Raw genomic sequence first — 57,671 nt, forward strand, 5'->3', positions numbered from 1 at the left:
AGCATAGCAACAGGTTATTTATCGCGAAGGTATAATCGGCCTTATATTCTGAGGTGATCTCCAATTTTTTCAGGAACACCACGGCGTCGTTATATTTTTTCTTGTTGATATACAACTTAGCCATGCTTATCAGCGATTGCTCGGTTGATGTGCTGGTCCAGTCGTTCAATATTACATTGTAATCAATGATGGCATCGTCGTCGCGTTTCAGGTTAACCAACGCCTGGGCACGGATAAACCTTGCCTGTTTCTCATAGATCGGCTTGGTTGGAAATTTTTCGAAGTAACCACCTACGGCCGCTACTACACCTTCCCAGTCGCCGCGTAAGTAAAGGTTATTGGCGGCGGTGTACATAATGCTTTCCTGCTCGGCAGTGGTATAATTACCAATAGGAGTGGTGGTAGCATAAGCGATGAAAGTTTGCGCGTCGCCTTTATCGGTGTAGATCTTTTCAATCTGCTTTAACGCCTGTTTAGCTTCATCGGTCGATGCATAATCCTTTATTACCGCTTTAAACGATTCGATAGCCAGGTCATCGCTGCCGGCATTGTAATCTATTAAACCAATGGTAACCAGCGCGCGCGGGATATAACTGCTGCGCGGATATTTTTGGATGAGGGCCTGCAACGCGGTTTTAGCGGTGGTGCCGTCGTTTTTAATAAAGTAGGTGTAAGCTATCTCAAAATCAGCATCATCGGCGTAATCAGAATTTGGGAACTGAAACAACAGCGCCTTCAAGGTATTGATCTTGTTATCCGGCGACCCCTGCAACCCCTGGATCATACCGCGTTGAAACAGCGCGTAATCCTCGCCTTTAATATGGTTGTCTATAATGCGGTTATAATATTCTAAAGCTTTATCATAGCTTTTCAGTACAAAGAAACTGTCACCTATCCGGGTTATGGCATCGTTTACGGTATTGCGATCCTTTTCCTCGCCATCAATAAAACGCTGAAAGTAGGTAGCCGCCGTGCGGTATTTCTCGCCGTAAAACGCTGCATAGGCCAACGCATAGTTAGCATAGTTAAATACAGTGGTTTGCGGCGCCTCAGGCAATTCTAAAAAGTCCTGGAAAGTTGCTACGGATTCTGTGTACTTGCGTACCTCGTACATAGCTTCGGCCATCCAGTAGGTAGTTAAAGCGCGTGTCTTTAAATCTACAGGGTTCTTTAACGAACGTAAAAATATCCCGATGGCGTTCTCAAAAGCGCGCTCATTGTAAAACTCCAGCCCGCGGTAATAAGTTACCTTTTGGTAAGCAATTTTAGCGGTTTGTGTTTTGTTGGGGATTGGCTCCAGGATCTCAACTGCCTCTTTATAGTTGCGCGAGTTTAAAAGCTCCTCGCCCAATAATACCTTAACCTCGGTAGTGCGGGTAGAATTAGGATAGTTTTTTAAATACAGGCGGGTAGCCTCTAAAGCCTGGGTGTTAAAATCAAGCTCGTAGGATAGCTTGGCATATTGAAACAAAGCATCTTCCTGCAATTGTTTGTCAAAGCTTAGTTTCGACGCGTTCAGGAAGGCGTTACGGGCGCTTTGCTTATTGTTCATCTTTAGGAATACCTCGCCTAAAGTATAACTACCGCTTTGGCTGTAAACGTCTTTTTGCTCTATCAGCTTTTCCAGTTCGGTGGCCGATTTTGCGTTGTTGCCTACTTTATAATAAGCATAGCCCATTTGGTAGCTGTCCTGCGTGTTTTGGGTCTTACCCTGGTCGCGGGCCTCAAAACGGTCGTAATATTTTACCGAGTTATCATAATCCTTTTTAGCAAAATACGATGCGCCGATGATCCGCAGCATCTCCGTTTCGTTTTGCTGTTTGGTGGTATTTAATATCGGGATAGCATAAGCCAATACATCGTCATAGCGCTTATCTAAAAAGTAAACGGCGGTGATATAATAAGGATAGCTGTTGATGTATTTTTTTGAGTTTTTTAACTTCTCGAAATTTAGCAGTGCCAGGTGATAGTCTTTGTTCAAATAAGCTATGTAAGCAAAGTAATAGGTAGCATCATCGGTAAAAGGCGAGTTGCGGTTTTTTACTTCGCCAAACAGTATTTGCGCGTTGGTATAGTCATCCAACGTAAAATACGCATAGCCTTTACGGAACTTATACTCGGTGTTTTCGCGGCCGCTTAGCTGCTCGGCAGAGATCTTATCAAACCATATTAATGATTGCTTATAATTACCTTTTTTAGAGTATGATCTGCCTATCTGGTACATAGCCAGCTTAGCCAGCGGGTTTTCCGGGTGATCATGCATGAATTTCAGGAAAAGATCCTCTGCATCATCATTACCTAACTCTAACGCGCAAAGCGCCACGTAGTATTGCGCATTCTCTTTTAATAAGGATAACTCACTTTCAAAATGGGGTTGGTTGCTGGTTTTTAGTTTGGCTTCCATCACCAAACGATACTGTGCGGTGGCGGCAACATACATGCCGCGTTCTAACAGGTCGCCGGCGGTGTGATAAGTGCGATAAGCCTGGAACGATTGACTTTGCTGTGCACGTAAAGTAAAAGCAAATAACAGGAGTAACAGGGATATGCTATATTTCAATTTAATCATAAGATGCGTAAAAATGATGGCGCTAAATTAGCTAAACGCAAAAATGCAATCCACAATAGTAATTAACAAATGTGGACAACGCTTTTTAAACGTACTAATGAAATTAGATGGTATAGTTGTGGAAAACTTTGTGATTGTGGATTAATAGTAACTGACTTACGCAGGATAGCCACCATACAAAAAAAGTTCAAGCGAAGCTTGAACTAATGACTAATGACTAATGACTAATGACTAATGACTAATGACTAATGACTAATGACTAATGACTAATGACTAATGACTAATGACTAATGACTAAGTATTATCAGGTTTGTGCGTCGTCAGTCAGGCTGCTGACAATTGTCGCTCTACTCTTTGGATAAGTACGTCAATATCAAATGGCTTAGCTATAAAGTCGTCAGGGTTGCCATTTTGTTTAAAGCTACTGGTAATTGCATGGCTTGCCGATAGTAGTATAACGGGGATTTTATGAGTTTCGGTGTTTGCTTTAACGCTGCGGCACAACTCGCGCCCGTCCATATTACCTAACATTATATCCAGGATAATAAGGTCGGGTTGGTGTTTTTTTATACGGTCAAACAAAAAGTGACCGTCAGCCAGTGTTTCAACTTCGTAGCCCGAGTCTTCCAGTATCAACTGTAAAACTTCTAAAATATCTTTATCATCGTCAACTGCTAATATCCTTTGCATCTTCTTGTATGTTAACTTCCTAAATAGAAAAGGTATAGGAATTATGTTAGCTTAATAACAATTCCTATACCATAACTATTAAATATTAACTATACCCCATCAAATTCTGTATTTTAGCTACAGAATCTTCAGATTTATTGTTTTTTAAGCGTCATATTTATTATTAGTGTTAATTTTTTTGCTTATTATTTCAAACAAGTGCTTGTTTTACACAACACTATTCCTTATTAATAGCCAAATAATGTTTTCATATCAGGCTTTATCAGTTGTCCATATTTCTTCAGATCTGTATCGCTAACACGTTTTTCGGACGCTACAATGCAATAAGCAAATGGTTTATTTGCCAACTGCTCCTGGTGGAACTTGTTAATGGTTTTAAAATCGATCTTGTCTAACATAGTAAAAGTTGTTTTACGGGCATCGTAATTCAGGCCCAGGCGTTGCGCCGCCAGGTAGCTAAACAAAATATCGTCCTGCGTTACCCGCTCGGTCTCTATTGATTTGCGAATATTGTCCCGTGCGCCAATTACACCTTTTTCAGACTCAGGTAATTTATTTAGCAGCTCGTTCATAGCAGGTATGGCCTCATTCAATTTATCAGCCTGTGTACCTACGTAGCCTATAAATACATTCGAGTCATCTTTTTTAACAGGTTGCTGGTAAACAGCAAATGCAGAATAGGCCAAACCTTTAGCTTCCCGTATATTTTGTAACACGATTGAGGTGAAGCCGCTGGTACCAAAGTAGTTGTTAAATAATTCTATCTCGGGTGTTTTTGTTGCATTAAACATATCTTCATTGCGTACCCAATAAATCTCGGCTTGTACCATGTCATAATTAGCAAAAAACACCTGGTTTGTGCCGGTAGGTACTTTAGTAAACACTTTAGCAGCCGGGTATGGTGTAAAGGCAGCCGGCGTTTTATGAAGCTGGGCCACGGTTAATGCAGCTTGCTGTGCCGTTTGCGGCCCATAATACAATACGGTGTGTTTATAATTATTAAGCGAATGTAAGATACTGATCAGGTCAGCAGCAGTAATGGCATCCAGCTCAGCGTCCGTAAAGGTATAATTAAACGGATTGGACGGGCCATAGGTAGCATAGCTTCTTAAAGCACTGGCAATTGATGCTTTATTTAGTTTAGCATTTTCTCTTGATTTTTTTAAACGGGCTTTAAATCCGGCTAAAGCCTCCTCATCGGGTTGGCAGTTTGCCAGCAGGTCTTCAAATAATTTTACCGACGCGCCAAAATTTTCCTGCAGGCCGCTAAAGGTTACCTGTGTAAATTCTGTACCTGACGATATGCTGTAAGATGTTGCCAGTTTATAAAACTCCTTACTAAAGTTTTCGGCGGTTTTGGTTTTGGTACCCAAAAACTGGATGTATTGCGCGGCAACAGGCAGTAGTTTATTGTTCCAGCTGCCCATATCAAAGCGGTAGTACAGGCGGAATATACTGTTATCCTTATTTTGAACAGCTAACAGATCAGCTTTACCGGCTTTAGCTCGCTGGATATCTTTTTGATAATCCAGCCAAACCGGCTTAACCGCGTTTGAAGGCAACGCTTCAATTTTTTTCAGATATTCTGATTGTGAAGTGGCATTTACCTCAACCGGGGTGATAGCAGGTTTTTCAACCTTTAATATGTTTTTATCTTCGCCCTGGTGCTTATAAATAATAACATAGTCGTTGTCATTAAGGTACTTGTTTGCAAACTCAACAATTTGCGCTTTGGTTATCTTTGAAAGCTCATTAACGGTTGCTATATCGGTTTTCCAATCAACGCCCGAGGTGAAATCACTCATCAGGTTACTGGCCCGGTTTACATAGCTTTCGTTATCAATTATCTTTTCTTTTTTTTGATTGTTAACAATTGATTTTATCAGGTCGTCAGAAAATTCGCCATTTCTCAGTTTGCTGATCTCGGTCATCATCAGGTCTTTCACCTGGTCTAACGATTGGCCTTTAATCGGGTTGCCGCGCAGTAATAAAACGCTGTAATCTTTTAAGGTATAACTGCTGGCGCCGGCGCTAAGCAATTTTTGTTTTTTAACCAGGTCAAGGTCAAATAAACCGGCTTTGCCATTAGTTAACATCGATCCCATCAGGTCAAGCAAACGTGCATCGCGGGTAGAAGCACCCGGGAAACGGAACGCAATAGTTAAATTTTCAGGGTTAGGGCCGTAAACATCGCGCTTTACAGGGCTGGTTATAGGCTGCTCGGGTGCGAAAGTATAAGGCGGAACAGGTTTAGCCTTCATATTGCCAAAGGTTTGCTCTACCTTTTTAACTACAATATCCGGGTTAAAATCGCCTGAAAGAATAACCGCCATATTATTTGGCACATAATAAGTGTAATAGTAGTTGCGGATAGCGTTTAACGACGGGTTTTTTAAATGCTCGATAGTGCCAATGGTAGTTTGCTTGCCGTAGTTGTTGTTAGGGAATACAGCAGCAAACATAGCTTCGCTAACTTTACGGCCATCATCATCAAGCGTGCGGTTCTTTTCTTCGTAAACCGCTTCCAGCTCGGTATGGAAGATCCGCATAATAGGGTTGCGGAAACGCTCGGCCTGCAACACCAAAAATTTATCTAATGATGAACTTGGGATATCTTCGGTATATACCGTTTGCTCGAACGAGGTAAAGGCATTACTGTTTTGGCCGCCCATTGAGGCCATCATTTTATCATACTCGTTAGCGATAGATATTTTAGCCGCTTCGCCTGATGTCTTATCTATCTCTTTATAGATCTCTTTACGTTTAGCCTCATCTGTAGTAGAGTTATATTGCTCGTAAAGGGCATCAATTTTATCCAGGTAGGGTTTTTCTTTGGCCCAGTTTGTTGTGCCAAACTTATCAGTACCCTTAAACATCATGTGCTCCAGGTAATGCGCCAGGCCGGTATGGTTTGCGGGGTCGGTCTTGCTGCCCGCTTTTACGGCTATGTAAGCCTGTATGCGCGGCTGTTTGTTAGTGGGACTTAAAATTACGGTTAAACCATTTTTTAGCGTGTAAAAGCGCGAGTGGGTTGGGTCGCCGGTTACATACCGGTAAGTGTAACCGCCGGACGTTGCCTGTTTCCAGGCTATAACGCTCTGCGCATTCAGGTTTAATGCAAAAAAGGCCAATACAAGGCCTGCCAGGAATGATTTTTGTTTCATGCTACTTGTTTAAACAATAAATGTATTTAAAAACTTCGACTAAAAAAATGGTGATTCCCACAAAAATGGTTTTGTTTGGCAGTATGCCAAACAACGTTAAGACGATTTTTTTTAAGTGTTGTTACACAGCGCTTTCGCTAAAATTAAATAAAAAACATTTTGTAAATAAACCTTTTGAACTGGCTTCGCTCTAAAAACCATTACTTAAAAAGATAAAACACACTACAATGAAAAAAATTCTCTCTTTTGCTATATGCCTGACAATGATTGCAGGCTCGGTAAGCGCACAGCGCAGGTACCATAAGCAACGTAACAGCGAACGCGACAACAATGGCGATTATTACAGCCCTAAAATTGGCCTGACGATAGGCGGTAACGTTTCAAACCAGATCAGTTCAGGCAACTCAAATTACAGCACAGGCAGCATAGTCGGCTTTAATGCAGGTTTAACTTTTGATCTGCCTATTATTTATCCATTGTCTTTCGCGCCCGAAGTTTTGTTTTCGCAAAAAGGGTACGAAGCTACTACTGCTAATGGTGTTTTTACCCAGCGTACAAACTTTATCGAAGTGCCGTTATTAGCTAAATTTAAAGTGGGCCCTGGTTTTAACATCCTGGTAGGCCCGCAGTTGTCTTACTTATTGAATACTACCAATACTTATGACAATGGCTTCGTAGTAGCGCAGGAAACTAATTACGAAAACAACAACGGCCATAAATCATTTTTAGACGGTGTGTTGGGTGTAAGCTTTGACCTGAACAGGTCTGTTGATCTGCGTGCACGTTATACAATCGATCTGCAACAAACAGATTCGCAGGGCAGCACTTATGTACCTAACTACCGCAACCAGGTATGGCAGTTTGGTATAGGGTTTAAATTGAATTAAGGAAACCTTAATAAAAAGAATTGTCATTTCGAACGAGGTACGAGTGAGAAATCTATACACCTGTATAATTTAGATGCAGGTGTATAGATTTCTCGCTTTGCTCGAAATGACAGAGTTATTCAATAAAAAAGACCGGATCATATTTATATGGTCCGGTCTTTTTGTATATGTAATATTTTACAGCTTAATAATCAGAGTCACCGCCCTTGTTGCCACGGTCGCGATAGCTTCCGCCACCACCATTACCGCCACGGTCTTTATTATAACCGCCGCCGCCACCGCTGCTTTTGTCGCGATTGTAGCCGCCACCACCGCCGCCGCCGTAACCACCACCGCTACCGCTGTTACGGTCGCGATTGTACCCGCCACCGCCACTATTACCGCCACGGTATCCACCACCGCCACCACCAGATGGCCTGTCGGTTTTTTCTTTGGCCTGGCTAACAGCAATTGCTTTGTCTAAAATTTCTTTTCCATCAAGCGCGTCAATAGCACTTTGCGCTTCTTCGTCATTTGGCATTTCAACAAAAGCGTAGCATTTGCTGCGGCCTGTTTCGCGATCCATGATCACGTTTGCCGAACTTACCTCGCCGAAGGGAGAAAAAAGTTCTGTAAGATCAGCCCCTTCGTATTGATAAGGCAGCTTGGCGATAAAAATTTTCATCTAATAAATTAAGTTAATGAGTTGGTTTATAAAACAATAGTAAGCATTATAATTATGAAAGATGTCTAACCATAACATCTTTCATACAACTGCCTTTTTAAAGACAACATAAGGCTGTTTTTATTGTTTTACTTAATTTTTTATTCTAAAGAAAGTTTGAAGAGAAGAAAGGGATGCTTATAGTATCAGGCTGTTAACTTTTTCAACCAACTCAGTAAGGTCAAAAGGTTTGTTTATGATAGCATCACAGCCATAACCAAACAATTCATCATCATGATTAATATAGGCCGAGAAAATAATAACGGGTATATCCTTAAAATCGGGATGACATTTTATTTGTTTACAAAGCTCGCCGCCGTTTATACCTGCCACACGGTAATCTAATATCACCAGGTCGGCCCCAAACTCAGCAAGCATAGGCATCACATCGGCGCCCTTTGATGTGCTTTTAACATCAAACTTTTCGTAAGAAAGTGTTTCGTGTACAATTTCCAGGATATCCTGGTTGTCGTCTAATATTAAAATACGTTTTGACATGTAGGTACTAAGATCAGCTATTAAGATGTAGGTATTATGACTTCGAAAAAACTTAATAGTTTAATGTAAAATGGCTTGTACGTGTAGGTCCTGAATTTATCTTCTCGAATATCTCAATCAAATATAAAATATAAATTCTGATATTAATATTATTAACAGTAACATTTTAGTTAAAAAATTATTAAAAAAATAGAATATTGCCCTGTAATGACTACCGCTCACTTTTAGCTAAAATGTTTCGCCCAGGTTTATCGAAATTGATGAGTAATCTTTACTCTTTCCGTAATCTATGCCAATATTGGTATCTGTTTTCTTGTTAAATTTAATACGTAACCCGGCGCCGCCGGCGGGGTTAAAGTACCTGAACCGCCTGCTGTTGGGCTGGCTGGCCGAGTTTACGTTGGCAAATGCAATAAACCCCAGGAGGCCATTATCGGTTATATCACAACGGTACTCGGTTTCAACGTAAAATAAGCTTTCGCCCCGGTAACGGTTTTGCTCAATGCCACGGCCCGACCGGTTGCCGGGGTCGTTACCTATGGAAGGAAGGTTTAAGTAAGGCGACCCGGGCGAGAGGGTGGTCCAGTAATAGGCCCAGAACGCCAGCATGTTTTTACGTACCGACGGGGCTAATGAAAGATATTTACGCACATCGACATATAAAGATTGCCAATTATCATTACTACCCATCCTTGACGCGCTAAAACGGTAAATAACGTTTGCATACCAACCCGGTAAGGGATTTATAGAGTTGTTGCGGGTATCATATAATAAATTTACGGTAGGGCCCGACGAAAATGAATTTTGATTGGGTTTGGTACCAAACGAGTAATTGGTAAACTGGGCTAAAGTAGTGTTGGTGCCATTATCACTATCAATATCCATATAATAATCTAAATCGTACCCAATGCCGGCAAAAAAATAGGGCTTAATTTGTTTAAGCACACTTTGGTAAAACCTTACGTATACATAATCTACCAGGAATTTATGATCAGCTGGTTGCCCGCCGCCCAGCCCCCAGGTGTATTGCGGGTATTTTAAAACCCGGGTGTCGCCCTGGATATTAAAGGTATTGTCTTTTAACCAGATGCTTGACCGTACGGGTAAGCCATATCGCCCGGTAAAGTTTGTATAGGGCGTGAAATTTATGGAGGAAAGGTTAGTAGTGTGCAGATTGCCTAAATAAAAACCGGCTGTTGTTGACGCGATAAGCGTTTTACCGGCCGACTCGAAAGCTGATGAAGAAATTGGTAGGAAGGAGAAATAGAGTTTCTTTTCGGCCTTATCAGCTACAGAACGTGCTTTTTTATGGAGTATTGAATTGGCGATATCAATCAAATCCAGTTTCTCCAGCGTATCAATAAAAGGGCGGTACTTTGCCGAACTGCTGTCGGTTTGTGCCAATAATGCTATCGACCAACAACAAAAAGCAATTGTAAGTAAGGCTCTTATCATTTAAAAGTATAACGTTATTGCAACGGCTTTAATATACTAATAAAACACAAAAGCCCGTCCTGAAAAATTACAGCACGGGCTTTTGTTTAATGATCAATAGTTAATTTCTTTTTTTTGAATAAACATAAGCATTTGGATAATGCCCGTGTTTATTATAGTATGCTCTTCTATATGCTGCAATACGTTTTTTCTCTTTTGCTTTGCGGCTTTCGTTACCAATAATGTAACCGCCACCTGCACCAACAGCACCGCCTATTAAGGCACCGCCAACATTGTGGCCAATAATACCACCAACTATAGCGCCACCGGCGCCGCCTATAATAGCGCCTTTACCTTGTTCGCTTATTCCTTTTTTTTCTTGTGCATGGGCAAGGTTGGCCGTCGAAAATACCGTCGCTGCAATTATGCCTGTGTATACAATTAACTTTTTCATGTCTCTGTAAATAAAATTTTAGTTATCATCCCTAAATCAAATAGCAAGCCAAAATTTGTGTTGCTGTTAAATATAGATGTTACAGCTATGACAGGATTAAAAGTGTATGGTTTAATAGTCGGTAATTTAAATAGCTAACGTTAGTTCAATGTTTGAAAGGTTTTAATCAATAGAGGCGTAGCCTCGACCTATATTGTAGCCACGGGTTTTAACCCGTGGTATATAAAAAGATATATTATAGAGAACCGTAGGTTCGGCCCATATAAATATACATCGTACCTACGGCACTTGACAACATTGTGACTTGTTTACCACGGGTTGAAACCCGTGGCTACAATATGTTTCGAGCCTATGGCTCTTAAATCTTTTTTAACGGGTATTGTAAGTTAATTACCGAAATATTACAGTGTTTATAACCCGGCTTAATTATGTAAAGGCGATATTTGCCGAAAATTAAGGGAGATGGAATCCTTTGCGTATTATGACTAAAAAACGTTATTTCTTTACTGTACTGATATTAGGTTCGCTTACGGCTTTAGGGCCTTTTTCTATAGATATGTACCTTCCGGGTTTCCCGGCTATTGCAAAATCATTGCATACTACTACCGCGCAGGTTTCGATATCGTTATCGAGCTTTTTTATAGGGTTAGCAGTGGGGCAGTTATTGTACGGCCCGTTGCTTGACAGGTTCGGCCGTAAAAAACCTTTGTATATTGGTTTGGTGCTGTACATCATCGCGTCGGCAGGTTGCTACTACTCAACCAGCATCGAAGCCTTAATTACGTTGCGGTTTATACAGGCTATAGGAAGTTGCGCGGCCGGCGTAGCATCCATGGCTATGGTGCGCGATATTTTCCCGCTAAAGGATAATGCAAAGATCTTTGCCTTACTGATATTGATCCTGGGTGCCTCGCCTATGATAGCGCCCACTGTTGGTGGCTATGTTACCGTAGTTTGGGGCTGGCATTTAATATTTGTGATATTGGGCGCGATGGCGCTGGTTATATTACTTACCGTTATCTTCTTCCTGCCCGAGAGTTATAAGGCCGATCCAACCTATTCGCTCAAACCGGCACCCATCATTAACAGTTTTTTACAGGTTATTAAAGAGCCGCAATTTTACACCTATGCCTTAACCGGCGCGTTCGCCTTTTGCGGACTGTTTGTTTATGTATCGGCTTCGCCGATCGTTTTTATGGAGGTATTTAAAGTAAGCGCCAAAACTTACGGCTGGATCTTCGCCGGGCTGTCGGTAGGCTTCATTGGCTCAAGCCAGGTTAATAACCTGCTGCTCAAGAAATTTAAAAGCGAGCAGATCATCCGCGTATCCATGACAACACAGGTTATAACAGCTTTATTGTTTTTGGTAGGCAGCCATTACGGTTGGTATGGCTTAGGCACTACGCTTGCCCTTATATTTGTATTGCTATGCTGTGTGGGCATCACCAGCCCAAATGCTTCGGCATTATCACTGGCACCGTTCCACAAAAACGCGGGTACCGCATCGGCATTATTAGGGGCGTTACAGTTGGGCTTAGGCGCGTTGGCTACCTTTGGTGTAAGCGTGTTTGATAGCCGGTCGGCCGTGCCTATGGCCGGTATTATGGAGTCGACCGCCGTTGTTGGCCTGCTGGTATTATTATTTGGCGCTTCGCGGATAAAGAATAAGGTGGATGTGAGTGGAAGTGGTGCGGTGGTGGCGCATTAAATAATGATTAAAGATATTTAGGTATTATTTGATAAAACCTGAATGGTTATTCATATGCACTAAAGATAGTGTCTTGTCAGAAGTAGCTTGCATTACAATTATTGAGTCGAGAAATTTATTATTAACGGTATCGATTCTTTTGAATATGTAATTGTTATCATATCTTTTAACTAAAACATAATCTGTGCCTTTCAATAAGTAATAATCATTGTATATCCGATTTACATATTCTGTACCCCCAGGTATTACGAATAAGAAAGTTATTGCATAAAATATTAATGCCTTAGCGCTTGTGAATTTTTTTATTATGCGTTGCTCCCAAATCATCGCCAAGACATGATGCTTCCATTTAGGAAATTCTCTTTGAGTGGTTATAAATTTTCTTTTATCACTAAACGTCAGAGATGTCTTTAAGTTAATGAGTATATTAAGTGCAACCCATGCTGAAAGGCACGTGCCAAAGGCCTCCATATCTAAGTTAGATGCTGGAAGAAAAATTAGAATTAATAACAGAAACATTATATTATATTTAATCCAAATAGCTGTCATAGGTCTTTTTTCGAATCGAGTAGACGCGAAAATCACCAAAGGTATGACGACTACAAAAAGCACTCCTATACCTACTGAAATACCGCCTACAATTGATAAAATTGTACCGATGCTAACGTTTATTAGCGATATAGGAATGCCGTAATAGTAACATGCTCCAAACTCATATAGAAAACCAGCTAAATATCCGTAACAAGTAATAACAGGAATAGATATCGGAAAATATTTGAGAAGTTTATCACTTGTAATCATAATGTAAAGGCTGGTCTTAATTAAAGGTAAGTTACAATCCCTTTTCATTGTGAGCAAGAAAAAAATAAATGAAGAAGCATAATTAACATATATAACGCGATACTGACATACAGTCGCGTATCCTGAGGCACCACCTCTCAATGGCATAATATTCACACTAATTATTTGTAGCTTTATGGCTATGGATAACAAAGGTTTTTCTATAACAAAAGAAAATGAATCTAAAGCCTCTCAAGCCGAACTGGAATTTATATTAAATCAAGCAACTATATTATTAGAAAATACATCTAAATCAGCAGATTCAGTCGTAAACAGAAGTACTATCTTATTAACTATTCTTCTGGGATTGCTTAGTTCAGTAATAGGCTATACTTTTTCTAATTATATTACTTTAGGATTCTCTCTTAAAGGCTCGTTAATTATAACATCTGTATACCTAGGCATTATAATAATAAAGCTATATTTTAATTTAAAGGGAAACGAATATAAATCTACGGGAGACCACCCAAAGTACCTTTTTAATGATTGGTATTTTGAAGATGCTAAAACCGATAAGGACAGGATTAAAAAAATGCTGTTAATTATGATTGATTCTTATCAGGATAGAATAGAACACAATAGAAGTATTAACCAACCAAGATGGAATACTTTTGGATTTTGTATGTTATTATCCGTTCTTATCCCGATTGTATTTTGCGTAATATTTGCTTGCTTATCTTGGCAATCCCTTAGTTTCCTCAACTTCTGTGCCCACTCCGGGCTTAGGTAAATTGTATATATAGTATTTAGCCATTCCCAAATCTACAACTTCATGACGTCAATTCAAACTTAAAATTTCATACATTAAAAGCAAGGTTTATTTGCAGGCTGTCTGTGAGGACACAGACAGCGGTGCTAAAAAAATCAATACCTAAGGATATTAGGCGTGTTTCACTTTAGATGTTTCACTCCAATTAGTCAAAAAGTCAGTAATTGATTTAACATGTTTATTGTCAGTTGATTAATAGCTTCAGCTAAAGCTTTTGTACTGTTGCAAAGTGTTTCACCCGGTTTTTACAAGTCATTGATCTTTAATAATTTAAGTCAAAGTAGTGTTTCAACTATCTCAAATTGTTTCATTTTTATAATGAAACAGTAGCTGTTGTTTTAATCCCCTAAAACCTCATCTATCACCCCAAATTCCTTAGCTTCGGCGGCTATCATCCAGTGGTCGCGGTCGCACACGTCGTGTACCTTCTGATAATCCTGGCCGCTGTGTTTGGCAATGATATCGTACAGCTCCTTTTTAACTTTAAGTACCTGGTTGGCAGTGATCTCGATGTCAGATGCCTGTCCCTGTACGCCACCCAACGGCTGGTGCAGCATCACGCGCGAGTGGGGCAGGGCGCTGCGCTTACCTTTGGCGCCGCCGCATAGCAATATCGCACCAAATGAGAGCGCCATACCGGTACAAATGGTTGATACATCGGGACTAATTAGTTGCATGGTATCATAAATGCCAAACCCGGCGTACACCTCGCCACCCGGCGAATTGATATACATATGGATGTCCTTCTTAGCGTCCGTGCTCTGCAGGAACAGCAGCTGCGCCTGCACAATGTTGGCAATGTTAGCTTCAACAGGTGCACCCATAAAAATAATGCGGTCCATCATCAGCCTGGAGAACACATCCATCTGCGATACGCGCAGCTCGCGCTCTTCGGTTATATAGGGTGTCATGGCTGTTGGGATAGCCGCGTTTTCAACGCTGGTAATGTAGCTGTCTACCCGGTCTTTTTGGACATGGCAATGCCCCACCGCAAATTTGCGGAACTCGTTCTTGTCGATATTCATAAAGTTGTTGGTTTATTGTTTACTAAACAGCCGCCTTATTTTTTCAGCAAAGCTGATGTGTGCCCTGTGTGTAAACAGTTGTTGATGTACTTGTTCTATTTCCTTTTTTAGCTGCTTGCGGCCAAACTGCTGTATGGTAGCATAAGCTTTTTGCTGCCATATCAGTTTATCGGCCAGGTCGTTATCCAGCATTAGTTTAGCCTCGAATAGCAAAGCATCACCGGTGCCGGCGGTGCTCAGTATATGGGCCTCTATCTGTTTGGTTTCATTCCATGAAGTCGTCATACACCAATGCTTTTTGTTTAATGGTTTCTCTTACTTTCTCCAAACATTTATATTTCTGCACCGTAGCGCTGCGCACACCCGAGTAGCCAAACCCGTTGGCTATTTCGGTAAGCGAGAGCTGATCGTAATAAAACCCTTTCAGCAGCTCCATGCACTTGTTGCCGGCTGTCTCCAAAAAGCGCAGCAGGCGGTTGTTTGATGGGGTTTCTACAGCTAAGTCAAACAAGTCGATACCATCTAAACCAATATTTTGACTGGATTGGCGATAACGCTTTAGCCATAGGTGCTTAGCCGTGCCTACCAGGTAAGCCGTATCATTATTTAAGGCTGATGGGTTAGCGACGGCCTTCTCATAATAAACCACCAGCGCATCCTGGAAAACATCCTTAGCTTCATCAAAGCTGCCGCCCATGCGGCTGATGTATTTAGCCACAACCGGGAACGCCTTTTTATACATGCTGATAAAAAGCTCCTGCCGTTGTGCTGATCTGTCTTGAATGCTGGTACCTGGCATAATGTGCTGTTTATAGATATGTGCCGATAAAAGGTGTAGTATCATCTTTTATTTAAAAATAGTTTATTCCTTCACTGCTGTAACTTCTGACCCATCGGCCCCTTTGGTAGAGAAGATCAGTTGCTTACCGTCAAAGCGCTCAATGTAAAAAGGAAATTTACGTACACCACCGGGGATGACCTCGGTATATTGGATGTTTGAGCCATCAATGGCAAACGTACCGTGTGACAGTACCTTGTTATCCCAATAAATTAATAAGCTGTCCTTTTGCGTGAATTCGATATATGGTTTTTGCTCAAAAAGGGTCATATTACCCACGCTGTCCGGCGGGCTGGCATTTGGGTTGCGCACCCTTTTATATTTCCATTTGCCGTACAGATCCTGCGGCGATACAGATGGTTTGCAGGCCGATATACCGGCAACGGCCAATACAAGCAAACCAAAGGCTAATTTTTTCATGTAATGATAAATTTGGATAGCTCAAGATAGCGAATGAATTTATAATTACCGATCTGTCTTTTTTTGGTTCTTCTGTAAATTCTGCTCTGCTTTTTTTACTTCGTCTTTCTCACTTAACGGGAAATCAGATTTTATCTCCTCATGAGAAGGCGAAGGCTTTTTTACAGGATCGGTTATTGGTTTTACGTTTTTCATAACGGCTTGTTTATGCACAAATATGAGCTATCTGTATTAATTAAACTTATGAAAACGGAAAGTGTTTGCAACTCATTATTTCACTTCGAACGTGGTGCAAACTATTCTCTTGAGCGAGCGAAAAAATCTATACACTGACAGGTTAATTCGAGTGTATAGATTTCTCCTCGTTCCTCGTCGGAATGACAAGGGGACGTTATTGTTTATTAGCCTTCTTTATACTATCGGCCTTAGCTTTTGCCCGGTCTTTAAAAAAGCCTTTCAGGAAAAAGTTATGCTGTGCAGCTTCAAGGTCGTCATTTAACTTGATAGAGCCTGCCTGCAGGTTTTGTAGCGTACTTTGAATCTGCGCGGCTGCTTTAGGGTCGTTTAACAAAACACCTACCGCGTTATCTGTACGGTTAAACTTGTCGCTGGCGGTTTTTAAATTGTTGGTAGCTTCGGTAGTGTTAGCAGCCGCTTGCTTAAGTTGATTAGCAGCCGATTTGATGGTAGCAAATGTCGCGGTATCAGTCAACATCTTATCAGCCAAACCGCCTTTGGTATTCATTTTAGAGCTAAAGCGCTCCAGGTTAGCAGCTAAACGTGCCGCAGTAGCACTGGTACGCTCGAAATTGCTCATCGCATTTCTAAACTGGTTACCAACGGCGCTATCGGCCATAAGTGTACCTACCGTACCTTTACCCTGTAATATCTTACGGCTCAATAATTTAAAGTCGCCGGTTATTGATAGTAAGTTTTGGTTGTTCTGTTGCAGTACCTTCAACATATCATCGGTCGAGGTTAGTTTTTCAGTTAGTAAAACATCCCCATCCTGCACAACCGGAGCCTGCGGACTGCCCCCATCAATTACAATGATCTTGTTGCCTATCAACCCGTCAGACCCGATGTGGACGCCCGCGTTACGGTGTACGTATTGCTGGCTGGTTTCGTCAATGCTCATACGTACATCAACCTGGCCCGGGCCAATAAAATGGATCTTGCTGATGCTGCCCACTTTTACGCCCGAGAACCAAACACTGTTGCCGGTTTTTAATCCGGATACATCATCAAATACGGCACTTATGTGTATACTTTTTGAGAAGCTTTTTGATTGGCTGCCCAAAGTGAAAACGCCGACAATAAAAACCACCAGGCCTATGGCCAGGAACAGTCCCACTATTATTGCCCGTTTATTTTCTGCTTTATCCATTATATTGTAATGCTTTGTAAATCTATCGTATAAAATTGTAATCAAAAAATGGTTTTACCCGTTCGTCCATCGTATCAAAAACTTCGTCGAAAGTACCCTGGCGCTGAAACTGACCATCTAACAGCATAGCTATACGGTCGCCGGTTTGTTTGGCGCAGGTTAAATCGTGGGTGATGATGATGGATGATGTCTTATATTTTTGCTGAACCTCGTTGATCAGCTCGTTTATTTCAATGCAGGTAATAGGGTCAAGGCCGGCTGTAGGTTCATCATACAGCATGATCTCGGGGTTCAATATCAGCGTACGGGCAATGCCGATACGCTTACGTTGCCCGCCTGATAATTCGGACGGCATCTGGTTAATAGTTTGGCTTAAGCCTACCGCGTCTAATACGCTTTCTACAGCATCGTCTATTTCCGCTTTGGTTATGCCCTTACGGTTACGTACCAACGGGAACTCCAGGTTTTTACGTACGGTCATACTATCATACAAGGCACTGTTCTGGAAAGAGAAGCCAATGCGGATACGCAGCTCCTGTAATTCCAGATCAGATATTTTGTTGATATCGTGGCCCAATACTTCTACCGAACCGCTATCAAGCTGTAATAACCCTGATATGATCTTTATCAATACAGACTTACCGGTGCCCGACCGCCCCAGCACCACCAGGTTCTCGCCCTGGAAAAGCTCCAGGTCAATACCGCGCAATACATGATAATCATCAAAGGATTTTTCTAACCCCTTAATGGTTATAACCGCGTTATTGTAATCAATAGGTGCCTTTGGCTTATCCATAATTTATAATTAGCGAAACCAGCTGGTTATCTGCACTATAACAATCTCTTCAATAAATATTAAAAACATGGCTGTCACTACCGCGCCGTTTGCAGCTTTACCAACACCTTCTGTTCCTTTGGTCGAGTAATAACCCTGGTAACTACCCACAATACCGATAGTAAACCCAAACACAACTGATTTTACCAATGATGCCGTAAAATCTGTAAATGACAACGGGTCAAACACCTGCTGCATATAGGTGGCGTAGCTGGTGCCTTCGTTGGTTGCAACGTTAATATAGCCACCCAGGATGGCTATAAAACCTGTGTAGGTTGCCAGTATAGGTATAGTTAAAGTTGTAGCTATTACGCGGGTACAAACCAAAAACTTAAACGGTTTGGTGCCCGATACTTCCATGGCATCTATCTGTTCGGTTACGCGCATGGAACCTAACTCGGCGCCAATGCTTGAACCTACTTTACCTGCCGCTATCAGCGCCGTTACCAACGGTGCCAGGGCGCGCATTATAGCTATTGATACCAACGACGGTAACCATGAGGTAGCACCAAACTGACCTAACGATGGCCGCGACTGTTTGGTAAATATTAAACCTACAATAAACCCGGTTAATGATATTAACGTGAACGAACGTACACCAACTTCATAACACTGCCTTACAATTTCTTTAAACTCAAAAGGTTGTACAAATGCCTCCTTAAAAAACCTAAGAATGAACTTGTGGATGTTATAAAGACTTACAAAAAAAGTGGCAATCTTGCCTTTGGGTTTTAAGGCCTTTTTTTTACGAGGAACAGTTGATTCTATTTCGGTATCCATTAATGGCGTAAAGGTATTACTTATGCAAGATATTTCCTGACTATATTATACAAAAAGTTAATAAACCTTGTTTGTTAGGCGCGTTTATTAATCATTTGATTAATAAGACAAATGTACAGTACTTTATGTTACGGCAAAGTCAAAAAATAATGTACTAATAATAAAACCCTTTGGCGTACTTATTGCTTAAAAGCAGTAGAGGAGGACTTATTATGAAATTATATCAACAAAAATGGCTGCACATATTGCAAAATGCCAACCTTCCGGGATGGGATATTAAACCTTTGGATGATGGTATTTACGTAGAGATGCCACATGTAACCGACCTGAAACTGATCCGCGATATCCTGCCCGAAACGCTGGCGGCACTATCTTTAGATATTGAGGTACCCAAATCAAGGCTGAAGTTCCATTTCCATAATGGGTATGAAAACTTCGAGTACATATTGAACCCGAACGACAGGGATTTGAATACGGAGTAATATTTCGTTATATTTGAGTATAGATAAATAAACGACATGACAACCATAACTCTTGAAATTTCAGACGAAGTTGCTCAAACAATATTCTCCATTATCAAAAAAGAAGGCGGCAATATAATTTCTGTTGATGATGATGGCTTTACGACAGAAGAATTAAAGTCAGTAACTACAGGTTTAAAAGAGGCAAGAATGATAAAGAACGGGGAGATGAAACCTTTATCAATGAATGACCTTTGGGATGAGTAATAGTATTAATCCAACCCCGGAATTTAAAAGAAATATAAAGCCACTCGCCAATAAATATAGAACGCTAAAAGCCACCATTACTAAACTCGAAAAAGACCTTATTGATAATCCATATTTAGGTGAGTCATACGGACAAGGAATTTATAAGATCAGGATAGCTGATGAGAGTAAGGGTAAAGGAAAAAGCTGAGGCTTTAGAGTTATATATTACCACTTAAATAAAACAGAAGAGGGGATAGCTATGCTTTTGATAAGTATCTTCGATAAATCAGAAAAATCTACCATAACAAAGCAAGAAGCTATTAAAATTCTTACTTCAATCTTGCAGGAAAAATAACTACGCTTAACAATCCCCGCCAACTTCACAGCTATCGCCTTCAACTACATCAAGCCTGGTGGGTTTAGTTTCGGCCCATTCGGTGTAGGCTTTTTCTAACGTTTCCAAAAATGTTGGTACAGCCTGCGCGCCTGATACGCCATATTTATTATCCATCACAAAAAACGGAACGCCGCGGATGCCTAATTGCTGGGCCTGTGCTATATCCTGCTGTACATTAATAGCAAACTTGTTACCTGCTAAAGTATGATGCACTTCGGCTTTGTCTAAGCCGATGCTTTCGCCAAGTTCGGCTAAAGTATCGTGGTCGGCTATGTTTTGGCCGTTGGTGAAATAGGCGTTAAAAAGTGCTTCTTCGGCTTCATCGCCTAAACCATTTTGTTTGGCAAGGTGCGCAAAGCGGTGCGCGTCAAAACTATTGGCAACTATAGCTTTATCAAAATCATAGGTTAAACCAACTTCGGCAGCCATTTGGGTTACCTGGTTGTTCATTTGTTTGGCGTGATCAAGGGTTATGCCCTTAATATCAGCCAGGTATTGGTTAATATTTAAAGTGACATCCGTAACCAGGTTAGGGTTTAGCTGGAAGCTTTTCCATTCTATCTCCACGTCGTCTTTATGCTCAAATTGCGCTAAAGCCTGTTCAAACCTGCGTTTGCCTATGTAGCAGAACGGGCACATCACGTCACTCCAAATTTGTATCTTCATGGTGTAAAGTTACCACCTTGGTATAAAATCAGCGTAAGCGCAAAGTAAAATTGAGTGTGTGTGCCAGAGACAGGTGACACAGTTGGCACACCCGGCACACCTGGCACACTTGTTATTTATCCGCGTCCCGTTCAACCATCTGCATACCACATTTTGAGCAAACGCCGGGTTTATCCGACCCAATTTCCGGGTGCATTACGCAATAGTATTTATATTCCTTTTTCTTAACGGCTTTATCTTTAGTGGAATTGCTGCAGGCGCCTAAGCTTAAACTTATAAATGCCAGGGCTATTAATGCTGATCTCATAACTTACTTATTTTTAATAAATGCGGTTAATCCCAATAACGAAACCACTAATACGGTTAAAGCCGCTAACATACTCACTATATCGCGGATATCCTTGCCGGCCCAGGTCATCCAAAAGAATTTATGGAGGAAGATAAAGCTTAACCCCTCGGCACGGTCAATGCCTGCTACTTTGGTTGCCAGCTTTGCCGTGGTAGTTTCGATGTATCGGTTCTCGACATTTGGGTAACTGACTTTTTGTACCGGCAGGCGCTTGTTAATAAAACCGTATTCGTTATCAAACTGACCTATGCGGGTTATTATTGGTTGGGCCGATGTGTTGCTCTCGCCATAATAATCGCTTAAAAAAGCGGCAAATTTGGTGTCACCATCTTGTAGCTCTGCACCTGTTGTGGTATCGAAATATAAGATCCGCTTTTTGTTATTGGTTACCTGGTAATAAGTATAGTTATTAAATTTTGCTAACGCGATGTGGTTAATGTTGCTATCCGGTAACGATAATTGAAGATTAGATAAACCCAACTCCCCCCGATCTATCAATTGTTGATACTCCGGTTTTGCAACTTTGCCATTACGCAGCTGGATGACGATATGAAACGCGCCGCTGGTGATAAACATAAACAGGATAAACGAAATGATGAGTCCGATTTGCCGGTGATAGCGGTGTACAAAGCGTTTGTCTTCCGCGCTTTTAGCTTTGCGTTTTTCGGCAACTACTTTAAAGTTCTTCCAGAATAAGCCGTAAACTGTTAAGCCGCTTACCAGCGCCAAAAACATGGTGCTTACCAAAATCAGCATCACTATCAACCTAAACTGCTCGCCGCCAACAGCTACCAAAAACTGCCAGGTATGAAACTGTTCAAATAGCCAAAGCAAGGCCTTGCGGGTATTATTGTTAAAGGTGCCCATGCGGCTTTGGCCTGTTTCTACATAAACATCCATGCCGTCGGCGCGGTTAAGCGATACCTTCCAAACCGGCAGCAGGTGGTTGATGGGTTGGTATTGCCCGTCGAACGTTTTTTGCCGCGTTAAGCTTTTTATAGCGAACGTACTATCCCGCGTAAAGTACCGCGCCAAATAGATGGCGTAAAGTTTATCGCCGTCAGGCAATACCCGGCCCGTAGCGGCCGAGTAGTAATTGTACACGCTGTCCTTACCCATAACCTGGTAATAAGCCGTTTTATTGAAGCTGATCAAGCTGAAGTTCCTTAGCTCAGTAATATGATTTTGGTCCAATACCTGTCGGATGGATAGCGCAGGTTTGATCTGGTTTTGAACAGGTTGCTTATAAATCTCCACCGGGATATAAGGCCTGAACCAGTTAGACATGAACGGGTGTGATAACCCGCTCAATGTCCAGCATATAACAGGCACCAGCGCGGTTAAACCCAGTATGCGATGCCATTTATAGAAGTTACGCTTAGCGGCGCTGTTTGTTGCTTCTGTAGTTTTCTTCATGATCAGTTCTTTGCGAATGAATAGCTAACACCTAAGCTAACCGTGCGTGGGGGAGCGGCGTTGTATGTATCGCCGTATTGATTGCTGGTTACTGTAGTAGCATATAACTTATTGGTTAAGTTTAATACGTTGAACCAGATGCCTGCGCCTTTTAAAGCTGTTTGTTTAAGATCATAACCCAAACGCAGGTTATAAATATTATAACCCGAATAAGTTTTTGTGTTTGCCGGGTTGGTATAATATTTATCAATATGCTGCCACTCGCCTGCCAGCCTGAAGCCCGGCAGGTAGTTAGGTTTATAAGTCAACTCAGCATTGGCTATCCATACCGGCGCGTTGTTCATGCGGTTGCCGTTATAAACAAGGGTATAGTTTGTGTTGGTTACATAATTGGTGCTCACCTCGCTGTAATCAACATAAGTGTGTTTAGCATTGGTGCCGTTAAAATGGAAGCTCAGCTCATTTACGGGTGCATAAGTTAAGGCATATTCAATCCCTCTGTGGCGCGTTGCACCCGCATTTTGGTTTTGGGTGGTATTATCAGGTAACAGTTGGTTAATGATCTCGTTATGGCCCTCCAGATCGTACAAGCTAACCTCTATATACATCTTCTTATCAAATGCCGAGACCCAGCCGCCAACTTCGTAGTTATTAAACGTAGCTTGTTTTAGCGGGATTAGCTGGCGCGCCTGGTACAGGTCGCCGGTCTCCGGTGGTTGGAAACCTACGCTGTAGTTTACATAGAACCCCTTATTACCACCCAAATCATAAGTTAAACCCAGCTTTGGGGCAACAATATTAAAATCTGTACTTTCCTGTTGTTTGTATTTGGCGCCGGTGGTTAAGGCGTTGGTGAAGTTGTAATGTACCTTATCATATCTTAGGCCCATAACAATACGCAACGGTTCAACCGGGTTAATTTCGTACTGGGTATAAGCCGCGGTATTAAATAATTTAATGCGATAGTTATCAATGTAGGTACCCGTATTGCTAAAGCCGGTGTAGTAATTATTTGCCACATCCTTAGTGATGTTTAAGTACTGCGCGTAATATGAACTTGGGCTATCATCCACATAAATCCCGGCTATTAACCGCGAGTGCAGGAAATCAAAATTACTGCGATGCTGCGCCAGCAAACCAAAGCTATGGAACCGCTGATCATTAACCTGCCCGTTGCTGCTTACGTAGGCGCCAGAGCTGTTCCTTACATCAGCTATAAAATAACTGGGTAATTGAGCGGTAGAGTTATCCCTAAAGAAAGCGTTAAAAAAGGTGCTGTTCTTTTGGCTCCAGCTATGCTCCAGTTTAACGTTCGCTCTAAAGGCCTCGACCTTACGGTAAGTAAACCTGTTGTTGCTGCCATAGTTGCGGCTGTAAAAATGCACACTGTCTAAACTTCCGGGTGTTTGGGTATTGAGGTAATTATAGGCAGCAGTAGTAGTTAGTTTGGTATGATCGCTAAAAGAGTATGTTGTTTTAAAGTTGACCGAATACTTGTCGAAATCAGAATAATCCTGCCAGCTGTTTTTTTGGTGGGCGATATAGCCCCCGGCATATAAACCAAACTTGCCCGAAGTAAACCCGCCATCGGCATCAATACGGCGATAGTTATAATTATCGCCCTGAACCGAAAAATCCCCGGCATAACCTGCAGGTGGCCCCTGGGTAATAAAGTTAACCGCGCCGCCGATTGAATTACTGCCGTAAAGCGATGATGCAGGGCCCTTAATAACCTCGACATCCTTTACGCCGCTCATATTGATCTCGTAAAGCGAATTATGGTTAAAGATCCCTGTAGGGCGGATGGGCACACCATCTTCCATATACAAATACAAAGCATTGTAAGTGATAGGCTGGCGGATAGCCATGGTATGCTGCTCATTACCCAGGTTAACCATATACACACCTGCAACTTTGTTTAATAGCTGGTATAGCGCGGTGGCTTTGGTGTCTTTTATCTGGGTCGAGTTGATCTTGGCGATAGCGATGGGAGCGTCCTGGCGGGCCTCGCCTTCGCGGCTGGCAGATACTACCACCGGCTGCAGATCGACCGTTGAGGGTGCTAATTCGATACTTAATTTATTGGTTGTAATGCTGATGGTTTTAGTGCCGTAGCCAACCATGGTAGCGGTAATAGTTTTTGCCCTTGCAGCCATGCTGAACTGCCCCTTAGCATTTGTTTGGGTTGTACTGCCATCAGCATTAATAGTTACGCCTGCCAAAGGCTCGTGCGTGTTGGCATCGGTAACAGTACCGGTTATGTTTTGGCAAAACGCTGTTGTGCTAAACAGGCTCAGCAAAAAATATAGAAAATATTTTTTCATGTATGTATATAGGTCGGAAGTAACCTTCCGGGTTAAGAAAATAGTGGATGCATCTATGCCGTTTGTGAGGATAGATGAATTAAAAGACTTTAAAACTTAACCTAATTGCGGAGGACGGAACACAGCGCCGCTAAAAGCAACAGCCAGCGGACTGTTATAAGGGGTGGAGATGGTATTTAGTAATTTTGTATGAAACGTAATAGTAGTAGCCGAACCGTAAAATACTTCCTGGAAAAGGTTTTTTTGCGCTTGGCGCGATTCGTTCTTTTCGGTATCCTGGGCGGCTTTTACTTTTTTCATGAAGTAGCAATGGCCGTTACAATGCATCCAGGGTTTATCCAGGTTTTCGCATAGGTTAGCGGCAATGTACTTCTTGTTCAGCTCGAAACCCGCGTAAACAAAATAACGCGAGAAGTTAGCCGAAACCAGCGCAACCAATAACAATAAAGCCGTAAACCGTTTTAACATTGCGCCGCAAAGGTAGGCGCTACACAATGCAAAAGCAAGACGGATCCTGCTTAAATAAAAAAGGGTGTCATTTCCGACACCCTTTTTATTACTTATCTCTTTTAAGCGTGGCTCGCAAACTTTTTCCGGCTACATCCGCAGTAACCACTACCGAATCGCCATAATATTTACCCGTATGGAAAATCAGGTATTTGCCTGCTTTAACTTTAAAAGCAAACTCGTTTCCTGATAAAACACCATCGGCAATTGGCAAATCGCCATCCGGCGATTGTACGGTGCCCGATAATTTTTCGCCATCAACTTTAAAGTTGTAAACCAGGTTCAGCTCATCTTCGGCGTTGATTTTTACCGAGCCGGTCCATTTGCCATTAAGGCCGGTAATTGCTGCAAAGCATACAACAAAACTACATAATACTAACAGGGCGGTTGTTAAGATTCTTGTTTTCATGATCTTGGGTAGTTTTATTTAAAGGTACTTTGCCCATGTAAATAAAAAATTAACCCCCGATTAAATGAACAACAAGTTAAGTTTAACTTATCTGTTAATATTAAATTAAGATTGCCGTAATGCTAATTATTTCTTTTCTTCTACTCTTTTAAGTGTCGACTTTAATCTTTGGCCAGCAAGATCTGCTACCATGGTAACCGAGTCGCCATAAAATTTGCCCACACTTGGAACGGGGCTGCCGTTAACATCAACTTTAAAGGTAAAGTCTGCCCCTTTTACTTTGCCGTCGTAAATCTCCAATTCCTCTTGCGGAGTAATTACAGAACCGGTTAATTTTTCGCCATCAACTTTAAAAACATAGGTAAGGGGGATAGTATTGCCATCGCCCATTTTTACAGAGCCTTTCCATTTGCCGGATAACTCGGCAATTGCAGCAAAACAAGCAAATACAGTGCATAGCACTAATAATGCAGTGGTGATTCTTCTTTTCATTGGTTTTATATATTGGATGTATTATTTGTCAGACCGGATCAACTTGATTTTGTTTTTACGACCGTTAAAATCTGAAGTTACAATGGTTGAGTCGCCATAAAATTTACCGGTATTGGGTATTACATTATCATTTATAGCAATATTAAATGTAAAATCGTTTCCTTTAATTTTGCCTTCTGTCAAAGGTAGTTCGCCACGTTCTGATATTACAGAGCCGGTTAGTTTTTCGGCATCAACTTTAAAAACGTAGGTGAGCGGTAATTCGTTACCGTCGCCCATTTTTAAAACGCCTTTCCATTTTCCGGTTAGTTCGGCAAAAGCGGCAAAACAAGCAAATACGGTGCATAGCAATAATGCCGTGATAGTAGTTCTTCTTTTCATAATACTGGTTTATATTATCCTAAAAATAGAATTTTATTTCGATAAAAAGAAATGCCGGAATTTTAAGGAACCCTGTAATAATAGATAGGCGAAAATACGCCTTCGCTAACGGTATAATAACCTTTGCCGTCGGCAGTAAAACCTATGGCCTCGCCTTGTTTTTCCTGTTGATAGTTTGGCTCTTCGGGCTTGCGTTGCAGCGTTTCCCAGATAGGTTCAGTTTCTTTGCGTTTCCAATAGTAAATCTTTTCGTAGCTCTTTACCAATACCTGTTTACCATCTTTTGATATATCGGCAGCGGTGATCCATTTAAAAGGCTTAAAACCTTTAAAGAATAACTTGGTGCGGTAGGTCATGGTTACGGTATCATTAGCTTTAAATACCAACGGCGCAGTATAAACCTTAACCGTATCACTTCTTTTTGAAACGATATAGATCAGCTTTTGCTGCGGGTCTATCATCATAGCCTCCGCATCTTTTGGGCCGTCGGGATATTTAAGATGAAGCGGCGTGGCCGTTGCATTTACATTGCCACCTTTTAATAATGATTCCTGCTCGGCAATACGGTAGATGGTAGTATACTTTCGGTTGGCAGCATTGTCGCCAATATCAGCTATGTAAACGTAGCTTTTCTTAGCAACCGGGCCCGGGCCAACAGCTATATCCTCACAGTCGAAAACGCCCTGGGGGGCAGCAGGATCACCTTTATAATAAATGGTCGATAATAATTTCCCTTCAGGCGATATGGCAAAAAAACGGCTGGTATCGCCACTGTCATTGTGTACGTAATAAGTATCCTTTGCTATACCGGATGCAGAGATACCCGATATTTCATTCATCTCCTTATCCTGCAAAGTGCCCGATAAAACAATTTGATGAATAATATATTTATGCCGGGCATAGGCTCCTAAAAACAAAAGGAATATGATGGGGATTAATATGTTTGCTTTTTTAGCGCTGCTCATTTAGGGGCTACGAGTTTTTTTTCAAAGGTACTTAAATTGTATAATAACGAAAAAAGGGCCGTTTTATTGGCCCTTTTGTATTTATTATACGGTCATCTCCGCATCCGGTTTTGAAACGTCGGTCAAGGCAACCTTGCCGCGCTCTTTCCTTAATATGCGGTTAAACAATGAGATCTCTTTATCAAACAAAAAGCGGAAGAATAATTTGGTCCATGATTTATGGTAGTATAACGTTTCGTAATGCTCTGGAGCGGTTTTCTTTATCTCAGGCAATTTGTTCCACGGGATAGAAGGAAAATCATGATGCTCATTATGGAAACCCACGTTAAAGGCTACCACGTTTAAGCCACCGTAGTAGCTATAGGTTTCCTGCTCAACACTATGGGTTAAGTAATGCTCCTGGATCCAGCGTGCGCCAAGCGGGTGTAAACCAACCGAGAATGAGAAACTCAGTAACAAGAACGCTAATGCATGCCAGCCCATAAAGTAATATATGGCTGCCGTAAAAGCTACCTGAACTAATAAGTTTGTTACCGTCCAAATATCAAATACTTGGATCTCGCGTAATCTTGATAACCTGAATACCTGGAAAAGCGGGTAAAATAACAACCAAAGGGCCTTACCTAAAAACGAATTGTTAATCAGCTTTGCTTCCCAACGGTTAGGCAGGTCAGCGTCAAGCTCATGCACGCCCTGGAACGAGTGGTGCTTGATATGGTATCTTTCGAAAGAGATTGAGCTCGGAAAAATTTGCGGCATGTTAGCAAATATGCCGGCCCAGCGGTTTGCCGCCCGGTTTTTAAATAACAATTGGTGCGCGCACTCATGTATCATTACAAATAACGCATGGTCGGCAAAGGCGCCCAATAAATAAGCAGCAGCAAATATTAGCCACCATGATTGGTCGCGAAGGAACCAGGCCAGTACCAACTGGAACGCTACCAGGCCAATAATCGCAAATATGGTATTTGGATTTTTACCTATCAGGTTACGTAACGCAGGGAACTGCTTTAAAATTTTTTTAGTACGAACGCGGTGGGGTTCTGCTACCTCCGAATAAACAAAATCAGTTCTTTTAGCCATAAAATTTAATAATCATCAAACAAGAAGCCACAGGGCTACTCTTATTAACTCAATTCCCCAATAATAATTATAAAATTTTAAATAATAGTTATAAAGTTGTTATTGCCGCTATAACAAGGCATTACGAGTTGTGTTCCTCTAAATGTTTATGCGGATTAACATCGCCTTTGCGATAGGCTATCCGCAGCATACTTGGCAATACGATAAGCAATAAAGGCAAAGCCGCCAAAAAGCCGCCAATAACCGCTATAGCCAATGGTTGATGTAACTGTGCGCCCGCACCAATACCCAGTGCAAGCGGCATTAAGGCTATAATGGCACCCAACGCTGTCATTAATTTAGGACGCAGACGGGTGGAAATGGCATAGATAATAGCGTCGTCAACACTTTTCGTTAACGCGGTTTCTTTAAATTGCAGGAAGGTGAAAATGGCGTTCTCGCCAATAATACCAACTATCATTATCAGCCCCGTATAACTGCCTACATTTAGCGGTGTATGGGTAATAAAAAGCGCCAGGAAGCTGCCTGCTATACCTAAAACTGCAATAAACAGTATTAAAAATGCTATCCTGAATTGTTTGAACAGGAACAATATTACCCCGAAAACCAACAAGCTTGAGGTAATTAAAATAATCAGCAATTCTCTAAACGATTGTTGCTGCTCGGCATACGCCCCGCCATATTCTATATGGTAGCCGGCAGGCATATTTATTTTGGCAGCGATATTTTTTTGGATGGCCGGGATAACGGTACCCAGGTCGCTGTTTTCTAAACGTGCAGTGATAACGCCCATAGATTGCAGGTCCTGGCGGTTTATTTCGGCTTCGCCTTCCTTTACGGTTACATCAGCCAATTGGCTAATAGGTACTAAGCGCCCGTTGCCTAAAAATACATTCAGGTTTTTAAGGGTAGCGATGTTTAAGCTGCGGTTGCCCGGGTAAACCATCCGGATAGGGGATAGCTGCTGGGTTTCGTACAAATTACCTACTACGTTACCATCCAAAGCGGTTTGCGCCTGGAACTGCAGGCTGGCCGGTGTTACTTTGTATTGCGCCAGCTTAGTATAGTTAGGTATAATACTTACTGATGGCCCGGCAATAACCACACCGTCAAAAACATCGGCGGTGCCTTTAACTGCGGTAACCTGGGCGGCAATTTGTTTGGAAAGATCTTGCAGGATATGCTGATCATTCCCAAAAATTTTTATCTCGATAGGTTGGGTCGAACTCATCAAATCGCCCAGCATATCACCTATAACCTGGCCGAAATCAACACGCAGGGCAGGTTGCGTTTTTTCTATCGCGCTGCGGATATCACTGGTAACCTCTTCGGTAGTTTTATCGCGGTTCTTTTTAAGCTGGATCAGGTAATCGCCGGTGTTGGGCTCGGTGATAAAGAAACCCATTTGCGTACCCGTACGACGCGAATAAGCTGCAACATCCGGATGCGCGGTAATGATCTTTTCGGCTTCGCGCAGCATCCGGTCGGTTTCTGCCAATGATGTGCCCGGCGGGCTGGTATAATCCAGCACTATGGCCCCCTCATCCATTTCGGGCAGGAAGCCTGTCTCTAAATTTCCCGGAATAAAAACGATAACCGCGGCTAACCCTAATACGATAATAATGCTCATGAAAGGCCGCAGGATAAAGAACGATACCCAACGTTGCTTTTTAACCTCGTGAACCTCTTCTTTCGCCGCTTTTTTATTTACTGGTTTATTAGAAGTTAGCAACAGGTAAATAACGGGCAACAATACCCAGGTTACAAAAAACGAACATACCAGCGTAATGATCATGGTATTGGTCATCACCTTAAAATAGGCGCCTGCCACGCCCGTCATCAGCAAAAAGGGAACAAATATTACAATGGTGCTGATAGAAGAACCCACCATAGCGGGGAATAAATAATCGATTGCCTTCTTTAACAGCTTGCGTGTAGGCTCTTGGGGATGTTCCTCATGGGTACGATGGATCTGCTCCACCACCACAATGGCGTCATCTATGATTAAACCTATGGCAGCTGCAACAGCACCAAGGGTCATGATATTGAAGGTGTAGCCAATAACATATAATACAATAAGTGTTAAGCAAAGTGTAACGGGTATAGTTATTAAAATGGCCGCGCTGGCTTTAAATGAGCGCAGGAAGATAATAGCGACAATAATAGCTAACAACAAACCCACCCAAACACTATCAGTAACACTTTTAACGCTGTCGTTCACAAAATCGGCCTGGACGTAGTATGGTTTTATGCTCACATCTTTAGGCAACAGCTTTTGCAGTGCCGTAACCTTTTTCGCCATATCGGTGGATAGGTCGATCAAATTGGCATCAGGCTGTTTAATAACCGCTACCAGCACACCATCGTGCCCGTTGGCGTTGATCTTGGTATATTCAATTCCCTCGTTTATTTGTACCGAAGCAATGTCTTTAAGCTGGATAATTCGTTTGCTGTCATTGCTTACTACCATATTTTCCAACTGGTCCTTACCCGTCACGGTAGCATCGGTTACGGTTAGATAAAGCATTTTATAATCAGATAAATAACCTTCTGATTTTATAAAGTTGGTTTGGCTCAGCGCCGTATTGATCATATCCGGCGTTAATGACAGCGCCGTCATTTTTTCGCGGTTAAGCACCAGCCAGTACTCCTTGGTTTTACCGCCGATTATCCTGATCTCTGACACGCCCGCCACCTGCGATAAAAACGGCTTAACAGCAAAAGTCGCCAGCTGTTTAAGCTCGATAGGCGAGCGTTGATGGCTTTCTAAAGTATACCCGCTAACCGGCAGGATAGAGGGGTTCATCTTCTCAACCGATATGTTTGTTTCGGGGGGCAAGGTATTTTGAATTTTGGCTATCTGGGCCTCTATTTGTTGTTTACTCAGGTCGATATCAGCATTCCAATCCATGTAAGCCGAGATCTCGGCGCTGCCGCGGCTGGTAGTGCTGCGCACCATTTGCAGGCTGGGTACTTGTTTTATAGCATCCTCTAACGGCTTGGTAACCGTTATCATCATTTTATTTACGGGCTGCAGGCCGGCATCGGCAATAACCTTTATTTTAGGGAAGGTGATTTCAGGGAAAAGCGAGGTTTGCAGTTTGGTATAAGCATAAATGCCGCCCATTAAGATCAACGATAAAACCAGCAGCAACGGCTTGCGGTAAAAAACAAAGAAATTCTCTGTTTTACTTATGTGGCTCTCGGTAGTGTTGGGCGTCATTACTTAATTTTTACTTTGGCGGTATCGGCCAAACCATAGTTGCCGGTTGTAATTATTTTATCCTGCGGAGAGAATTTGGGCGACAAGATCTCAATAGCATTAGCCGTCTCCATACCTTTTTTAACATGGGTTTTAACCGCTGTATTAGCATTGACCATTTTCATTACCCAAAACTCGGTTTGGGTTTCGTTAGCTAATACGGCCGATTTTGGCAACGACTGCGTGTTTGCTTTTAATGATTTTACGATCCTTGCTTTTGCAATTAAATTTTCGGGGATGGAATTATCACCGCCTACTTTAATAACCACGCCCTGTGTTTGCGATGCGGTATCAACTGTTGGCATAAATGAAGCAATGGTGCCGTTTACCAGCTTACCATCAGGAAGGGCAAGCTGCACGGTTTGATTGTTTTTAACCGATTGCCGCATCTCATACGGTAACTGCATGATGAATACAAAGCTCGATCTGTCGCTAATCACAGCTAATTGCTCGCCGTCCTGCACATAATCACCTAATTGGTGGTCGACCTGCGATACATATCCATGCTGTGATGCACGAATTTTAGTTACACCAGAAAACTTGAACGTAGTATCTAAAACATTGATGGAGTTACCAATGGCCTGGGCCTCTTTGGTTTTAATGGTAAACAAGCCCTGCCCCTTATTAACATAGTGCCCAACCTGCACGTTTACTGCTGTTAAATAGCCATTGGCATTAGCCTTTATAATGCTTTTTTGTTGTGATGTTGATGTAGCGTTAAGCGTAGTATAATCAACCAGCGTACTATCATTAACATTGGTGACCGTAACCGGGGTAACGGTTTCTACTTCAGTTGTGGCTTCATCCGCAGGTGCCCCGCCGCCTTTACAGGCAGGGAGTACCAGGGCAAGGCTTAACGCAACGCAGACAAATTTTATAGGGGTATTAAATTTTTTAAATATCTCCATGGGTTATTTGTTCCAGTAGTTTAATTGGTTGATGAGTTGCAGCCCGGTTATAGTGGTTTGGGTAAACAGGTTCTTTACCGACAGGTAATTGTTTATGGCCAGTATCAGGTCGGCAATTTTCAGGTCGCCGGTTTGCATCAGCTGGGTATCTACTTTTATCAGGCTTTCAATATATTTCATTTGGTCTGTCACCTGTGTAAGCAAGGCATCATTCTCGGCTATTTGCTGGTTAAGCTGTGCCAGTTGCTGGCGGTACTGCTTATCAAAAAACAACTTGTAATTTTGACGCGTATCCTCGTCCAAACTCAATTTTTTATAAGCCAGCTTTTTTTGCCCGCCATCATAAATAGGGATTGATAAGGTAAAGCCCGCGCTTACGCCAAAGTTTTTATACTCCTGCCCGGTAAAATCGGTGTTAAAACCCGCATCAGCCAGGGCGTTTAATTTTGGCTTATAAGTAAAGTCAAGCAGGCGGCGGCTATTAAGCAGCTTTAAACTATCAACCTTAAATTGATTAAAGAAAATGCTGGTGTTTGGGTCGGCACGCATGGCCTTTTTAATATCGGGTTTGGTTAAGGTAACCAACGCAGTGTCGGTAGTGCCAGACAGGTAATTAAGCGTGGCGTAATCATTTTTATACTGCGCCCGCGATTGTGCCAATTGCAGCTGTGCCTGTTTAAGGGTTACTAAAAACGACAGGTAATCGCTTTGGCGGTAAACGTTTGCACGGGTAAGTTTTTTGAGTACGTCGTCTTCTTTCTGTAACAGCTCAACTATCTCTTTATTAAAATTATATTGCTGCAGGCTGCCATAAGCAGTGATATATTGCCCGGTGACAGACTTTTTCAGGTCCTGCTCTGATATTTTAATGGTATTGGCTACCGATCGTGTTGCCAGCGAGGTAGTAAGCACCTGCTCATTAACATTTTTACTGCCAATAATGGCCTGGTTAACACCCAGCAAACCGTTAAGTGTATGCTCATTAGTTACAGCAGCCGAATAACCATAACCACTAATAACCGGGGCATATAAACCGGCGCTGTTAACCGCGACTTGCGGGCGCAAGCCGGCTTTAATGCGCATGCTGTCCAGTTTATTGGAGGCTATTTGGTTTTTGAGGTCCTTTAAAAGCGGGCTATTACTTTTAGCTACATCGAGATAGTAATCTAACGAATTGGTTTGGGCCAGCGCTGTAGTATAAAAACTTGTCATTAATAAAACGCTGAAAAACCATTTCATGGGCATACACGATATTGATTCAGCTAAAATACTTTATAATTCTGTATTAAATTTGAACAACAGGCAACAAGTTTAATACAGAATTGTTATTGAACTTTATCACTTAAAATCCTTAAAACTATGTGGTGGATCTACGCTTTACTCTCGGCACTCTTCGCGGCCCTAACGGCCATCTTTGCAAAAATTGGTATTAAAGGTGTTGATACCGACCTGGCTACCGCTATCCGTACGGTTGTTATCATTATACTGGCCTGGGCCATTGTTTTTGTAAAAGGCAGCAACAATACTATCGGCGCGTTAACCCGGCAAAACTGGACATTTCTTATCCTATCGGGCCTTGCAACCGGGCTATCATGGATCTGTTATTTTAAGGCCCTGCAACTGGGTAAGGTATCGCAGGTGGCACCGGTTGATAAACTAAGTGTGGCGCTGGCTATAATTTTAGCAGCAGTTTTTTTAGGAGAAACGCTTACTTTAAAAACAGGTATAGCTGCGGCATTGATAATAAGCGGTACGTTGGTGTTGATTTTTTAGGAATAGATTTGTTACCTGCAATTCAGATTTAATTCAACATTGGCGCGCACCTTTGCGCCATGAAATACATTTATACCGTTCTTTTTATATTAATTTCAATTGTTGGGGCTAAAGCGCAGACAGGGAAAATATCCGGCAAAGTAACCGATTCTGTTACTAAACAGCCGGTAGATTATGCCACCATAAGCTTGTTTAAAGCAGGGTCGGCAAGTCCGTTTAATGGTGCTGTATCAGATACCAAAGGTAATTTCACTATTGATAATATTGCTAATGGTGAATATTCGATAAGGGTTGATTTTTTAGGTTATAAAGCAAAAACTATAGGTAGCATCAGCATAAGCAATACCAACCGATCGGTAATATTAAATTCCATTATTCTTTCAGCGGTTAGTAACCAACTGCAAACTGTAACTGTTATTGGCAAGGCCCCGGTTGTTGAAAATAAGATAGACAAGATGGTGTATAACGCTGCTAATGATTTAACCTCGCAGGGTGGTGTGGCGTTGGACGTATTGAAGAAAGTGCCCATGGTTACTGTTGATATTGATGGCAATGTTGAGTTACAAGGCAGCCCGAGTATCCGCTTCCTTATCAATGGTAAACCATCCAGCATATTTGGCGCCAGTCTGACTGATGCGTTGCAGTCTATCCCGGCAAGCCAGATCAAAAATATCGAGGTAATTACTATCCCAGGGGCTAAGTATGACGCGGCCGGCACGGGCGGTATCATCAATATCGTTTTAAAGGACAATAAAGTTCAGGGCTTTAACGGCAGTGTTAACGCAGCGGTTGGTACACGGTTAAATAACGGATCGGTTAACCTGAATGCCCGCAGTGGCAATTTTGGTGTAAGCGCTTTTTTTAGTGGTAACCAGCAATTAAACACGAAGGGTAAAAACAGTACCCAACGTACCGCTTACAATAACACGCGCGATACGCTGACCCAATTATTACAGGATGGTAGCAGCGCGTTTAAACGCAGCGGATTTGGAACCGGGGTAAACCTTAACTGGTCCATAACCAAGCACGATGAGGTAACAGCAGCTATAAGTTATGATCAATCAAACAATCTTAATAATGGTTTAACTAACCAAACCCAGGGCAGGTATGTAGCAAATAACCTGATATCGCAATTGGTCAATGTGCGTACTTCTAACAGTAACTCGCACAACCATGCGGTAGATATGAGTTTGGAGTATAAAAAAACATTTAAAAAAGAAGGGCAGGAGCTGAGTATTCAGTACAATTCAAGTTTCGGCCATAATCGTATCGACGCGTTTCAGCAGCAGGATTATTTAACGGGCGGCATTTTTTCTAACGGTTTGCAAAGCAATAATGCAGGCAAGGAAAGCGAGATCAATATTTCTGCAGATTACACACATCCGGTAACCGAGGACATTACCATTGAGACAGGGGTTAAAAATGTAATTGAAACCATCAACAGCAATACCATAACAGATACCTTGTTGCATAACGGTAATTATATTATCAACCCAAATCAAACCTATGGGTTTGATTATCACCGTAAAATATATGCGGGTTACCTGTCGGTATCAGGTGAAGTGTTTGACCATTTTTTGCAGGTTAAAACAGGGTTAAGGTATGAGCGCACAATCACTATGGTTGATTTTGCGGGAGCAAACGTACCAGGCTATAATATTTTTGCGCCATCATTAGTGCTTATGCACAACATCGGCAAAAAACAATCTATCAAGCTAAGCTATAGTTACCGTATAGAGCGGCCCGATTATGGCGATCTAAATCCTTTTTATAATATCAGCGATCCGCACAACATCAGTACCGGCAACCCTAACCTAAAACCCGAGAAAGGACATAATTATGAGCTTGGATATAGCAAGAGTTTTGAAAAAGGCGGAAACGTTTATGTAGCTGCTGTTTACAGATATAACACTGATGATAATCAAACCTACACCACTTTTTACCCGGTAATAAATATTAACGGCACCAACTATACCGATGTAACCTTAAATCAGCGTGCAAATATAGGGTCGCAAACGCAGGTGGGGATAAACGTTTTTGGATCGGTGCCAATTACCAGCAGTTTTAACTTGCGAAGCAATATACAAGCAGGCAGCCGTAGCAACAGCAACCCGGGCAATCCTACAGTTACCGGCTTTGCCTATCGCGTAAATTTAAACGCCACTTATGAATTTGGTCATGATCTTACCGCCGAGGTGTTTGGGAATTATCAATCCAAACAAAAAAACCTGCAAGGTACGCGCCCGGCATTTGGCTTTTACAATATAGCGGTTCGCAAACAGTTCTTAAACAAAATGGCAAGTGTGGGCTTAACCGCGGCGAATCCGTTTAGCCAATATGTAACGCAAACCGGTACATCATTTGGCGCTAACTTTAACCAGGTCAATGTAAGACAGGTGCCTTATCGCTCGTTCGGTATCAGTTTAAGTTATAAGTTTGGCAAGCTGGCGTTTAAAAAAGAAAAAGACGATAATAATAACGGGCCGCAACAAACATTGCCAGAAAATTAATAGTTATTTTACCGAAAACAAAACGGATTTGACACTCAGTAAAAGAAAACGAATAATGCTATTGGTACTTGGAAGCCTTGCCATGGGCTTTTTGGTACTTACTGTATTTGTTTTATTGTTCCCGTCCTCATTTATTGACCGGGAGTTTTCAGAGGAAGTGCAGGAGCATTCTAACCCTTTTTTAGATACAGTTATGAAAGGCGTCAGCATCTTTGGTTATATGCCCTATTCTGCCATTATAGTTTTGGGCACAGGTTTATTGTTCCTGTTATTTAAACATAAAAAGGAAGCGCTGTTTGTTGTACTCACTGCTTTATCGTCCCTGGTGAGTTTGGGCATTAAAATCCTGGTGAACAGGCCCCGGCCTACAGACAATATCGTAAGAATACTGGTAAAAACTACCGAGAAAAGTTTCCCCAGCGGGCATGTGCTTTTTTACGTTGTGTTTTTTGGGTTTTTAACTTTGCTGATGTACGAGATTAAAAGCATCCCTAAGCTGGTAAGATACCCAGTGTCTGCGGTAAGTTTATTGATGATATTTACCGTTCCATACTCGCGTGTTTATCTTGGCGCGCATTGGTTCACTGATGTAATAGCCGGGTTTTTCCTGGGATTAATTTGTTTATACGGCCTTAGCGTTTGGTACCTGAAAAAGCCAGTGCAGTAAAAATATTAATAACCGTTAAATCGCTTTTCTGCTTAAATTTGCGGCTTAATGTCTGCAACTAAAACAACTTCAGCCCGCACACCTAAGCAGCTCCGACTTGCTAACGCCGTTTTCTTTTTCCTGTCGGGATTTGGGTATGCATCATGGGCATCGCGCATACCAACTATACAACATCAGCTACATTTAAATGAAGCGCAATTAGGCGGTATTTTATTTGCCATGCCTGTTGGCTTACTGCTAACACTGCCTGTTACCGGGCAGTTGTTAAGTAAATTTAGCAGCCGCCGTATTATGTTTTTTGGCGGATTGTTTTTTTGTGTGGTGCTGGCGGGTATAGGTTTTGCAGTTAATGTATGGCAATTGGTATTGGCGCTGTTTTGTTTTGGTGTATCGCGCAATTTATTTAATATATCTACCAACGCCCAGGCAGTAGCCGTACAGGCATTGTACGATAAATCCATCATGGCCAACTTTCATGGTATCTGGAGCCTTGCCGGGTTTGCCGGTGCAGCCGTTGGATACTTTATGGTTTATTATAATATTGGCACCAGTTACCACTTATTGGGCGTGAGTTTGCTGCTGATAGTATTTACAATCTGGTTTATTAAAGGCACCATTTACCAGGCACCTGTACCGCAGCCTAAAAAGAAACTGTTCACGCTGCCTGATAGATCACTGCTCATTTTTTCGTTAATATGCTTTGCCTGCATGGCTTGCGAGAACACGATGTATGACTGGAGCGGTATTTATTTCGAAAAAGTGGTACATGTATCAAAAACCACCGCTACCGAAGGCTTTGTGGTTTACATGATAGCCATGACGTTAGGTCGTTTCATCGGCGATGCAGGGGTAAATCGTTTCGGTATCAAAAATATTCTGCGGTATAGTGGCATGTTTATTTTCTGCGGATTGTTGCTGGCGGTATTACTGCCTTATCAAATAACTGCCGTTACCGGATTTATATTAGTAGGGCTTGGGGTAAGCTGTATTGTGCCCATGGTTTTCCAGATGGCCGGCAAATCAACCACCATGAGCAGTGGTACGGCGCTGGCTTCTATATCGTCTATTGGTTACCTGGGCTTCCTGATAGTGCCGCCGTTTATTGGTTTTATAGCACAAGCAGCCGGGTTGCGGTTATCTTTCGGCCTGATAGCCTTATTAGGTGCGCTGGTTGTGGTATTAGTGTACAATATCAAAGACGAAAGCGAATAAGCAAACAATTTCGCTTAAAATACGTTGAATTTATATATAACTCTCCGTATGAAAGCTCCCGGCAAACATTATAAATTCATTAACAGTAAAACAGGATATGTGATCTATCACTTTACCCTGAAAAACGACCTTAATGAAACCGATGCCAAGGCCCAACTTGAAAAAGTTAAAGCCGATGTTGCCACTAAAAACAGGATTTTTTTAGACACTATTTATTGGGAAGAGGAGCGGGATAATTAAAATCTCCTACCCAAAATAAGTTTAAATACCGCTTTATCTGTACTGTTAGTTAAGCCCCACCCATAGCCTGCATTAAATTCCCAGTCAGGATTGAAAGTAAGATCTGTAGCTAAGTATATTTGATGTTGTTGATCTGATGAATTGTAATAATGGAAAAATGGCCCGGTGCTTCCATAATATTCAGGCCCCAATGCCACCACTTTACTAATGCTGTAACTTAGCTTAACATTTGGCGAAAAAATAAAACCCTGATTTGATTCGGGTCCAACAAAACTCTTTTCTAAAGTAGGGTTTAGTGATACATACAAATTCCCCCATTGTTTATCAACAATGGGCCTTATTTCTAACGTAGTTGTATTAGCATCATAAGCAGCTTTTTGAAACCCAAATTCAAATGATATGCTTACACCAACCGGCCAGTTCCAGGTATCGGGCGCAGCTACGCGCGGGCGTATGTGCGAGCCCACGTAAGCGCTGCGCCCATCACTGCCAAGGGTATTAAAAAAGTAAAATCCGGTTTCAAACCAGGGCGTCCAGCCATGGGTTATTTCTACGGTTTCATGAAATACATGATTGGTAGGTAAAACGCCATCTTCGATAGTTTTACTACCATCAAAAGTATAATTACTATGTAATTCAAACATAGTGCGCCCTTTGGCCATTGTGCCAGAGCCGTAAACTTGAATCTCGTAATTTTCCTGGGCTTTTGCGAGGTTAAATGGAAATATTAAGATTATTAAAAGTAATTTTTTAAACATTGTATAAAATTTAAGGTTGTTTAAAACTATTAACCAAATCTGTAGGAATTATGAAGAAAGGCTATTACTACATAATTGCTACAATATTTGTCCATAAGTTTAGGGCTAATTACATTTCTAAATTTAACTACTATCAGACATGGCTATTATTGAACCCGTTAAACAGGATATCAAGCATCCAGAACAAATTAAAAAATATTCGTTCTCCTTACGTTTATGGCATTGGCTAAATGCCTTGGTAATAACCGGATCATTGCTTACCGTGCTTTTAAATTCAACTATTTTAGAAAGCCGCACCACTGCACCATTTATAAAAGATACCTTAAAAGGGTCGGGCGCTGTAATAACCGACGATCAAGCCAAATCAGTAGCGCATGATCTGGGCGATAAAGTCTGGGAAGTACATACCTGGTTTGGTTATGGCTTAGTTGCGCTATTGGTATTTAGGTTGATATTTGAATTTTTCCAGTTAGCCGACCAAAAGCTGATCCGCACTATCAAAAATGCTTACCACCAATACTTCGTAACCAAAAAACAACGCGAACTGGCCCGCCACGAAATGGTGGTTAAAACCATTTATGCTGTGTTTTATTTAATGCTGATAACCATGGCAGTTACAGGTCTGTTCCTGGCATTCGAAGATTTCTTTGAGGCTTATAAAGCTTATCGCCATGCTATAAAAGAGGTGCATGGGTTTATTATGTATTTAATTTTAGGGTTCATCACTATCCACATCATAGGCGTGCTTTTGGCCGAGCGCAAAGACAGTAAAGGCATTGTGTCTGATATGATAAACGGGGGCGGGGAGTAAGCTTTACCTTGTTATCAAATACACCTTATCCAAGGTCTGTTCCCTTGTCGCGCTGTTTACAAATTGCGGTATGATCTGCTCGCGCGAGTAGTTGGTAAACGATTGTATCATCCGGTAGGGGATATGCGTGTTGATGAGGTAATTTAAAGTGTACTGCGTGCAAAAGAAAGCGGTACTATCCTTAGTGCTTATGGTGGTGAATTTTTCTATCGGCACAAAATCAACCGGCTTATTACATTCAAACTGGAACACATTGCTCTCCATCCGTCCGGTATAAATATGGTAATTGGCGTATCTAGGCTGATTGATATATTTGGCCGCCGCAACCAGCCCGTTGTACGAGTTTATTGTTGGGTACAAAACCGTAACCAAATAAAAATTAGCAAATAAAACTGCCGAGCAGGTTACGAAAAATGTTTTCCGGTGCAGGTCATTAACCTGTTTGTTTATCAAGGTTATCAGCAGGAAGAATAACCCGCAATCCAATACAAAAAAAATAAATGATGCCGGTTTTAAAAAAAAGTTGATAACAAATACACTAAGCGTAAGCAAAATAATATAAAGCCATTGGTTTCCCAGCCTGAACTTATTGCCGGTAGTTGATAGCTGCCTGTAACAATAAGGCGCTGTAATTATTGCAAACAGCGGGAAAACGGTATTGGTATAAAACGGTAATTGAAACCCAGAGAAAGAGAATAGTACCAACAATAATAATCCACCGCTCAGCGTATAATATTCGGGCAGTTTTATTTTGTTATAAATTTTGCGTCCGCTTTTATAAACCGCGTAATAAAACATTAAGCACCAGGGCGCAAATGCCCATAACAAAGTGTGCAGGTAAAAAAAGATGTCGCCACCTTTCCGGCTTATTGGTCCGCTGTTTACAAAACGCCCAAACTGGCTGTCCCACAAAAACCATTTAATGCCCGATACATTGTGCCGATCAAAAACCAGTTTTTCGGGGTGCAGGTCAAATTGCAGGTATAAGGCGTAAAACTCAGGCAGGGTAAACAATAACGTAAGTATATATAACCCCAAAAACCGTGGGCTAAACAATTTACCGAATTGCTTTTTAGAAATCAGCTGACCCAACAATGCCCCGTAAATAGCAATAATAACAAAGATGCCCTTGGTCATGATAGCACAGGCAGTAAGCAGTGCGGCAAGCAAGAGGTCTTTATAATTAAAGCGTTCTTCTAAATTGGCTATATGGTAAATACTCCCAATTACTAATCCCATCAGGTAAGGCTCAGCACGCACATCGGTGTTCGACATGATGGCGTACTGCGAGGTCATTAATATCAGCACGGCTACTGCCGCAGCTTCCCAATCGTAATACTTACGGGCAAACAGGTACGTATAGCGCGCACTCATTAAAAAGAAAAGCAGGGCGGGCAGTCTGTACGCCCAAACGCTGATACCAAATATTTTAAAACTTATAGCCGCCATCCAAAATGGAAAATGCGGTTTATCCAGCCAATCCTGGTTATAGGTAAAAAGCTGCAAAAAATCGTGCTTATAAAGCAGGTTTTTGGATATCGATGCATATAGCCCCGGGTCGTCGGTGAAGAAATTAACGTTTATCCCGCTTAGGTTAACCGCAAACGCCAAAACAAACAGCAGTAAATAAATAGGTTTGTCTTTATTCTTCATCCCTGCAATTATAAGAGTTTTACAGCATATAGGGCACAAAAAAACCCTTACCTTTAAGGGGCAAGGGCCAACTCACAACAATTGTTTAACCTTGGGCTATGAAACCCTCAGTCAATTCCTAACTGCAATGCAAGTCAGCTGTTATAACATCTTGTATATTGTTTGGTTTTATTTAGTGCAATAAATTTTCAACTTTATTGTTTTGGTAGCAACGATATTTTCAACTTATCTTTATACTGTAAATCAAACTAACCAAAATATGAAAAAAGTAGTTCAATTAAAGGCATTAGCAGTATTAGTAGTTGCGTTGTTATGCTCAACTGCCGCATCTGCACAAAAAGTAGTAGCCAGCCCCCGCGATAGCGTTAGCGGCAAAGTGCACGGCGCAACTATCAGCATCAATTATGGTTCGCCATCTGTAAAAGGACGTAAAATTTATGGTGGCTTACAGCCATACGGTAAAATGTGGAGAGCTGGCGCAAACGAAGCCACCAAATTTACAACCGACAAAGACATTATGGTTGAAGGCAAAAAATTGCCTGCAGGCTCATACTCATTGTTTGTTACACCAGGCGAAAAAGAATTTGTAGTTACGTTTAATTCGCAAACCGGCCAATGGGGTATAAAAGGTGGCGGACTTGCTAACGAAGATCCAGCAAAAGATGTGTTAGCTGTAACCGTTACTGGTAAACCGGCACCAATGACCGAGCGTTTAAAATATGTAATAACCTCAAAAGGTTTTGAACTGGTATGGGATACTACATCAATCCCGGTATCGATAAAATAACTGCAACTATTGTTGTATAGCTTGATAGCGGTGGGTTTCAAATCCATCGCTATTTTTTTGACTGGCATAGCCTATATTTGTTTTATAAATGCCGTACCAATTTAATAAAATACATAAGCGCTTATTTGCTATTGCGATATTGGCAATAACGCTGTTTCTGTTAGCTGTTTTTGAAGATCATCCGGCAGCGGTAGAACGGTATTACTCGCAGGGTTTGTATGTTGCTGTTTGCCGGGTATTGCATCCCATATTAAATATCTTCCCCTTTAGTGTGGGCGACCTGCTTTACATTGCTGTGGTTGCCTGGTTAATTTACTTATTTATTAAGCTGATAATATTAGCTTTTAAAAAACAATTTAAAAACGCAGGCACGCTGGTGCTGGGTATAATTATAGGCGTGCAAACCGGCATGCTTATCTTTTACCTTTTTTGGGGATTAAACTATTACCGCCCATCGGCCGCCCAACGGCTTAGCTTACGCGATACCAGCTTTACCACTGCCGATCTGCAAAATGTTACCTGTATCATCATTGATAGCGCTAATGCCGCCCGCGCCCGCATTACCCGTGCTGATACCCTGCAAGACAACGCTTCCATTTACCAAACTGCTGTAAACGCTATTAGTAAGATCTCGGCTGATTCTGTTAGCTTTCGGGCCTGGAATCCCCATATCAAACCCTCGCTGCTTACTCCACTAATGAACTATTTAGGCACCTCAGGCTATTATAATCCATTTACCTCCGAAGCGCAGATGAATTACCAGATGCCCTATTTTGAGCGCCCGTTTGTAGCCTGCCATGAAATGTCGCACCAAATAGGTTTTGGGCCTGAGGATGAAGCTAATTTTGCGGGTTTTTTAGCAGGCATAGGTTCGCATGACCGTTTGCTGCGTTACTCTGTGTATCAAATGGCAATGAGTGAGTGTATGCATGCGCTTCGCCGCCGTGACACTGTTGCCAGTAACGAATTAAAAACACATATATCAGCAGCGGTGCGGGCCGATGTAAGGGGGCAACACGCCTATTGGATGGCTTTCAGGAGTAAGATAGGCTTGTTAAGCAGTGTTTTTTATGACGATTATTTAAAAGCCAATAACCAGCCCCATGGTATGGATACCTATAACCAAATGGTATTGCTGTTAATGGCCTGGTACACAAAATGATGGTGCTTTAACGGAATTTTATTAATTTTAGCTATTATTACCCTGATTGATGAAGAAGTACCTGCTAACCCTGATAGTTTATTTATGCTGCACGCATTTACATGCGCAAAGTATAAGTTTGCTTAACCTTATTAATTTAACCAGCCTTAATAACGCACAGGCAGGTACCACGCTTACAGCGGGCAAAGTATGGTATATGCAATATGGCGAAGAGTTGAATGGATTTGTGGTTGAGCATTATCAATCAATGGCGCAGCCCGTTAAAAAAGAAACTATTATCATTGGTTCAGGTTTTAAAACTGCCACGGGCGCTATACTGCGTACGGTAAGCTATGTTAGCCCAAACCCACAGGATATAATTAATTTGGTTGCCCAAACAAAGGCGGCCGGCCTGGCCATTTTTTTCCAGGGATCGGACGCGAAGGATAATATTTATATCTACGAAAACTTTTTATACCACGTGGTGGTGCGCTTGGCGCTTGATAACAGCAAAGGCGTAATTGATATTACCCAGAAACAAGTATTTGTTGAGTAAGCCTTAAAACGCGTAAACGTAGTGATTGCTGATGTGTTTCTCCAATTGGTACATCAACGCTTTTTTAAGGCGCCCTTTGTAGCACACAATTATAAAGTTATGCTAAGCAAGCGTTAAATAATTTATAAATATTGCGTTATAATTTGCTGCAGTTGGTTGGCTTGTACCACACCGCTTTGGCGCCACTTGGTTTCGCCTTGTTTAAATATAATTAAGGTGGGTACCCCTTGTACCTTATAAGCAGATGCGGCCGCAGGATTTTTGTCTACATCAATTTTTATAATCGTTATTTTATCGCCCATGGTGCTTTTTAATTGTTGCAGTATGGGTGCCATCATTTTACAAGGCCCGCACCACTCGGCCGAAAAATCAACCAATACCGGTTTCTCTGATGCGATGATGTCCTGGAAATTTGCCATGATATTTGATGTTGTTAAGTTTATAACAATCAAAAAACCAATGTGTTTAAATTTAATTTTTACAAATGCACATCAATTATCTCTGCCTTTTTTGTCGCCAGTAATGCCAGCTCGGTTGCTAAAAAGCAATGCGTTTGCGGCATGGCGGTTTCAGTACGGTTTATAATATCGTTCACAAACAACTCGCCAAAGGGGAGTGCGTCCTTACTGCAATCAAAATATTTAATTTCTTTTTGGTTGGCCATAAACAAGTGGTCGCCACCGGGCCTGCCGGCAATATCAATAGTCTTGCGTACCTCTATATAGCCTTCGGTGCCTAAAATGGTAAGCCTGCCATCGCCAAAGGTGCTTACACCACCGGGGGTAAACCAATCCAGCCTGATATAACCCATACCACCATTACCGCGTAGCATAACATCGCCAAAATCATAAAGCTTTGGGTATTGCGGATGGTTAACATTACCCATTTGCGAGGCCACTATCTGGGCCTTGGTGCTACCAGTAAAGTATAGATATTGGTCAAACTGGTGCGAACCTATATCGGTTAAGATAGCGCCGCAGTACTTCGGGTCAAAATACCATTCGGGCCGCGTTTCAGGGCTCATTTTATGCGGGGCAAGGTTAACCGTTTGTATCACTTTACCTATGGCACCTGCTTTAACCAACTCGCCGGCCCTAACTGTTGCACGGCTTTCAAACCGCTCGCTAAACATAATAGAATAAATACGTTTGGTTTCTTTTTGCACACGCTTAACTTCGGCAAATTGCTCTAAAGTTATTACGCCTGGTTTGTCAACCAGGTAATCTTTGCCGGCTTTCATTACCCTGACACCCAATGGCGCACGGTCGATAGGGATCCCCGAGCTTAATACCAGTTGTATGGCCTTATCATTTAAGATCTCATCCTCGCTTTTGGCGTGTTTAGCTCTTGGATAACGCTTTGCAAATTGTGCGGCAAGGTCGGCCTCTTTTATGTAGTAGGATACCAGCTCGCCGCCACCTTTCATTACCGCGCCAATCATGCCGTAAATATGGCTGTGGTTAATACCAATAACCGAAAATTTTATCCGGTTTTCAAATACTTTTTCGGTGATATTGCGCGCAGGTTCATAAACAACTTTTGGCGCTGCAGCTGATGATAAGTTTGGCAATAAAGCCATGCCTGCGGCAACTGCTGCGGTATCTTTAATAAAATTACGGCGTTGCATAGTTTATAAGTTTTCATGAAGGTATAAAAATATAACAAAATGAACGGTCTGTAATAACAAAAAAGGACTCCCTGAAATTTCAGGAAGTCTTTTTGGGAAGATGCAATACTATGGATGAATGTTGTAAATCATTTTCTGATTGTACTGATAAAAATGATAGTTTGTAGGATCGCCATTTGGAGTCCAATTCACAAGACCATAATACGCATAATCATTAGCTGTTCCATTCCATCCCCAATTCATATGCAGGTACATAAATTCCCCTCCATAAGCGTTGCCATCTACATCGCAATAATTCCACACAAGATCTGTGTAACCATCGCAAACCCACTCATGACCAGTGGCTATTCCAAAAAAAGGATTATTGTAAGTCGCGGAAACTAAAACAGGCATGCCCCCATTTAGATTGCTAACAACGTTAATATAATTAAAACTTGCCAGCGTGGCAGTACTGTAGCCAAACCTGCTATTTTTAAAAACACCTGCCTCAGGATTACCACTCACAGACGAGCCGCTGTCATCCCAATTCATACCTGCATCATTGCCTATATCCACCATTAATTGAGCTAATGAAGATGAATAAGAGCCGTACTTATCTGCCGGCATTGTACTCCAACTGTATGTAGTCGGGTATTGCCAATATCGCATAATTTGTGCTATAGCAGTAGCTACACAGCCTGTAGGAGTATGTCCTAATTCGTAACTTCCGCTTGGACAGAAAACATTAAAAGGATATCCTTGGCCCCAAGCTGTTGAAAGTAAAGGCCCTACCGTATTGCTATAGTTGTACTCATGGCACTCCTCTGGTGGAACATTATTAACAGTCAGTTTATGTTGCCCAACATAATTTGCCGTTGCCAAACTAGCCCAAAGCTTAGTTACTTTTTTTGGAGCTTTGTAAATGCGATCTTTTTTGATAAGTTGTATATTTTTATGCGTTACCGATAACCAATTTATCAAACCCGGATGTAATTGGGGTGAATTTTCGAAATGTCCTTTATCATTATAGGCTAATATGGGTTGTATACGGTTATCAGCAGACACAATAGAATAGCCACCACCCACGTAATTAAAAATATAATAAGATGGGTTTACATTATCTGGTACAGCTAATGAGTCTAAAATTTGTTTAGATTGAAAAGGTGAGTTACTATTAGTTTTTTTCTGATTTTCCTGGCTTACAATATTGCCATTTTGTACCGCTGCAACACCGGCAATAGACATAGAAACAGCATTGGAATCGACAATCTTAGCTACCGTTTGCGGAGAATCGGGATTGTTTAAATAGTTTTTCTTACAAGAAAAGGTTGCGAATAATAACATTACAGTTAATACCCGGCAATAAAGCGAGATTTTTGTCATGATGTGATAAGTGTTTAGTTTATCACTAAGTTAATTAAATAATAGTTTAATTAACAATAATTATAAAGAAAATCTTGCTATTAAGTATTTAAACCGTCAGGCTTTTTATTTTAGCCAACAGTTCATTCATCTCAAAAGGCTTGGCCAAAAAGTCGTCGGCACCTGCTGCCATAGCCGATTCTTTAATATCACGACTGGCCGAGATCATAATAACCGGGATGTTCCTGGTGAGGTCTACCTGTTTAAGTTTTTTACAGATGTCCCTACCGTCTTCGCCGGACATCCAGATGTCCAATAATAACAGATCAGGCAGCTCTTCTTTCATCTCTAAAACTGTAGCTCCATTAACGGTTGATGTAACCTGGTAACCTTCAAATTCAAGGAGCATCTCTATTGCATCAACAATACCGGGATCGTCATCGGCTATCATTATTTTTTTTGGGCTCTGTGTCATTGGTATAAGATATCTGAAATAAAAATCTGACTGTTATTCACCTTTGGTAAAAGATAGCCAAATGTATAAGTTATAACATCAAATTACGCTAATAGTTTAGCGCCAAAACAGATTTTTGAAGCATTAATGGGTGGACAATTAAGGTACATTTTCCAAATTCATTCTAATTATATTTATAGGATATTTTATTAATTTATAAATTAATTACATTTTAAGGATAAGCAATACCTGTTTTAATTGAGCTGCACTTTCACTTTCCGATCTTATTTTATTGACATCCCTCCACACACACAAAAAATATAAAATTTTTGATACACAAACATTTTTTTTCAAACAATTTAATTATCAGTGATATTATAATACCTGATTTAATATTTGCTGAAGATTTGAAGTTAAAAGCGTTACGATATATTTTTAAAGATGAGCACAACCGCTAAAAACACACCACAATCACATCATTCCTCGTTGCCAAAAACGCCAACAGGTATTACCGGGCTTGATGAAATAACAGATGGTGGCCTGCCAAAGGGGCGACCGACATTAATTTGCGGCGAAGCCGGCTGCGGCAAAACACTGATGTCGGTTGAGTTTTTGGTTCGCGGAGCCGTAGAGTTTGACGAGCCGGGTGTATTTATGGCTTTTGAAGAAAAAGCTTCTGAACTGAGCATGAATGTGGCCTCGCTGGGCTTTGACCTGGATAAACTACAGGAGCAGAAAAAAATAAAGCTTGATTACGTACATATTGATCGTAGCGAGATAGAAGAAACGGGCGAGTATAACCTGGAAGGTTTATTTATCCGCCTTGATCATGCTATTAATACCATAAAAGCAAAACGCGTGGTATTGGATACCCTGGAGAACCTTTTTTCGGGTTTAACCAACCAGGCTATTTTACGTGCCGAACTGCGCCGCCTGTTTCAATGGCTGAAAGAAAAAGGCGTAACCGCTATTATTACAGGTGAAAAGGGAGAAGGCCCGGCCCTGACCCGTCAGGGACTGGAAGAGTACGTATCAGACTGCGTTATTCTATTAGATCATAGAGTGATCAACCAGATCTCGACCCGCAGGCTGCGTGTTATTAAATACCGTGGGTCGGTACATGGTACTAACGAATATCCATTTTTAATTGACGACGAAGGCATATCAGTATTGCCTATTACTTCATTAAAATTGGAGAAAAAAGTATCGTCCGATCGCATCTCGTCAGGTATACCGGCAATGGATACTATGCTTGGCGGGCGCGGGTTTTTTAAGGGCAGCAGCATATTGGTGTCGGGCACGGCAGGTACCGGCAAAACCAGTATAGCCGCCTATTTTGCTAATGAAACCTGTAAGCGCGGCGATAAATGTATCTATTTTGCTTTTGAAGAATCGCCTAAGCAAATCATCCGCAACATGCACTCTATAAATGTCGATCTGCAAAAGCATATCGATAAGGGCATTTTAAAGTTCCACGCGTCGCGCCCCACTTTGCATGGATTAGAGATGCATTTGGTGGCTATGTACAAAATCATCAAGAAATTTAAGCCAGAGGTTGTTGTGCTTGATCCAATTACCAACCTGATAACTGTTGGCTCGGTAAGTGAGGTAAAAGCAATGCTGATACGCCTGATAGATTTTTTACAGGAGGAACAAATAACCGTTATGTTTACTGCCCTAACCCTAAATAGCATAATTACTGAGCAAACAGACGAGGGGGTGTCTTCGTTGGTAGACGCATGGCTAATGGTAAGGGACATTGAATTTAACGGCGAGCGTAACAGAGGTATGTACATCATGAAATCGCGCGGTATGAAGCACTCAAACCAGGTACGCGAGTTTATTATTACAGATAAGGGCCTTGACCTGGTTGAAGTTTATTTGGGCCCTGATGGCGTATTAACAGGGTCGGCACGCGAGGCACAGAAATTGCAGGAACAAACGGGCTATTTGCTGCGCGAGTTTGCTGTTGGTAATAAGGACCGGGAGCTTTTGCGTAAACGCAAGGTGTTAGAAGCCAAGATCTCAAACCTGCAAACAGAGTTTGAATCGGCCGAGGAAGAATTGAACAAAATGTACCGGCAGGAAGAGCTGGTAAAACAAGCGAGCAGCAAAACGCGGGAAGAAATAACCAGCCGCAGACGTGGAGAACACGGCGGCGAGAAAGGTGAAAACAATGGCTAAGAAAAAAGAAGAAAAGGCATACGAGTTACGGTTATACATTGCAGGAAAAACAGCAAAATCTGTTACCGCATTGGCTAATCTTAAGAAATATTGTGAAGAGCACTTAAAAGGACAATATAAAATTGAGGTGATAGACCTGCTGTTACAACCCCAGCTTGCCGAAGGCGACCAGATCTTTGCCATACCTACGCTGGTACGCAAAGTACCCGAGCCGATACGAAAGATAATAGGCGACCTGTCAAACGAAGAGAAAGTATTAGTGGGTTTAAATATTCGGCCGGCATAAGCAACTATAATGACAAAACAACCATCAATACCCGAATATGATGAAGACGGAATATACCAATTACGCTTATTTGTAACGGGTGCATCGCCAAATTCTACCCGCGCTATATTGAATCTAAAGGAGATCTGCGAGGAGTTTTTGAAGGAGCGGTATGAGCTGGAGGTCATTGACATTTACCAGCAACCTTTAATGGCGCAGGAAGAACAAATTATTGCCGTGCCCATGCTCATAAAAAAAGGTCCGGGGGTAGAGCGCCGTTTAATAGGCGATATGTCAAATAAACAAAAGGTACTACGGGGGTTAGGGGTAAGCTGATATTTAATGGAACGCACTAAATTAACATATGATGAATTACTGAACGAGGTAGATGAGCTTCGTTACCAGTTGGAGGAGGCCAATGATGCCATTGATGCTATCCGAACCGGCCAGGTAGACGCGTTAGTGATCCAGGGTGAAGAAGGCCATCAGCTTTATACACTTAAAACCGCCGACCAGACCTACCGGATGTTTATTGAAAAAATGAACGAAGGCGCGGTAACTATTAATGAATCGGGCCTGATACTGTACGCTAACTCGCGCTTTGCCGGGATGGTGAATATACCGCTGGAGAAGGTGATAGGTTTCCCGTTTGAAACTTTTATACCGGCAGAGCAGCAGAATAAATATAACCAACTGATAAAAAGCGCCTGGAAGGAAGAGTGCAAGGAAGAGATAGAACTATTAAGCTTTCAACACGAAAATGTTAGCTGCCTGTTGTCATGCAATACATTAGAGTTGGATGAAGGGTTGGCGCTGAGCTTGATACTGACCGATCTTACCATTCAAAAAGATGCCGAACGCCAGCTTAAAGTACGTAATACACAATTAGCAGAGGCACAAGCCGCTACCGAAAGGCTAAACGATGAGTTAGAAGAAACAGTAAAGATAAGAACCGCAGATCTGTTAATAAGCCGCGAGCACTTTAAACTGCTGGCCAACAACATGCCGCAAATGACATGGACAAACCTGCCCGATGGTACACCAAACTTTTATAACCAACGATGGGAGGAGTATGCAGGCTTCAATTTATTGGATAATAATGACCGGCGTAAAATATTGATCCATCCCGACGATTTTGAACTAACCACCGAAAAATTTAATGCTTCCATACAATCGGGCGAAGTGTTTGAGGTGGAAAACAGGTACAGACGTGCCGATGGCACTTATCGCTGGCATTTAAACCGGGCGCTGCCATTTAAAGACGATGCCGGAAACATCCTGTTTTGGATGGGTACCGCAACCGATATTGAAGAGCAAAAACGGGCGATGGAAAAGAAGGACGAGTTTATAGGCATTGCCAGCCACGAGCTTAAAACCCCTATAACCAGTTTAAAAGGCTACCTGCAGCTCATCAGCCATAAAAAAGAAACCCTGCCCGATGTGGTTAAGCAATACATTGATAAAGCTATTATCTCCTTAAACAAGCTGCAGCGCCTGATAGATGACCTGTTGGATGTAAGTAAGATTCAGGCCGGCCGGTTAGAGTATGCTATGCACCTGGTTGATATTACGGAGCTGGTAAGGCAATGCACAGAAAATGCCAGGCATGTGTACCCTAATTATAATTTTGAAAACACCGCCGAAACAGGATTGGTAGTTATTGGAAATGAAGAGCGTTTGGAGCAGGTGGTAATGAATTTAATTAATAACGCGGTAAAGTATTCGCCCGATGATAATAACGTGCTTATAAGCGCTGTAAAACGCGATGAACAGGTACGTGTATCTGTTACTGATAACGGCATCGGTCTTTCACCCGAACAAAAAGAGCGGATCTTTGAACGGTTTTACAGGGTGGAGGATAAGAAATACATGTCGAGCGGTTTAGGTATGGGCCTTTACATATCGAAGGAGATCATTAATCACCACCTCGGTAAAATAGGGGTAGACAGCGCTTTAGGAAAAGGATCCTCTTTTTATTTTGAATTGCCGCTGGCGTAAACACACAGTTTTTCGGCATAAAAAACTAACTTCATACTTTTATAACAATCAATAATTTAAGTATGAATACCAGGTATACCCTACTTTTGCTGCTGTTTTTAAAGTTTAATACATACGCGCAGGCACCTGTATATTCAGGTGCGTTAAAAGAAGTTTTTAAAGGCCCTGCAAGTGCTGCCGACCGCGAAAACTGGCTTATTGGTTTAAAGGCCTGGCGCGACAATGAGCAAAAACGTTTAAACTATAACGGTGCTTTATACACCAACCCACGCTTACAATGGGTTAAGCATACCTTTATCTACGTGCAGATGATGGCGCACGATCGTTATTTTTATGATCCTATAACGCGCAAATACACCGTTAGCCGGTATCTAAACGATCTGAAAAAACGCTATGGCGGTATTGATGCGGTGCTGATTTGGCCAACTTACCCAAACATAGGCATAGACAACCGCAACCAGTTTGACCTTACTGCTGATTTACCGGGTGGCAAAACAGCTGTAAGGCAAATGATACAAGATTTTAAGGCTAAAGGTGTGCGGGTGTTTTTCCCGATAATGATTTGGGATAGGGGTACACAAAGAATAGCCCTTACCATGCCAAAGGCTTTGATTAATGAAATGAAGGCATTGGGCGCTGATGGCTTGAATGGCGATACGATGGCCGGCGTATCTGAAGATTTTTACACAGCGGCAAAGACCGAAAATTATTCAATGGCATTTCAGCCAGAATTAAATCTTCATGATTTAAAAATGGCGGAATGGAATACCCTAAGCTGGGGGTATTACTGGGGGTATGAATATGCGCCCGGCGTTAGTATTTATAAATGGTTTGAACCCAGGCACCAGGTTAATATAACCAATCGCTGGGCCATCAATAAAACAGACGATCTGCAGTATTCATTTTTTAACGGCATAGGTTATAATTCGTGGGAAAACATATGGACAGTTTGGAACCAGATAGCCGACAGGTATGCCGAAACCATACGGCGCATAAGCACAATTTATCACCAATTCCCTGACGTTTGGAGCAGCAACGATTGGGAGCCCTATATCTCCGTGTTGCAAAAAGGAGTCTTTGCATCCAGATTCCCCGGTAAAAACAGAACCGTTTATACCTTTATAAATAGAGATAGCACCGATGTTAACGGCGAACAAATTAGCCTGCCTTATCATCAAAATGAAAAATATTACGATTTGTGGAGTGGCCAACAGTTAAAACCTGAGATAAAAAACGGGAACGCGGTTTTAAGTTTCGGGATAGAAGGGCATGGTTATGGCGCGGTGATGATTGTAAACAATGCTGTTAAACCATCAGAACTGAGCTTCTTAAAAACAATGGCGGTTTTGAGTAAACGTAAATTAAAAAGCTTTAGCACTGCCTGGAACCCCATCCCTCAGCAAATGGTGCCTATCGCCAGCACAAAGACCCCGCTTAAAGATACTGAAGGAATGATAAAAATTCCCGGTACCGATAGTTACCAGTTTGAATCGGTAGGGGTAATGATAGAAGGAAATGAACTACCAACTGCTGTAGGCGTACAACACCCATGGGAAACGCACCCATCGCGCTCGCAAAAACATATGCTAAGCATAAAATCATTTTATATAGATAAATACCCGGTAACCAATAAACAGTTTAAAGCGTTTTTAACGGCCTCAAAATATCATCCGGCAGATGATCATAACTTTTTAAAAGATTGGGTTAACGGCAACTATGCGGATGGTACAGCGGATCAGCCGGTGACCTGGGTATCAATAGAAGATACACGCGCTTATGCCAAATGGGCCGGTAAACGATTGCCGCACGAATGGGAATGGCAATATGCAGCTCAGGGTACAGATGGCAGGCTATATCCCTGGGGTAACGACAAAAACCAGGGTAATTACCCTGTGCCTGATACTACACGCGCCATGCGCAAGCCCACTAAGGTAAATGAATATCCGGCTGGTGCAAGCACTTTTGGTGTAATGGATATGGCAGGTAACGTTTGGCAATGGACAGATGAATATACGGATGCACATAGCCGCACGGCTATATTAAAGGGCAGTAGTTACTTTCACGCTCAAACATCAGGCTGGTATTTCCCGCCGGCGTTAGAGGTAAATAAATATGGCAAATATCTTTTAATGTCGCCAGGCATGGACCGCGCCGCAACGCTCGGATTTAGATGTGTCGCAGACAGCAAATAAACAACAAAGGCGATCAATTGATCGCCTTTGTTGTTATAAAGGTATTTACTTATTCGCCTTGTTTAAATATCGACGCGAATTTGGTTTCGTAATTTTTAACCTCGGCCATGTATTTATTATATAGCTCGGTTTGATGATTAGTCCGGGCGGCATCAGCCATACCATAAATTAACTGGATGCCCATTTGCACTTCGCGGGGATTGTACGCGCCCGAGTTGTTTTGCAACTGTGCATAAGCATACTCTAATTGGTCAACTATATAACTGTTAATGCTGGTTACATATTTGGTTGCCAAAGCAATGTCATGCAATTTATAAGCGTTTTGCGCCATGTAAAACTTGCTGCCGGTAATGCGCATATCAACATTCAGATCAGGCATCACCTCGTCGTATTTATGCAATGCTTTTAAGGCCAGGTCCTCATGTCCTTCGGCAATTAAGCTTTGTATCAGGTCAAGGAAAGTAGTGATCATTACCGGGTAGAACATGGTGGTAGACTCGTGATCCAGGTATTTGGCAGTTTTAAACTTGCCAAATTTAAACTTGTTCATGATGTTATTGTATGCCACCATGGTATTTAGCTTGCTTGGTTCATCCTTAACAGCAGTATCAACTTTAAGCGGCATCAGGTGGTAAACAAAACCTTCTTTGTATAAGTAGGGTTGCATACCTATCAGGTTTTCGTTGCCAACAGTAACCGCAAAGCAAATAGGGCGTTTCCAGTTGTTGTGCGCCAATATATCCAGCATAGCCAGGTTATCCTTCATAATATAGTTTGAAGTGTATTTCCACTTCATAGTATCAGCTATCAGGCTTATTTTATCAGCGGGTACTACATTGTTTTTAATGATATCCTGCGGATTGATAGTTATTTTAAAGTTTTTGGTTGGCAGGTAATTGGCAGTTTCGCCACTTGGGTAAGTAGTCATAACCCGCGGATCATCTGATGATATAAAATCAAACACATCCTTTACTTCGGTATACCCCAGGATTTTAGCGTCCCTAAAGTATAATACATCGCGTATACCGTCTTTATATTTATCAAATGGCATGGTAATAGGCAAGGCATCAGCTTCGTTCATTTTGCGCTGCATCTGGTGTATATACCAATCGCCGGTAAATAAACTCAGGTTAACCAGGCGCACATCGGGTCGTATGTTTTCTACCTCCTGCGCATACCATACGCAATACGTATCGTTATCGCCATAAGTAAATAAAATAGCGTTTGGCGGGCATGACATCAGATAGTTATACGCCATATCATGCGCTATCATTTTGGTAGAGCGGTCATGCGCTTTCCATTCCTGTTTAGCTAATACTACGGGCACGGTTAAAAGGCATATCGCGGTAGCTGCATAAGCGGCTGTTTTTGGGGTGATCTTCTTCCTTAAAAATTCGGCCAGTGCAATAACACCCAGGCCTATCCAAATAGCAAATGCATAGAACGATCCAACATACGAATAATCCCTTTCGCGCGGCTGTACCGATGGCTGGTTAACATACATTACAATAGCCATACCGGTAAAGAACCATAACAGGGCTACAATCAGGGCGTCGCGTTTCTTTTGTTTAAAGTGATACCACATTCCAAATAAACCCAATATCAATGGAAGGGCATACAGCGGGGTATAGGTTAAACCCTGGGTAACAGATTTTGGTAAATGCTTGGTGCCATCCAGGATACCGGTGGTCCAGTCGCCATCAACATACCCTTTAAAACCGCCCATTTCCTGCTGGCCATCGCCATCATTTACACGGCCCGCAAAGTTCCACATAAAGTACCTTACGTACATCTGGTACGTTTGCCAGCTAAAAAAGAATTTTAGGTTTTCGACCATTCCGGGTACATCAGTTTCGCCCATTTGCAGCCATTGCCTGTAAAAGCTGGGATCTTGTCCCTCGGTGCTGTAAATACGCGGGAAAACTGTGGTATGATCGTAAATATAATGTTGTTTTTTACCTGATACCTCGTACTTTTTTTCTCCCTTGCGATATAAAGTGCTGCCTTCGGTTTGATCAATTACTTTAGCATCAAAATACGGGCCCGTTAATAATGGTGTTTCGCCGTATTGGATCCGGTTTAAGTAGCCGTTTAAAGTAAACGCGTTATCAGGGTGCGAGTTATCTAAATTGGTATTTGCAGTTGCACGGATAGGGATATAAACAAACGCGCTGTAGCCAAAATAAATAAAGGCTACACATAGTAAAGCCAGGTTTAAAATAGCCTTGCCTTTTTTGATACTGTAAAAAATACCGCCTACCAATAAACTTATCAGTAATATAAAGAAGAAGATGGAACCTGTACCAAAGCCCAGCCCTAAAGTGTTCACGAAGAACAAATCGAAATAGGCTGATAGCTGGATGGTCCACTGCCTGATGCCAAACTGTACCAGGCCCAGTATACCAATGCTTATTAAAAAGGCGATAACCGCGCTTTTGGTATTAATAGTTTTTGCCCTGCGGAAGTATACAACCAGCGATAATGCCGGGATAGTTAACAGGTTAAGTAAGTGGATGCCTATTGATAAGCCAATGATATAAGCTATAAATATTAACCATTTGTCGGCACCGGGCTCATCAGCATGGGCATCCCATTTTAATATGGCCCAGAATACAATTGATGTACACAAAGC

Annotated in this window: 56 protein-coding genes (2 of these 56 cut by a window edge); 20 read left to right on the forward strand and 36 right to left on the reverse strand. The window is 41.8% G+C overall.

Annotation, left to right across the window (positions count from 1 at the left end; translation table 11 throughout):
- From ABIB50_RS23785 to ABIB50_RS23795, 3 genes are all read right to left on the reverse strand, one after another.
- Positions 1–2,569: the 5' portion of a tetratricopeptide repeat protein gene (locus ABIB50_RS23785; RefSeq protein WP_429383905.1), read on the reverse strand. The gene continues 524 nt to the left of window position 1, outside the view; the window shows 2,569 of its 3,093 coding nt (coding positions 1–2,569); its start codon is at positions 2,567–2,569; its stop codon lies off the left edge, out of view.
- Positions 2,570–2,893: 324 nt separating this feature from the next.
- On the reverse strand, positions 2,894–3,259 hold the full coding sequence (locus ABIB50_RS23790; protein ID WP_429383907.1) for a response regulator: 366 nt from the start codon (positions 3,257–3,259) through the stop codon (positions 2,894–2,896).
- A gap of 227 nt (positions 3,260–3,486) precedes the next feature.
- Positions 3,487–6,423, reverse strand: a complete 2,937-nt coding sequence (locus ABIB50_RS23795; RefSeq protein ID WP_429383908.1) for an insulinase family protein — start codon at positions 6,421–6,423, stop codon at positions 3,487–3,489.
- 227 nt (positions 6,424–6,650) lie between these two features.
- Here ABIB50_RS23795 and ABIB50_RS23800 point away from each other — a divergent pair, with 227 nt between their 5' ends.
- A complete protein-coding gene (locus ABIB50_RS23800; RefSeq protein WP_429383910.1) occupies positions 6,651–7,310 on the forward strand; it encodes a porin family protein in 660 nt (219 codons plus the stop codon).
- A gap of 184 nt (positions 7,311–7,494) precedes the next feature.
- Here ABIB50_RS23800 and ABIB50_RS23805 read toward each other — a convergent pair whose 3' ends face one another.
- From ABIB50_RS23805 to ABIB50_RS23820, 4 genes are all read right to left on the reverse strand, one after another.
- The gene (locus ABIB50_RS23805) at positions 7,495–7,974 is read right to left on the reverse strand and encodes an RNA recognition motif domain-containing protein (protein ID WP_429383912.1); all 480 of its coding nucleotides are present in this window, start codon (positions 7,972–7,974) and stop codon (positions 7,495–7,497) included.
- Between the two features lie 177 nt (positions 7,975–8,151).
- Positions 8,152–8,511, reverse strand: a complete 360-nt coding sequence (locus ABIB50_RS23810) for a response regulator transcription factor (protein ID WP_429383913.1) — start codon at positions 8,509–8,511, stop codon at positions 8,152–8,154.
- A gap of 228 nt (positions 8,512–8,739) precedes the next feature.
- Complete coding sequence (locus ABIB50_RS23815) at positions 8,740–9,966, reverse strand: hypothetical protein (protein ID WP_429383919.1); 1,227 nt, start codon at positions 9,964–9,966, stop codon at positions 8,740–8,742.
- A 100-nt stretch (positions 9,967–10,066) separates the two neighbouring features.
- Entirely contained in the window at positions 10,067–10,399 is a 333-nt protein-coding gene (locus tag ABIB50_RS23820) for a hypothetical protein (RefSeq protein ID WP_429383924.1), read from the reverse strand.
- Between the two features lie 481 nt (positions 10,400–10,880).
- On the opposite strand from ABIB50_RS23820, the gene ABIB50_RS23825 reads away from it, so the two are divergent.
- Positions 10,881–12,107: a multidrug effflux MFS transporter gene (locus ABIB50_RS23825; protein ID WP_429383926.1), complete on the forward strand. Its 1,227-nt coding sequence runs from the start codon at positions 10,881–10,883 to the stop codon at positions 12,105–12,107.
- A gap of 24 nt (positions 12,108–12,131) precedes the next feature.
- Here ABIB50_RS23825 and ABIB50_RS23830 read toward each other — a convergent pair whose 3' ends face one another.
- A complete protein-coding gene (locus ABIB50_RS23830) occupies positions 12,132–12,908 on the reverse strand; it encodes a hypothetical protein (protein ID WP_429383928.1) in 777 nt (258 codons plus the stop codon).
- A 175-nt stretch (positions 12,909–13,083) separates the two neighbouring features.
- Here ABIB50_RS23830 and ABIB50_RS23835 point away from each other — a divergent pair, with 175 nt between their 5' ends.
- On the forward strand, positions 13,084–13,677 hold the full coding sequence (locus ABIB50_RS23835) for a hypothetical protein (protein ID WP_429383930.1): 594 nt from the start codon (positions 13,084–13,086) through the stop codon (positions 13,675–13,677).
- A gap of 377 nt (positions 13,678–14,054) precedes the next feature.
- Here the strand turns inward: ABIB50_RS23835 and ABIB50_RS23840 are convergent, their stop codons facing one another.
- From ABIB50_RS23840 to ABIB50_RS23875, 8 genes are all read right to left on the reverse strand, one after another.
- On the reverse strand, positions 14,055–14,741 hold the full coding sequence (locus tag ABIB50_RS23840; protein WP_429383931.1) for an ATP-dependent Clp protease proteolytic subunit: 687 nt from the start codon (positions 14,739–14,741) through the stop codon (positions 14,055–14,057).
- A 12-nt stretch (positions 14,742–14,753) separates the two neighbouring features.
- Positions 14,754–15,026 (reverse strand): hypothetical protein, encoded by a 273-nt coding sequence (locus tag ABIB50_RS23845; protein ID WP_429383933.1) that lies wholly within the window; start codon positions 15,024–15,026, stop codon positions 14,754–14,756.
- Entirely contained in the window at positions 15,007–15,585 is a 579-nt protein-coding gene (locus tag ABIB50_RS23850; protein ID WP_429383936.1) for an RNA polymerase sigma factor, read from the reverse strand. Before ABIB50_RS23850 ends, ABIB50_RS23845 begins: the two co-directional genes overlap by 20 nt.
- A gap of 18 nt (positions 15,586–15,603) precedes the next feature.
- On the reverse strand, positions 15,604–15,999 hold the full coding sequence (locus ABIB50_RS23855) for a hypothetical protein (RefSeq protein WP_429383938.1): 396 nt from the start codon (positions 15,997–15,999) through the stop codon (positions 15,604–15,606).
- A gap of 45 nt (positions 16,000–16,044) precedes the next feature.
- Positions 16,045–16,194, reverse strand: a complete 150-nt coding sequence (locus ABIB50_RS23860; protein WP_429383940.1) for a hypothetical protein — start codon at positions 16,192–16,194, stop codon at positions 16,045–16,047.
- A gap of 196 nt (positions 16,195–16,390) precedes the next feature.
- Positions 16,391–17,386, reverse strand: coding sequence for an MlaD family protein (locus ABIB50_RS23865; protein ID WP_429383942.1), 996 nt, complete (start codon positions 17,384–17,386; stop codon positions 16,391–16,393).
- A gap of 22 nt (positions 17,387–17,408) precedes the next feature.
- Positions 17,409–18,182 carry an ABC transporter ATP-binding protein gene (locus ABIB50_RS23870; protein WP_429383944.1) on the reverse strand — a complete coding sequence of 258 codons (774 nt, stop codon included), beginning with the start codon at positions 18,180–18,182 and terminating at the stop codon, positions 17,409–17,411.
- Positions 18,183–18,191: 9 nt separating this feature from the next.
- Complete coding sequence (locus tag ABIB50_RS23875) at positions 18,192–19,001, reverse strand: MlaE family ABC transporter permease (RefSeq protein ID WP_429383946.1); 810 nt, start codon at positions 18,999–19,001, stop codon at positions 18,192–18,194.
- Between the two features lie 212 nt (positions 19,002–19,213).
- Between ABIB50_RS23875 and ABIB50_RS23880 the strand changes: the two genes are divergently transcribed.
- Genes ABIB50_RS23880 through ABIB50_RS23890 form a run of 3 tightly spaced genes read left to right on the forward strand, consistent with a single transcriptional unit; the run spans position 19,214 to position 19,919 of the window.
- Positions 19,214–19,483 (forward strand): hypothetical protein, encoded by a 270-nt coding sequence (locus ABIB50_RS23880; protein ID WP_429383948.1) that lies wholly within the window; start codon positions 19,214–19,216, stop codon positions 19,481–19,483.
- 36 nt (positions 19,484–19,519) lie between these two features.
- Positions 19,520–19,729: a hypothetical protein gene (locus ABIB50_RS23885; protein WP_429383950.1), complete on the forward strand. Its 210-nt coding sequence runs from the start codon at positions 19,520–19,522 to the stop codon at positions 19,727–19,729.
- On the forward strand, positions 19,722–19,919 hold the full coding sequence (locus tag ABIB50_RS23890) for a hypothetical protein (protein WP_429383952.1): 198 nt from the start codon (positions 19,722–19,724) through the stop codon (positions 19,917–19,919). Before ABIB50_RS23885 ends, ABIB50_RS23890 begins: the two co-directional genes overlap by 8 nt.
- A gap of 153 nt (positions 19,920–20,072) precedes the next feature.
- Here the strand turns inward: ABIB50_RS23890 and ABIB50_RS23895 are convergent, their stop codons facing one another.
- The 13 genes from ABIB50_RS23895 to ABIB50_RS23955 all read right to left on the reverse strand — a co-directional run bounded on the left by ABIB50_RS23895 (position 20,073) and on the right by ABIB50_RS23955 (position 34,109).
- Positions 20,073–20,774, reverse strand: coding sequence for a DsbA family oxidoreductase (locus ABIB50_RS23895; RefSeq protein ID WP_429383954.1), 702 nt, complete (start codon positions 20,772–20,774; stop codon positions 20,073–20,075).
- A gap of 112 nt (positions 20,775–20,886) precedes the next feature.
- Positions 20,887–21,081 (reverse strand): heavy metal-binding domain-containing protein, encoded by a 195-nt coding sequence (locus tag ABIB50_RS23900; RefSeq protein ID WP_429383956.1) that lies wholly within the window; start codon positions 21,079–21,081, stop codon positions 20,887–20,889.
- Between the two features lie 3 nt (positions 21,082–21,084).
- Entirely contained in the window at positions 21,085–22,539 is a 1,455-nt protein-coding gene (locus ABIB50_RS23905) for a PepSY domain-containing protein (protein ID WP_429383958.1), read from the reverse strand.
- Between the two features lie 2 nt (positions 22,540–22,541).
- Complete coding sequence (locus ABIB50_RS23910; protein WP_429383960.1) at positions 22,542–24,863, reverse strand: TonB-dependent receptor; 2,322 nt, start codon at positions 24,861–24,863, stop codon at positions 22,542–22,544.
- 96 nt (positions 24,864–24,959) lie between these two features.
- On the reverse strand, positions 24,960–25,331 hold the full coding sequence (locus tag ABIB50_RS23915; RefSeq protein WP_429383962.1) for a hypothetical protein: 372 nt from the start codon (positions 25,329–25,331) through the stop codon (positions 24,960–24,962).
- Positions 25,332–25,419: 88 nt separating this feature from the next.
- Positions 25,420–25,779 (reverse strand): hypothetical protein, encoded by a 360-nt coding sequence (locus tag ABIB50_RS23920; protein WP_429383964.1) that lies wholly within the window; start codon positions 25,777–25,779, stop codon positions 25,420–25,422.
- Between the two features lie 126 nt (positions 25,780–25,905).
- Positions 25,906–26,271 (reverse strand): hypothetical protein, encoded by a 366-nt coding sequence (locus ABIB50_RS23925; RefSeq protein WP_429383965.1) that lies wholly within the window; start codon positions 26,269–26,271, stop codon positions 25,906–25,908.
- 21 nt (positions 26,272–26,292) lie between these two features.
- On the reverse strand, positions 26,293–26,652 hold the full coding sequence (locus ABIB50_RS23930; RefSeq protein WP_429383967.1) for a hypothetical protein: 360 nt from the start codon (positions 26,650–26,652) through the stop codon (positions 26,293–26,295).
- A gap of 62 nt (positions 26,653–26,714) precedes the next feature.
- Positions 26,715–27,617, reverse strand: coding sequence for a hypothetical protein (locus ABIB50_RS23935; protein WP_429383969.1), 903 nt, complete (start codon positions 27,615–27,617; stop codon positions 26,715–26,717).
- A gap of 84 nt (positions 27,618–27,701) precedes the next feature.
- Positions 27,702–28,700, reverse strand: a complete 999-nt coding sequence (locus ABIB50_RS23940) for a fatty acid desaturase (RefSeq protein WP_429383971.1) — start codon at positions 28,698–28,700, stop codon at positions 27,702–27,704.
- 121 nt (positions 28,701–28,821) lie between these two features.
- On the reverse strand, positions 28,822–31,923 hold the full coding sequence (locus tag ABIB50_RS23945; RefSeq protein WP_429383973.1) for an efflux RND transporter permease subunit: 3,102 nt from the start codon (positions 31,921–31,923) through the stop codon (positions 28,822–28,824).
- Positions 31,923–32,870: an efflux RND transporter periplasmic adaptor subunit gene (locus ABIB50_RS23950; protein WP_429383975.1), complete on the reverse strand. Its 948-nt coding sequence runs from the start codon at positions 32,868–32,870 to the stop codon at positions 31,923–31,925. The genes ABIB50_RS23945 and ABIB50_RS23950 overlap by 1 nt, the downstream gene beginning before the upstream one ends.
- Positions 32,871–32,873: 3 nt before the next feature.
- Positions 32,874–34,109 carry a TolC family protein gene (locus tag ABIB50_RS23955; protein WP_429383977.1) on the reverse strand — a complete coding sequence of 412 codons (1,236 nt, stop codon included), beginning with the start codon at positions 34,107–34,109 and terminating at the stop codon, positions 32,874–32,876.
- A gap of 120 nt (positions 34,110–34,229) precedes the next feature.
- Here ABIB50_RS23955 and ABIB50_RS23960 point away from each other — a divergent pair, with 120 nt between their 5' ends.
- Genes ABIB50_RS23960 through ABIB50_RS23980 form a run of 5 tightly spaced genes read left to right on the forward strand, consistent with a single transcriptional unit; the run spans position 34,230 to position 39,272 of the window.
- Positions 34,230–34,643: an EamA family transporter gene (locus ABIB50_RS23960; protein WP_429383979.1), complete on the forward strand. Its 414-nt coding sequence runs from the start codon at positions 34,230–34,232 to the stop codon at positions 34,641–34,643.
- A gap of 59 nt (positions 34,644–34,702) precedes the next feature.
- Positions 34,703–37,153: a TonB-dependent receptor domain-containing protein gene (locus ABIB50_RS23965; RefSeq protein WP_429383981.1), complete on the forward strand. Its 2,451-nt coding sequence runs from the start codon at positions 34,703–34,705 to the stop codon at positions 37,151–37,153.
- Between the two features lie 55 nt (positions 37,154–37,208).
- Positions 37,209–37,820, forward strand: a complete 612-nt coding sequence (locus ABIB50_RS23970) for a phosphatase PAP2 family protein (RefSeq protein WP_429383983.1) — start codon at positions 37,209–37,211, stop codon at positions 37,818–37,820.
- Positions 37,821–37,868: 48 nt separating this feature from the next.
- Positions 37,869–39,032, forward strand: coding sequence for an MFS transporter (locus tag ABIB50_RS23975; RefSeq protein ID WP_429383985.1), 1,164 nt, complete (start codon positions 37,869–37,871; stop codon positions 39,030–39,032).
- 48 nt (positions 39,033–39,080) lie between these two features.
- Entirely contained in the window at positions 39,081–39,272 is a 192-nt protein-coding gene (locus ABIB50_RS23980; RefSeq protein ID WP_429383987.1) for a hypothetical protein, read from the forward strand.
- Here the strand turns inward: ABIB50_RS23980 and ABIB50_RS23985 are convergent.
- Complete coding sequence (locus tag ABIB50_RS23985; RefSeq protein ID WP_429383989.1) at positions 39,269–40,030, reverse strand: hypothetical protein; 762 nt, start codon at positions 40,028–40,030, stop codon at positions 39,269–39,271. The two genes, ABIB50_RS23980 and ABIB50_RS23985, sit on opposite strands and share 4 nt — an antisense overlap.
- 139 nt (positions 40,031–40,169) lie before the next feature.
- On the opposite strand from ABIB50_RS23985, the gene ABIB50_RS23990 reads away from it, so the two are divergent.
- Positions 40,170–40,841 carry a cytochrome b/b6 domain-containing protein gene (locus tag ABIB50_RS23990; RefSeq protein ID WP_429383991.1) on the forward strand — a complete coding sequence of 224 codons (672 nt, stop codon included), beginning with the start codon at positions 40,170–40,172 and terminating at the stop codon, positions 40,839–40,841.
- Positions 40,842–40,844: 3 nt separating this feature from the next.
- Here the strand turns inward: ABIB50_RS23990 and ABIB50_RS23995 are convergent, their stop codons facing one another.
- On the reverse strand, positions 40,845–42,494 hold the full coding sequence (locus ABIB50_RS23995) for an ArnT family glycosyltransferase (RefSeq protein WP_429383993.1): 1,650 nt from the start codon (positions 42,492–42,494) through the stop codon (positions 40,845–40,847).
- A gap of 259 nt (positions 42,495–42,753) precedes the next feature.
- Here ABIB50_RS23995 and ABIB50_RS24000 point away from each other — a divergent pair, with 259 nt between their 5' ends.
- The 3 genes from ABIB50_RS24000 to ABIB50_RS24010 all read left to right on the forward strand — a co-directional run bounded on the left by ABIB50_RS24000 (position 42,754) and on the right by ABIB50_RS24010 (position 44,978).
- On the forward strand, positions 42,754–43,281 hold the full coding sequence (locus tag ABIB50_RS24000; protein ID WP_429383995.1) for a DUF2911 domain-containing protein: 528 nt from the start codon (positions 42,754–42,756) through the stop codon (positions 43,279–43,281).
- A gap of 88 nt (positions 43,282–43,369) precedes the next feature.
- The gene (locus tag ABIB50_RS24005) at positions 43,370–44,443 is read left to right on the forward strand and encodes a DUF3810 domain-containing protein (RefSeq protein ID WP_429383997.1); all 1,074 of its coding nucleotides are present in this window, start codon (positions 43,370–43,372) and stop codon (positions 44,441–44,443) included.
- A gap of 49 nt (positions 44,444–44,492) precedes the next feature.
- Complete coding sequence (locus ABIB50_RS24010) at positions 44,493–44,978, forward strand: hypothetical protein (protein WP_429383999.1); 486 nt, start codon at positions 44,493–44,495, stop codon at positions 44,976–44,978.
- A gap of 122 nt (positions 44,979–45,100) precedes the next feature.
- On the opposite strand, the gene trxA is transcribed toward ABIB50_RS24010, so the two are convergent.
- From trxA to ABIB50_RS24030, 4 genes are all read right to left on the reverse strand, one after another.
- Entirely contained in the window at positions 45,101–45,397 is a 297-nt protein-coding gene (gene trxA, locus ABIB50_RS24015) for a thioredoxin (protein WP_429384000.1), read from the reverse strand.
- A gap of 59 nt (positions 45,398–45,456) precedes the next feature.
- Positions 45,457–46,605 (reverse strand): Gfo/Idh/MocA family protein, encoded by a 1,149-nt coding sequence (locus tag ABIB50_RS24020; RefSeq protein ID WP_429384002.1) that lies wholly within the window; start codon positions 46,603–46,605, stop codon positions 45,457–45,459.
- Between the two features lie 108 nt (positions 46,606–46,713).
- Positions 46,714–47,967, reverse strand: a complete 1,254-nt coding sequence (locus ABIB50_RS24025) for a C10 family peptidase (RefSeq protein ID WP_429384004.1) — start codon at positions 47,965–47,967, stop codon at positions 46,714–46,716.
- Between the two features lie 88 nt (positions 47,968–48,055).
- Complete coding sequence (locus tag ABIB50_RS24030; protein WP_429384006.1) at positions 48,056–48,421, reverse strand: response regulator transcription factor; 366 nt, start codon at positions 48,419–48,421, stop codon at positions 48,056–48,058.
- A 420-nt stretch (positions 48,422–48,841) separates the two neighbouring features.
- On the opposite strand from ABIB50_RS24030, the gene kaiC reads away from it, so the two are divergent.
- The 5 genes from kaiC (at position 48,842) to ABIB50_RS24055 (ending at position 55,039) form a co-directional block, all read left to right on the forward strand.
- On the forward strand, positions 48,842–50,584 hold the full coding sequence (gene kaiC / locus ABIB50_RS24035; RefSeq protein WP_429384007.1) for a circadian clock protein KaiC: 1,743 nt from the start codon (positions 48,842–48,844) through the stop codon (positions 50,582–50,584).
- Complete coding sequence (locus ABIB50_RS24040; protein ID WP_429384009.1) at positions 50,577–50,870, forward strand: circadian clock KaiB family protein; 294 nt, start codon at positions 50,577–50,579, stop codon at positions 50,868–50,870. The genes kaiC and ABIB50_RS24040 overlap by 8 nt, the downstream gene beginning before the upstream one ends.
- 9 nt (positions 50,871–50,879) lie before the next feature.
- Positions 50,880–51,185 (forward strand): circadian clock KaiB family protein, encoded by a 306-nt coding sequence (locus tag ABIB50_RS24045; RefSeq protein ID WP_429384011.1) that lies wholly within the window; start codon positions 50,880–50,882, stop codon positions 51,183–51,185.
- A 6-nt stretch (positions 51,186–51,191) separates the two neighbouring features.
- Positions 51,192–52,847 carry a PAS domain-containing sensor histidine kinase gene (locus ABIB50_RS24050; protein WP_429384012.1) on the forward strand — a complete coding sequence of 552 codons (1,656 nt, stop codon included), beginning with the start codon at positions 51,192–51,194 and terminating at the stop codon, positions 52,845–52,847.
- A 62-nt stretch (positions 52,848–52,909) separates the two neighbouring features.
- Positions 52,910–55,039 carry a formylglycine-generating enzyme family protein gene (locus ABIB50_RS24055; protein WP_429384013.1) on the forward strand — a complete coding sequence of 710 codons (2,130 nt, stop codon included), beginning with the start codon at positions 52,910–52,912 and terminating at the stop codon, positions 55,037–55,039.
- Between the two features lie 49 nt (positions 55,040–55,088).
- Here ABIB50_RS24055 and ABIB50_RS24060 read toward each other — a convergent pair whose 3' ends face one another.
- Positions 55,089–57,671 carry the 3' portion of a glycosyltransferase family 117 protein gene (locus ABIB50_RS24060; RefSeq protein WP_429384015.1) on the reverse strand. 453 nt of this gene lie beyond the right edge of the window, so only the last 2,583 of its 3,036 coding nucleotides appear in the window; its start codon lies off the right edge, out of view; its stop codon occupies positions 55,089–55,091.

It is taken from the genome of Mucilaginibacter sp. UYCu711 (assembly GCF_050433825.1).
GTDB lineage: Bacteria > Bacteroidota > Bacteroidia > Sphingobacteriales > Sphingobacteriaceae > Mucilaginibacter.

Excerpts from the sequence above, each read along its gene's own strand:
- ABIB50_RS23905 (WP_429383958.1), bottom strand. The coding sequence starts at position 22,539 with ATGAAGAAAACTACAGAAGCAACAAACAGCGCCGCTAAGCGTAACTTC.
- ABIB50_RS23865 (WP_429383942.1), bottom strand. The coding sequence starts at position 17,386 with ATGGATAAAGCAGAAAATAAACGGGCAATAATAGTGGGACTGTTCCTG.
- ABIB50_RS23895 (WP_429383954.1), bottom strand. The coding sequence starts at position 20,774 with ATGAAGATACAAATTTGGAGTGACGTGATGTGCCCGTTCTGCTACATA.
- ABIB50_RS23915 (WP_429383962.1), bottom strand. The coding sequence starts at position 25,331 with ATGTTAAAACGGTTTACGGCTTTATTGTTATTGGTTGCGCTGGTTTCG.
- ABIB50_RS24050 (WP_429384012.1), top strand. The coding sequence starts at position 51,192 with ATGGAACGCACTAAATTAACATATGATGAATTACTGAACGAGGTAGAT.
- ABIB50_RS23875 (WP_429383946.1), bottom strand. The coding sequence starts at position 19,001 with ATGGATACCGAAATAGAATCAACTGTTCCTCGTAAAAAAAAGGCCTTA.
- ABIB50_RS23860 (WP_429383940.1), bottom strand. The coding sequence starts at position 16,194 with ATGAAAAACGTAAAACCAATAACCGATCCTGTAAAAAAGCCTTCGCCT.
- ABIB50_RS23870 (WP_429383944.1), bottom strand. The coding sequence starts at position 18,182 with ATGGATAAGCCAAAGGCACCTATTGATTACAATAACGCGGTTATAACC.
- ABIB50_RS23790 (WP_429383907.1), bottom strand. The coding sequence starts at position 3,259 with ATGCAAAGGATATTAGCAGTTGACGATGATAAAGATATTTTAGAAGTT.
- ABIB50_RS23900 (WP_429383956.1), bottom strand. The coding sequence starts at position 21,081 with ATGAGATCAGCATTAATAGCCCTGGCATTTATAAGTTTAAGCTTAGGC.
- ABIB50_RS23800 (WP_429383910.1), top strand. The coding sequence starts at position 6,651 with ATGAAAAAAATTCTCTCTTTTGCTATATGCCTGACAATGATTGCAGGC.
- ABIB50_RS23835 (WP_429383930.1), top strand. The coding sequence starts at position 13,084 with ATGGCTATGGATAACAAAGGTTTTTCTATAACAAAAGAAAATGAATCT.
- trxA (WP_429384000.1), bottom strand. The coding sequence starts at position 45,397 with ATGGCAAATTTCCAGGACATCATCGCATCAGAGAAACCGGTATTGGTT.
- ABIB50_RS23855 (WP_429383938.1), bottom strand. The coding sequence starts at position 15,999 with ATGAAAAAATTAGCCTTTGGTTTGCTTGTATTGGCCGTTGCCGGTATA.
- ABIB50_RS23795 (WP_429383908.1), bottom strand. The coding sequence starts at position 6,423 with ATGAAACAAAAATCATTCCTGGCAGGCCTTGTATTGGCCTTTTTTGCA.
- ABIB50_RS23975 (WP_429383985.1), top strand. The coding sequence starts at position 37,869 with ATGTCTGCAACTAAAACAACTTCAGCCCGCACACCTAAGCAGCTCCGA.
- ABIB50_RS24030 (WP_429384006.1), bottom strand. The coding sequence starts at position 48,421 with ATGACACAGAGCCCAAAAAAAATAATGATAGCCGATGACGATCCCGGT.
- ABIB50_RS23850 (WP_429383936.1), bottom strand. The coding sequence starts at position 15,585 with ATGATACTACACCTTTTATCGGCACATATCTATAAACAGCACATTATG.
- ABIB50_RS23930 (WP_429383967.1), bottom strand. The coding sequence starts at position 26,652 with ATGAAAAGAAGAACTACTATCACGGCATTATTGCTATGCACCGTATTT.
- ABIB50_RS23920 (WP_429383964.1), bottom strand. The coding sequence starts at position 25,779 with ATGAAAACAAGAATCTTAACAACCGCCCTGTTAGTATTATGTAGTTTT.
- ABIB50_RS23970 (WP_429383983.1), top strand. The coding sequence starts at position 37,209 with ATGCTATTGGTACTTGGAAGCCTTGCCATGGGCTTTTTGGTACTTACT.
- ABIB50_RS23960 (WP_429383979.1), top strand. The coding sequence starts at position 34,230 with ATGTGGTGGATCTACGCTTTACTCTCGGCACTCTTCGCGGCCCTAACG.
- ABIB50_RS23955 (WP_429383977.1), bottom strand. The coding sequence starts at position 34,109 with ATGAAATGGTTTTTCAGCGTTTTATTAATGACAAGTTTTTATACTACA.
- ABIB50_RS23985 (WP_429383989.1), bottom strand. The coding sequence starts at position 40,030 with ATGTTTAAAAAATTACTTTTAATAATCTTAATATTTCCATTTAACCTC.
- ABIB50_RS24025 (WP_429384004.1), bottom strand. The coding sequence starts at position 47,967 with ATGACAAAAATCTCGCTTTATTGCCGGGTATTAACTGTAATGTTATTA.
- ABIB50_RS23885 (WP_429383950.1), top strand. The coding sequence starts at position 19,520 with ATGACAACCATAACTCTTGAAATTTCAGACGAAGTTGCTCAAACAATA.
- ABIB50_RS24055 (WP_429384013.1), top strand. The coding sequence starts at position 52,910 with ATGAATACCAGGTATACCCTACTTTTGCTGCTGTTTTTAAAGTTTAAT.
- ABIB50_RS23910 (WP_429383960.1), bottom strand. The coding sequence starts at position 24,863 with ATGAAAAAATATTTTCTATATTTTTTGCTGAGCCTGTTTAGCACAACA.
- ABIB50_RS23830 (WP_429383928.1), bottom strand. The coding sequence starts at position 12,908 with ATGATTACAAGTGATAAACTTCTCAAATATTTTCCGATATCTATTCCT.
- ABIB50_RS24045 (WP_429384011.1), top strand. The coding sequence starts at position 50,880 with ATGACAAAACAACCATCAATACCCGAATATGATGAAGACGGAATATAC.
- ABIB50_RS23980 (WP_429383987.1), top strand. The coding sequence starts at position 39,081 with ATGAAAGCTCCCGGCAAACATTATAAATTCATTAACAGTAAAACAGGA.
- ABIB50_RS23815 (WP_429383919.1), bottom strand. The coding sequence starts at position 9,966 with ATGATAAGAGCCTTACTTACAATTGCTTTTTGTTGTTGGTCGATAGCA.
- ABIB50_RS23925 (WP_429383965.1), bottom strand. The coding sequence starts at position 26,271 with ATGAAAAGAAGAATCACCACTGCATTATTAGTGCTATGCACTGTATTT.
- ABIB50_RS23940 (WP_429383971.1), bottom strand. The coding sequence starts at position 28,700 with ATGGCTAAAAGAACTGATTTTGTTTATTCGGAGGTAGCAGAACCCCAC.
- ABIB50_RS23825 (WP_429383926.1), top strand. The coding sequence starts at position 10,881 with ATGACTAAAAAACGTTATTTCTTTACTGTACTGATATTAGGTTCGCTT.
- ABIB50_RS24000 (WP_429383995.1), top strand. The coding sequence starts at position 42,754 with ATGAAAAAAGTAGTTCAATTAAAGGCATTAGCAGTATTAGTAGTTGCG.
- ABIB50_RS24005 (WP_429383997.1), top strand. The coding sequence starts at position 43,370 with ATGCCGTACCAATTTAATAAAATACATAAGCGCTTATTTGCTATTGCG.
- ABIB50_RS23805 (WP_429383912.1), bottom strand. The coding sequence starts at position 7,974 with ATGAAAATTTTTATCGCCAAGCTGCCTTATCAATACGAAGGGGCTGAT.
- ABIB50_RS23880 (WP_429383948.1), top strand. The coding sequence starts at position 19,214 with ATGAAATTATATCAACAAAAATGGCTGCACATATTGCAAAATGCCAAC.
- ABIB50_RS23995 (WP_429383993.1), bottom strand. The coding sequence starts at position 42,494 with ATGAAGAATAAAGACAAACCTATTTATTTACTGCTGTTTGTTTTGGCG.
- ABIB50_RS23840 (WP_429383931.1), bottom strand. The coding sequence starts at position 14,741 with ATGAATATCGACAAGAACGAGTTCCGCAAATTTGCGGTGGGGCATTGC.
- ABIB50_RS23990 (WP_429383991.1), top strand. The coding sequence starts at position 40,170 with ATGGCTATTATTGAACCCGTTAAACAGGATATCAAGCATCCAGAACAA.
- ABIB50_RS23845 (WP_429383933.1), bottom strand. The coding sequence starts at position 15,026 with ATGACGACTTCATGGAATGAAACCAAACAGATAGAGGCCCATATACTG.
- ABIB50_RS23950 (WP_429383975.1), bottom strand. The coding sequence starts at position 32,870 with ATGGAGATATTTAAAAAATTTAATACCCCTATAAAATTTGTCTGCGTT.
- ABIB50_RS23935 (WP_429383969.1), bottom strand. The coding sequence starts at position 27,617 with ATGAGCAGCGCTAAAAAAGCAAACATATTAATCCCCATCATATTCCTT.
- ABIB50_RS23820 (WP_429383924.1), bottom strand. The coding sequence starts at position 10,399 with ATGAAAAAGTTAATTGTATACACAGGCATAATTGCAGCGACGGTATTT.
- kaiC (WP_429384007.1), top strand. The coding sequence starts at position 48,842 with ATGAGCACAACCGCTAAAAACACACCACAATCACATCATTCCTCGTTG.
- ABIB50_RS24020 (WP_429384002.1), bottom strand. The coding sequence starts at position 46,605 with ATGCAACGCCGTAATTTTATTAAAGATACCGCAGCAGTTGCCGCAGGC.
- ABIB50_RS23890 (WP_429383952.1), top strand. The coding sequence starts at position 19,722 with ATGAGTAATAGTATTAATCCAACCCCGGAATTTAAAAGAAATATAAAG.
- ABIB50_RS24010 (WP_429383999.1), top strand. The coding sequence starts at position 44,493 with ATGAAGAAGTACCTGCTAACCCTGATAGTTTATTTATGCTGCACGCAT.
- ABIB50_RS24040 (WP_429384009.1), top strand. The coding sequence starts at position 50,577 with ATGGCTAAGAAAAAAGAAGAAAAGGCATACGAGTTACGGTTATACATT.
- ABIB50_RS23945 (WP_429383973.1), bottom strand. The coding sequence starts at position 31,923 with ATGACGCCCAACACTACCGAGAGCCACATAAGTAAAACAGAGAATTTC.
- ABIB50_RS23965 (WP_429383981.1), top strand. The coding sequence starts at position 34,703 with ATGAAATACATTTATACCGTTCTTTTTATATTAATTTCAATTGTTGGG.
- ABIB50_RS23810 (WP_429383913.1), bottom strand. The coding sequence starts at position 8,511 with ATGTCAAAACGTATTTTAATATTAGACGACAACCAGGATATCCTGGAA.